This window comes from Trichococcus pasteurii (genome assembly GCF_900112935.1).
GTDB classification, from domain to species: domain Bacteria; phylum Bacillota; class Bacilli; order Lactobacillales; family Aerococcaceae; genus Trichococcus; species Trichococcus pasteurii.
In genome coordinates, this window is the sequence record NZ_FONM01000012.1 from 1 (window position 1) to 57,671 (window position 57,671).

52 protein-coding genes and 2 rRNA genes (1 of these 54 running past the window's edge) are annotated in these 57,671 nt (G+C 47.9%); 43 read left to right on the forward strand and 11 right to left on the reverse strand.

Translation table 11 applies throughout. From position 1 onward, the window contains the following. Both BM184_RS10240 and rrf read left to right on the forward strand, forming a co-directional pair. Positions 1-145: ribosomal RNA gene (locus BM184_RS10240) — 23S ribosomal RNA — on the forward strand; the annotation flags it as partial. A gap of 94 nt (positions 146-239) precedes the next feature. Further along, positions 240-355, forward strand: a 5S ribosomal RNA gene (gene rrf / locus BM184_RS10245). Positions 356-424: 69 nt separating this feature from the next. On the opposite strand, the gene BM184_RS10250 is transcribed toward rrf, so the two are convergent. After that, positions 425-1,036, reverse strand: coding sequence for a CAP domain-containing protein (locus BM184_RS10250; protein WP_086943666.1), 612 nt, complete (start codon positions 1,034-1,036; stop codon positions 425-427). 203 nt (positions 1,037-1,239) lie between these two features. Between BM184_RS10250 and BM184_RS10255 the strand changes: the two genes are divergently transcribed. Then, entirely contained in the window at positions 1,240-2,100 is an 861-nt protein-coding gene (locus BM184_RS10255) for a DUF4352 domain-containing protein (RefSeq protein WP_086943667.1), read from the forward strand. Between the two features lie 141 nt (positions 2,101-2,241). On the opposite strand, the gene BM184_RS10260 is transcribed toward BM184_RS10255, so the two are convergent. Next, positions 2,242-2,676: a universal stress protein gene (locus BM184_RS10260; protein WP_086943668.1), complete on the reverse strand. Its 435-nt coding sequence runs from the start codon at positions 2,674-2,676 to the stop codon at positions 2,242-2,244. A 194-nt stretch (positions 2,677-2,870) separates the two neighbouring features. Between BM184_RS10260 and BM184_RS10265 the strand changes: the two genes are divergently transcribed. The 6 genes from BM184_RS10265 (at position 2,871) to BM184_RS10290 (ending at position 10,195) form a co-directional block, all read left to right on the forward strand. Next, on the forward strand, positions 2,871-3,422 hold the full coding sequence (locus BM184_RS10265) for an acyl-CoA thioesterase (RefSeq protein ID WP_086943669.1): 552 nt from the start codon (positions 2,871-2,873) through the stop codon (positions 3,420-3,422). An 89-nt stretch (positions 3,423-3,511) separates the two neighbouring features. Beyond that, entirely contained in the window at positions 3,512-5,143 is a 1,632-nt protein-coding gene (locus BM184_RS10270; RefSeq protein WP_086943670.1) for an NAD-dependent malic enzyme, read from the forward strand. A 51-nt stretch (positions 5,144-5,194) separates the two neighbouring features. Continuing rightward, positions 5,195-6,556: a class II fumarate hydratase gene (gene fumC / locus BM184_RS10275; protein WP_086943671.1), complete on the forward strand. Its 1,362-nt coding sequence runs from the start codon at positions 5,195-5,197 to the stop codon at positions 6,554-6,556. A gap of 95 nt (positions 6,557-6,651) precedes the next feature. Continuing rightward, entirely contained in the window at positions 6,652-7,206 is a 555-nt protein-coding gene (locus BM184_RS10280) for a GNAT family N-acetyltransferase (protein ID WP_086943672.1), read from the forward strand. Between the two features lie 344 nt (positions 7,207-7,550). Further along, on the forward strand, positions 7,551-8,990 hold the full coding sequence (proS, locus tag BM184_RS10285) for a proline--tRNA ligase (protein ID WP_086943673.1): 1,440 nt from the start codon (positions 7,551-7,553) through the stop codon (positions 8,988-8,990). A gap of 140 nt (positions 8,991-9,130) precedes the next feature. After that, the gene (locus BM184_RS10290; protein ID WP_160117118.1) at positions 9,131-10,195 is read left to right on the forward strand and encodes an acyltransferase family protein; all 1,065 of its coding nucleotides are present in this window, start codon (positions 9,131-9,133) and stop codon (positions 10,193-10,195) included. A gap of 57 nt (positions 10,196-10,252) precedes the next feature. Here BM184_RS10290 and BM184_RS10295 read toward each other — a convergent pair whose 3' ends face one another. From BM184_RS10295 to BM184_RS10305, 3 genes are read right to left on the reverse strand one after another with little or no spacing between them, the layout of a single operon-like run. Then, entirely contained in the window at positions 10,253-10,549 is a 297-nt protein-coding gene (locus tag BM184_RS10295) for a DUF896 domain-containing protein (RefSeq protein WP_086629470.1), read from the reverse strand. A gap of 31 nt (positions 10,550-10,580) precedes the next feature. Further along, entirely contained in the window at positions 10,581-11,189 is a 609-nt protein-coding gene (locus tag BM184_RS10300; protein WP_086943675.1) for an alpha/beta hydrolase, read from the reverse strand. Positions 11,190-11,208: 19 nt separating this feature from the next. Further along, entirely contained in the window at positions 11,209-12,141 is a 933-nt protein-coding gene (locus BM184_RS10305; RefSeq protein WP_218151023.1) for a ring-cleaving dioxygenase, read from the reverse strand. 202 nt (positions 12,142-12,343) lie between these two features. On the opposite strand from BM184_RS10305, the gene galT reads away from it, so the two are divergent. Both galT and BM184_RS10315 read left to right on the forward strand, forming a co-directional pair. After that, a complete protein-coding gene (gene galT, locus BM184_RS10310; protein WP_086943676.1) occupies positions 12,344-13,846 on the forward strand; it encodes a UDP-glucose--hexose-1-phosphate uridylyltransferase in 1,503 nt (500 codons plus the stop codon). Positions 13,847-13,879: 33 nt separating this feature from the next. Then, positions 13,880-14,866, forward strand: coding sequence for a LacI family DNA-binding transcriptional regulator (locus BM184_RS10315; RefSeq protein ID WP_086943677.1), 987 nt, complete (start codon positions 13,880-13,882; stop codon positions 14,864-14,866). A 95-nt stretch (positions 14,867-14,961) separates the two neighbouring features. Here the strand turns inward: BM184_RS10315 and BM184_RS10320 are convergent, their stop codons facing one another. Further along, positions 14,962-15,195: a CsbD family protein gene (locus BM184_RS10320; RefSeq protein WP_086943678.1), complete on the reverse strand. Its 234-nt coding sequence runs from the start codon at positions 15,193-15,195 to the stop codon at positions 14,962-14,964. A 211-nt stretch (positions 15,196-15,406) separates the two neighbouring features. Between BM184_RS10320 and tsaB the strand changes: the two genes are divergently transcribed. Genes tsaB through tsaD form a run of 4 tightly spaced genes read left to right on the forward strand, consistent with a single transcriptional unit; the run spans position 15,407 to position 18,239 of the window. Beyond that, a complete protein-coding gene (gene tsaB / locus BM184_RS10325; protein ID WP_086943679.1) occupies positions 15,407-16,141 on the forward strand; it encodes a tRNA (adenosine(37)-N6)-threonylcarbamoyltransferase complex dimerization subunit type 1 TsaB in 735 nt (244 codons plus the stop codon). After that, positions 16,116-16,733, forward strand: a complete 618-nt coding sequence (rimI, locus tag BM184_RS10330) for a ribosomal protein S18-alanine N-acetyltransferase (RefSeq protein ID WP_086943680.1) — start codon at positions 16,116-16,118, stop codon at positions 16,731-16,733. The genes tsaB and rimI (BM184_RS10330) overlap by 26 nt, the downstream gene beginning before the upstream one ends. Further along, positions 16,717-17,220 (forward strand): ribosomal protein S18-alanine N-acetyltransferase, encoded by a 504-nt coding sequence (gene rimI / locus BM184_RS10335; RefSeq protein WP_177208625.1) that lies wholly within the window; start codon positions 16,717-16,719, stop codon positions 17,218-17,220. Before rimI (BM184_RS10330) ends, rimI (BM184_RS10335) begins: the two co-directional genes overlap by 17 nt. Then, complete coding sequence (gene tsaD / locus BM184_RS10340) at positions 17,217-18,239, forward strand: tRNA (adenosine(37)-N6)-threonylcarbamoyltransferase complex transferase subunit TsaD (protein ID WP_375152995.1); 1,023 nt, start codon at positions 17,217-17,219, stop codon at positions 18,237-18,239. Before rimI (BM184_RS10335) ends, tsaD begins: the two co-directional genes overlap by 4 nt. A 66-nt stretch (positions 18,240-18,305) precedes the next feature. Here the strand turns inward: tsaD and BM184_RS10345 are convergent, their stop codons facing one another. Further along, positions 18,306-18,962: an HAD family hydrolase gene (locus BM184_RS10345; protein WP_086943683.1), complete on the reverse strand. Its 657-nt coding sequence runs from the start codon at positions 18,960-18,962 to the stop codon at positions 18,306-18,308. A gap of 109 nt (positions 18,963-19,071) precedes the next feature. Beyond that, a complete protein-coding gene (locus BM184_RS10350) occupies positions 19,072-21,027 on the reverse strand; it encodes an ABC-F family ATP-binding cassette domain-containing protein (protein ID WP_086943684.1) in 1,956 nt (651 codons plus the stop codon). A gap of 348 nt (positions 21,028-21,375) precedes the next feature. On the opposite strand from BM184_RS10350, the gene BM184_RS10355 reads away from it, so the two are divergent. Then, positions 21,376-22,008, forward strand: coding sequence for a redox-sensing transcriptional repressor Rex (locus tag BM184_RS10355; RefSeq protein ID WP_068560999.1), 633 nt, complete (start codon positions 21,376-21,378; stop codon positions 22,006-22,008). A gap of 103 nt (positions 22,009-22,111) precedes the next feature. On the opposite strand, the gene BM184_RS10360 is transcribed toward BM184_RS10355, so the two are convergent. Next, positions 22,112-22,318: a DUF4305 domain-containing protein gene (locus BM184_RS10360; protein ID WP_068560998.1), complete on the reverse strand. Its 207-nt coding sequence runs from the start codon at positions 22,316-22,318 to the stop codon at positions 22,112-22,114. A 41-nt stretch (positions 22,319-22,359) separates the two neighbouring features. Beyond that, positions 22,360-22,869 carry a CPBP family intramembrane glutamic endopeptidase gene (locus BM184_RS10365; RefSeq protein WP_177208626.1) on the reverse strand — a complete coding sequence of 170 codons (510 nt, stop codon included), beginning with the start codon at positions 22,867-22,869 and terminating at the stop codon, positions 22,360-22,362. A gap of 362 nt (positions 22,870-23,231) precedes the next feature. Between BM184_RS10365 and groES the strand changes: the two genes are divergently transcribed. From groES to BM184_RS10430, 13 genes are all read left to right on the forward strand, one after another. Next, the gene (groES, locus tag BM184_RS10370) at positions 23,232-23,516 is read left to right on the forward strand and encodes a co-chaperone GroES (RefSeq protein ID WP_068560996.1); all 285 of its coding nucleotides are present in this window, start codon (positions 23,232-23,234) and stop codon (positions 23,514-23,516) included. Positions 23,517-23,544: 28 nt separating this feature from the next. Further along, positions 23,545-25,158 (forward strand): chaperonin GroEL, encoded by a 1,614-nt coding sequence (groL, locus tag BM184_RS10375; RefSeq protein ID WP_086943686.1) that lies wholly within the window; start codon positions 23,545-23,547, stop codon positions 25,156-25,158. A gap of 501 nt (positions 25,159-25,659) precedes the next feature. Next, positions 25,660-25,941 carry a metal-sensitive transcriptional regulator gene (locus BM184_RS10380; protein ID WP_086943687.1) on the forward strand — a complete coding sequence of 94 codons (282 nt, stop codon included), beginning with the start codon at positions 25,660-25,662 and terminating at the stop codon, positions 25,939-25,941. A gap of 8 nt (positions 25,942-25,949) precedes the next feature. Continuing rightward, a complete protein-coding gene (locus BM184_RS10385) occupies positions 25,950-27,275 on the forward strand; it encodes an MATE family efflux transporter (RefSeq protein WP_086943688.1) in 1,326 nt (441 codons plus the stop codon). Positions 27,276-27,535: 260 nt separating this feature from the next. Next, complete coding sequence (locus BM184_RS10390; protein ID WP_086943689.1) at positions 27,536-28,285, forward strand: DeoR/GlpR family DNA-binding transcription regulator; 750 nt, start codon at positions 27,536-27,538, stop codon at positions 28,283-28,285. Beyond that, positions 28,285-29,199 carry a 1-phosphofructokinase gene (gene pfkB, locus BM184_RS10395; protein WP_086943690.1) on the forward strand — a complete coding sequence of 305 codons (915 nt, stop codon included), beginning with the start codon at positions 28,285-28,287 and terminating at the stop codon, positions 29,197-29,199. The genes BM184_RS10390 and pfkB overlap by 1 nt, the downstream gene beginning before the upstream one ends. Before the next feature lie 18 nt (positions 29,200-29,217). Then, positions 29,218-31,119, forward strand: coding sequence for a PTS fructose transporter subunit IIABC (locus BM184_RS10400; RefSeq protein ID WP_086943691.1), 1,902 nt, complete (start codon positions 29,218-29,220; stop codon positions 31,117-31,119). Between the two features lie 240 nt (positions 31,120-31,359). After that, positions 31,360-32,619: an argininosuccinate synthase gene (locus BM184_RS10405; RefSeq protein ID WP_086943692.1), complete on the forward strand. Its 1,260-nt coding sequence runs from the start codon at positions 31,360-31,362 to the stop codon at positions 32,617-32,619. A 240-nt stretch (positions 32,620-32,859) separates the two neighbouring features. Beyond that, positions 32,860-34,254 (forward strand): sugar transferase, encoded by a 1,395-nt coding sequence (locus tag BM184_RS10410; protein WP_086943693.1) that lies wholly within the window; start codon positions 32,860-32,862, stop codon positions 34,252-34,254. 278 nt (positions 34,255-34,532) lie between these two features. Then, positions 34,533-36,017: a nicotinate phosphoribosyltransferase gene (locus BM184_RS10415; RefSeq protein WP_086943694.1), complete on the forward strand. Its 1,485-nt coding sequence runs from the start codon at positions 34,533-34,535 to the stop codon at positions 36,015-36,017. Between the two features lie 29 nt (positions 36,018-36,046). Further along, positions 36,047-36,880 (forward strand): ammonia-dependent NAD(+) synthetase, encoded by an 834-nt coding sequence (gene nadE / locus BM184_RS10420; protein WP_086629423.1) that lies wholly within the window; start codon positions 36,047-36,049, stop codon positions 36,878-36,880. 25 nt (positions 36,881-36,905) lie between these two features. Next, positions 36,906-38,789 (forward strand): LTA synthase family protein, encoded by a 1,884-nt coding sequence (locus BM184_RS10425; protein ID WP_086943695.1) that lies wholly within the window; start codon positions 36,906-36,908, stop codon positions 38,787-38,789. Between the two features lie 100 nt (positions 38,790-38,889). Next, positions 38,890-39,987 (forward strand): glycosyltransferase family 4 protein, encoded by a 1,098-nt coding sequence (locus tag BM184_RS10430; RefSeq protein ID WP_245830776.1) that lies wholly within the window; start codon positions 38,890-38,892, stop codon positions 39,985-39,987. Between the two features lie 57 nt (positions 39,988-40,044). Here BM184_RS10430 and BM184_RS10435 read toward each other — a convergent pair whose 3' ends face one another. Further along, a complete protein-coding gene (locus BM184_RS10435; RefSeq protein WP_086943697.1) occupies positions 40,045-40,716 on the reverse strand; it encodes a YigZ family protein in 672 nt (223 codons plus the stop codon). A gap of 161 nt (positions 40,717-40,877) precedes the next feature. Between BM184_RS10435 and BM184_RS10440 the strand changes: the two genes are divergently transcribed. From BM184_RS10440 to pstC, 14 genes are all read left to right on the forward strand, one after another. Beyond that, the gene (locus BM184_RS10440) at positions 40,878-42,392 is read left to right on the forward strand and encodes a UDP-N-acetylmuramoyl-L-alanyl-D-glutamate--2,6-diaminopimelate ligase (RefSeq protein WP_143091134.1); all 1,515 of its coding nucleotides are present in this window, start codon (positions 40,878-40,880) and stop codon (positions 42,390-42,392) included. Between the two features lie 8 nt (positions 42,393-42,400). Beyond that, on the forward strand, positions 42,401-43,267 hold the full coding sequence (locus BM184_RS10445; protein ID WP_086943699.1) for a DegV family protein: 867 nt from the start codon (positions 42,401-42,403) through the stop codon (positions 43,265-43,267). A gap of 100 nt (positions 43,268-43,367) precedes the next feature. Then, positions 43,368-43,955, forward strand: coding sequence for an RNA 2',3'-cyclic phosphodiesterase (gene thpR / locus BM184_RS10450; RefSeq protein ID WP_086943700.1), 588 nt, complete (start codon positions 43,368-43,370; stop codon positions 43,953-43,955). A gap of 105 nt (positions 43,956-44,060) precedes the next feature. Then, positions 44,061-45,431 (forward strand): DEAD/DEAH box helicase, encoded by a 1,371-nt coding sequence (locus BM184_RS10455; RefSeq protein ID WP_086943701.1) that lies wholly within the window; start codon positions 44,061-44,063, stop codon positions 45,429-45,431. Continuing rightward, a complete protein-coding gene (locus BM184_RS10460; protein ID WP_086943702.1) occupies positions 45,403-46,095 on the forward strand; it encodes a ComF family protein in 693 nt (230 codons plus the stop codon). Before BM184_RS10455 ends, BM184_RS10460 begins: the two co-directional genes overlap by 29 nt. Before the next feature lie 126 nt (positions 46,096-46,221). Further along, the gene (gene hpf / locus BM184_RS10465; RefSeq protein ID WP_086629408.1) at positions 46,222-46,779 is read left to right on the forward strand and encodes a ribosome hibernation-promoting factor, HPF/YfiA family; all 558 of its coding nucleotides are present in this window, start codon (positions 46,222-46,224) and stop codon (positions 46,777-46,779) included. 443 nt (positions 46,780-47,222) lie between these two features. Then, on the forward strand, positions 47,223-49,772 hold the full coding sequence (gene secA / locus BM184_RS10470; RefSeq protein WP_086943703.1) for a preprotein translocase subunit SecA: 2,550 nt from the start codon (positions 47,223-47,225) through the stop codon (positions 49,770-49,772). A 156-nt stretch (positions 49,773-49,928) separates the two neighbouring features. Further along, a protein-coding gene (gene prfB, locus BM184_RS10475) for a peptide chain release factor 2 (RefSeq protein ID WP_120488163.1) occupies positions 49,929-51,045 on the forward strand; the annotation gives its coding sequence in 2 pieces (ribosomal slippage) (positions 49,929-50,000 and positions 50,002-51,045; 1,116 coding nt in all). Positions 51,046-51,247: 202 nt separating this feature from the next. Then, positions 51,248-51,934: a cell division ATP-binding protein FtsE gene (gene ftsE / locus BM184_RS10480; protein ID WP_086943735.1), complete on the forward strand. Its 687-nt coding sequence runs from the start codon at positions 51,248-51,250 to the stop codon at positions 51,932-51,934. Further along, positions 51,924-52,811, forward strand: a complete 888-nt coding sequence (gene ftsX, locus BM184_RS10485; RefSeq protein WP_086943704.1) for a permease-like cell division protein FtsX — start codon at positions 51,924-51,926, stop codon at positions 52,809-52,811. Before ftsE ends, ftsX begins: the two co-directional genes overlap by 11 nt. Positions 52,812-53,170: 359 nt before the next feature. After that, complete coding sequence (locus tag BM184_RS10495; protein ID WP_086943706.1) at positions 53,171-53,902, forward strand: response regulator transcription factor; 732 nt, start codon at positions 53,171-53,173, stop codon at positions 53,900-53,902. After that, entirely contained in the window at positions 53,899-55,665 is a 1,767-nt protein-coding gene (gene pnpS / locus BM184_RS10500; RefSeq protein WP_086943707.1) for a two-component system histidine kinase PnpS, read from the forward strand. Before BM184_RS10495 ends, pnpS begins: the two co-directional genes overlap by 4 nt. A 210-nt stretch (positions 55,666-55,875) precedes the next feature. Continuing rightward, positions 55,876-56,841, forward strand: a complete 966-nt coding sequence (locus BM184_RS10505) for a PstS family phosphate ABC transporter substrate-binding protein (RefSeq protein ID WP_218151024.1) — start codon at positions 55,876-55,878, stop codon at positions 56,839-56,841. An 86-nt stretch (positions 56,842-56,927) separates the two neighbouring features. Beyond that, positions 56,928-57,671, forward strand: partial view of a phosphate ABC transporter permease subunit PstC gene (pstC, locus tag BM184_RS10510; RefSeq protein WP_086943708.1) — the 5' portion only. The gene runs 186 nt beyond the window's last position; the window shows 744 of its 930 coding nt (coding positions 1-744); it begins with the start codon at positions 56,928-56,930; its stop codon lies off the right edge, out of view.

Sequence of the window (57,671 nt, forward strand, 5' to 3'; positions counted from 1 at the left end):
TAAGCGTGAAGCCCCCCTCAAGATGAGATTTCCCATCACTTTAAGTGAGTAAGACCCCTGAGAGATGATCAGGTAGATAGGTTGGGAGTGGAAGTACAGCGATGTATGGAGCGGACCAATACTAATCGGTCGAGGACTTAACCAATTTTTAAAAAGAAGAAAACTCAAGCGGTGTTTTCGGGTTCCCTTTACTTTTGTAGATTCAGTTTTGAGAGAACAACGTTCTCTAATTAAAAATGTGCGGTGACGATGGCAAGAAGGTCACACCTGTTCCCATCTCGAACACAGAAGTTAAGCTTCTTAGCGCCGATTGTAGTGAAGGGTTTCCCTTTGTGAGACTAGGACGTTGCCGCGCAAACGAAAAGCAAGCATGCAGGATATTCCTGATGCTTGCTTTTTTTTGTGCTTTTTCAGATTAAGCTGCCTATTGATTTTGCTTCCCAAACAGCTGTACGGCATACAGAAATTCCCCGTCATAATGGACGCCGATGCCCACCTCGAGGAAATCGGGATGAACCATATTGGCGTAATGTCCTTCGCTTTCCACCCAACCATCGAACAAAAATTCGGCCATACCTTCTTCATCCTTGAAATAGGTCGCCATTGCCAGGTTTTCACCGATCGTTTGATAAGGATACCAGTAAGCATCGGTCAGAACGATCGTGTAGAAATCGGTTCCGTCCGGACGAGCGTGCGAAAATGATGTCTGGGTTTCGATAGCCCGGTAATCGGCGGCCGCTTTAAGGGTTTCGTTCTTCGTGAGGGGAAGCAAGCCTTTCTCCAGACGAAGGTCATTCAGCAAAACCATGATTTTATCTTCCACTAGCATATAGTCGATTTCTTCGGGTCTGGTGAAAGGCGCTACGAGCAGGTCAACGCCTTCTGGGCTTGTCAGCACTTGGATTTTTTCGGCCAGATCCGTTTGGCCTGCATGCTCGAGAAATGGGAACTTTTCGTTAAAGGCGGTGCGGTTTACTCCGTATCCGACCAATAGTGCTGCTATGCCAGTGAATAGTAATCCTTTAATGAACCGCATCCGAACCACTCCCTTCTGATTTTCGGACGGCTTATCCCTGAGGAATTTCTTACAGAATTAAGCATGTTTCCATTATAGTCAATTCCCCGTGCGATGTCCTGAAGAAAGTCCGGAATTCGTTTTTTGTCGGTTAATTTGCTAAAATGGGGTTAACAATCGTAGGTTGGAAACCTGTTGTGCCGTTCGCTGAAGGGGGAATTCCCATGAATAAAAAGTCAGGATTGCTGCTCGTTTTCTGTGTAGGTGTCTTTGCGGCATGCCAAAACGAAACCGAAAGTTCAACCGTGGATTCTGTGGTGAGCGAAAAGTCATCTTCTGTTGCTGCCGAGGCTGAGGAAAGTGTGGCTAAAACAATCATCTTTTCAAGTGGCGTAAGAGACGGAATCACCCGCGGCGACAAGTATAATTATTTTGCGTTAAAAGGTACCGCTGAAGGTTATGATCAAGTGACGACCATCATCGAAGGAACGGCTGTCGACTACCGAGACACGAACAATGTGTGGGAATTCGACTACCCTTATCAAGGCCCCAGTATCAAAACGGAAATTACTTTCACGACTGATACATCCGTCCTCTATGGCGACACAGGAATCGATTTGGATGATTTGGCTCCTGAAAGTTATGTAACAATAACTTTTTTGCCTAATGATAACCCAACGATAACCCCGCCTGCTTTTACGGTCAATGAAGGCGAGGCGCAAAACTTTTTGAGCGAGGATTCCGGTATAAACGAACTGGTGACGGTGATGGAAATCCGGGAAATAGATGCGTTGGAGGCACTCAATCCGCTGGGTGAAAAACTGCTGGAAGTGGAAATACAATATGTCAATAATGGCAGCGTAGATACCTATATCGCACCCAACTACTTTTCAGCGCTTGATGGCGAGGGGAAAACCCTGCCGCTGCGCTATACCCATTTTTGGTTAAATGCAGTTGCCCCCGGGGAATCATTCACAGACACGGTTTATTTTGACATCACCAGCGAAGGGCCGTACGCCATCCAATTTTTTGATGGGGCCTGGATCGACAGCGAAGAAGCAGGCGGTACGATCAATGATATCTAGCTGACTGCGGGATATCGAACACGTGCAAGAAGGTGTTCCCAACTGAATAGTGCATAAAAGGAAACAGCCTTGTGCAGCGAAAGCTGTACAGGGCTGTTCTTACGTTTTCTGAGGTACGGCTGCAAAAATTGTGCGCTACTTTTAGGTACGGACAACCAAAACATCACACGGTGCATGACGGACCACATAGTTAGAGACCGATCCAACAAAAGCCCTGGTGATCGCACCTTTGCCGGTCGCTCCGATGACGATAAGATCGATGTTGTATTCTTTTGGAAATGCTTCAGCGATCAATGTCATTGGGTTGCCGTTGGTTACAGACTTCTTGATTTCAATCCCTTCATTTGTGGCGAATGTCATCATTTCATCGAGGAATTCATATTCCATGTCCTTGTATGCTTCCGTCAATCTGGATTCATATTCAGGGCTAAGCGGAACATTGCGTGTGTCCTTGACGTAGACTAGATGTAACGCGGCGTTATTGCGTTTGGCAATGGCAACAGCTTTTTTGAACGAATCTTCTGACTGACCTGAACCGTCAACGGGAACCAAAATATTTTTGTATTCTGCTAACATTTCTACCCGCTCCTTTTTGATTTTGTTCAGAAAACGCTTCCTAAGTTAATTTTACAACAACACTGTTTGAAAGGAAAGCGGGGCACACGGGAAAAACATGTGTAAAACACATGAAAAGTACGAGAATTGTTTGGTTGGCAGAACTATTAAAAATAAATGAAGCATGCTAAAATGAGTTTACGAAAAAGAAAGGGATGAAGATTGATATGACGGAAGCGAACCAAGAGCGGGAGATCAGATATTGCAGGCAGACGAAGGTGATCCAGACTCACCATGTTTTTCCTTTCGATTCAAATTACCACGGTACTTTGTTCGGCGGGAAGCTGATGAGCATGATCGATGATTGTGCGGCAATTTCTGGAGAACGTTTCGGTCGTACGACCAATGTGACTGCATCGGTGGACACATTGAACTTCATCAAGCCGCTTCCGACCGGGCATTCGGTCTGCATCGATACGTTTGTTTCCGGAGCGGGGAAAACGTCCATGGAAATCTTCACAAAAGTTACCGGAGAAAATCTTCGGACGGGTGAACGGTACTTGGCGGCGACCTGCTTTTTGACCTTTGTGGCGCTTCCTGATGAGAATGGGCAAAAGGTGTCTCTTCCGAAAATCGTTCCGGAAACGGTCGAGGAAAAATTCATCAACAGCGGATATGAAGAAAGACGGCAAAAACGTAGAGCTGATCTGGACTACCAAAAACAGCTGCATGAACATCTCACGACTGAAATACCTTGGGCGGATTAGCGTTTGCAGGCAATAATGCCGCAGCAAGTCTTGGTTTGAACAGCATTGAAAACAATTATATACAAATGATGGAGCAGGAGTGTGTCAACGTGTCGAAAACTAACGGAAAAGATTTATTGGGTCATCCATTTTTGAATAAAGGGACCGCATTCACTTTGGAAGAACGGGCAACATTAGGACTGGAAGGCTTATTGCCGACCGCAGTCCGTACGTTGGAGGAACAGGGGGAGATTGTCTATGCGCAACTGGGCCAACTGACTGATGCCTATTCCAAACAGAAGCATCTGATGAATATCTACGCCCAGAATCGCGTACTTTTTTACCATGTCATCGGGAAACACGTTACGGAGTTGTTGCCGGTCATCTATACGCCGACCATCGCCGACACAGTCATGAATTATTCGCGGGATTACCAGATTCCTCAGGATGCGGTCTACTTGGATGTGAATCGTCCGGAAGCTATCCGCACCGCTTTGCTGAACGGCAGCAAAGGTATGGATGAAGAAATCAAAATGATGGTCATCACAGATGGCGAAGGTGTACTTGGCATCGGCGATTGGGGCATCCAAGGCATCGCGATTTCAATCGGAAAACTGGCCGTCTACACCGTCGCTTCGGGATTGAATCCGCAACAGGTGTTGCCGATTGTGATCGATGCGGGCACAAACAACGAAGAACTGTTGGAAGATCCGTTCTATCTCGGCAACAAGCACAAGCGGGTGACCGGAGAGGCCTATTACCCATTCATCGAAAAGTTCGTTGAAGAGGCGTCTGCGCTGTTCCCGGATGTCCTGTTCCACTGGGAAGATTTTGGCCGCGACAACGCCGCCAATATACTGGAGCAGTACCGCGATAAGATCTGTACGTTCAATGATGATATCCAAGGGACCGGCGTGATGATGTCGGCTGCGATGGATTCGGTGGTCAGAATCACCGATAAGCCGATCAAGGAACACAAAATCCTTGTTTTCGGTGGCGGGACTGCCGGTGTCGGCGTTTCTGACCAAATTCTCATGGAGATGTTGTTGCAAGGGGCCGACAGTGAGGAGGCCCGCCAACAGTTTTACATTGTCGACCGCTATGGTCTGGTCACTGATGACATGGCAGATCTTACGCCGGGTCAGCAAAAATATGCGCGCGCTGCGGATGAATTCTCCAAAAAGCTGACCGATTTGGCTGAAATCATCGATGCGGTCAAACCGACCGTGCTGATCGGGACATCAGGCCAAGCCGGTGCCTTTACGCAAGCGGTCGTCGAAAAGATGGCAGCATACAATGAACGTCCGGCCATCATGCCGATCTCGAATCCGACCAGATTATGCGAAGCAAAGGCTTCGGATGTCATTGCTTGGTCCGAGGGGAGAGCGTTGGTCGTTACCGGCAGCCCATCCGATCCGATCGCATACAATGGCGTGGACTATAAAATCGGCCAGGCGAACAATGCCTTATTGTACCCAGGTTTAGGCTTCGGGATCGTCATCGCAAAAGCCAAGACAGTGACGGACAGAATGCTGTCTGCTGCCGCGCACGGCATCACTTCCCTACAGAACTTGGAGGAAGCGGGAGCAGCGATTTTGCCGCCGGTTTCCCAGTTGCGCGAAGCCTCGAAATTGGTTGCGGCAGCCGTCATCCAAGCAGCTATCGAAGACGGCGTAAATGGTGTTGAAATAACTGACCCGATGGAAGCTGTCGAAGCTGCCATCTGGAAAGCGGAATATTAGGACAAAAAGCACATCCAAAAACGGAAGAACCGACAGGAAGGAACGGGATGAATGGAATATCGGATTGAACATGACTCATTAGGGGAAGTAAAAGTAGCAGCGGATAAATTATGGGGTGCACAGACGCAGCGCAGCCTGGAAAACTTCAAAATCGGAATCGAAAAGATTCCGATGGAAGTCATCTATGCATTGGTCGAAATCAAGCGGGCTGCCGCAGAGTCAAACCATGAAGTCGGTTTGTTGGACGAAACAGTGGCAAAAGGGATCCTGCTGGCTGCTGATGAAGTGCTTGAAGGCAAGTGGGACGATCAATTTCCTTTGTCCGTATGGCAGACCGGAAGCGGCACGCAATCCAATATGAATGTGAACGAAGTGCTGGCGAACCGAGGCAACCAGCTAGTTGACGGCTGCATCCACCCAAACGACCACGTGAACAAAGGACAGAGCTCCAATGATACATTCCCGGCTGCTATGCACATCGCCGGCGTGCTGTACATAAAAAATAAACTGTACCCGGCGATTGAGCAGTTGATCGGCACGCTGACTCGTTTGGAGCAGGAAAATGCAGCGATCGTCAAATTGGGGCGTACCCATCTGCAGGATGCGACGCCATTGACATTAGGCCAGGAAATCAGCGCATGGCGCGTCATGCTTGAAGAAACCATGTCCATGATCGAGGACTCCTTGAAATACATGCGCCAAGTAGCCTTAGGCGGCACAGCGGTCGGAACGGGGTTGAACGCGGATCCGATCTTCATCCAAAAAACGATCGAAAAGGTTGCGGAGCGCACGGGCGAGGCATTCGTTGGAGCAGAGAACAAATTCCATGCGCTGACCAGCAAGGATGCTTTTGTGCATACGCATGGGGCGGTTAAAGCGTTGGCGGCCAATTTCTACAAGATCGCAAATGATGTCCGTTGGCTGGCGAGCGGCCCGAGAAGCGGCATCGGCGAAATCAGCATCCCGATGAATGAGCCGGGAAGTTCGATCATGCCCGGAAAAGTCAATCCTACCCAATCCGAAGCGGTAACGATGGCCTGCATCCAAGTGATGGGCAACGACAGCGCCATCGGCTTTGCGGCTTCGCAAGGTTCGTTCCAGCTGAATACTTATATGCCGCTCATCGTGAACAGCTTCATGCAGTCTGTCCGCCTGCTTGCGGATGCACTGATCAGTTTTGATGAAAACTGCGCGAGCGGAATCAAGGCGGAACAGGATAAAATCAACCATAACTTGACCAATTCCTTGATGCTGGTGACTGCTTTGAACCCGTACATCGGTTATGAGAAAGCAGCCAAGATCGCTCAGAAGGCTTTTGTGGACGGCACTTCCTTGAAAGAGGCGGCTGTCGCGATGGGGCATGTCACTGCTGAAGAGTTCGATCAGTACGTGGATCCGATGAAGATGGTTTAATTTTTTCGGCGAAGTGCGGATCGGCAGGCAAGTCCAGTCGATCCGCTTTTGTTGTCTATTGTTTTGAAACAGGTCAAACACAGGAGGCCCTAAATATGGATATAACCTTAGAATTGATGAAGCACAGCACCCTGGAAGGTGATCGGATTTTTTTGCGTCCAGTCGGGTTGGCGGATGCTCCGGATATGTTCGAGTATGCTTCCGATGAGGAAACGACCCGGTTTGTCTTCGAAACGCATCGTGATCGGGCGATGACGGAAGAGGCCATCGCGAATTACTTTCTGGCGGCGCCGGCAGGAAAGTATGCAATTGTAGTGCAGGACACAAAAAAGATGATCGGAACGATCGATATCCGTCCGAATGCGACTGACCGTATCGCAGAAATCGGCTATACCTTAAACAAGGCTTACCGCGGGAACGGCTATATGACGGAAGCAGGCAAGCTCATCACAGCGCTGGCTTTTGAAGTTTTGAAACTGGAAAAAGTCTTTGCGATGCATGACATGCTTAACCCGGCTTCCGGAGAAGTGATGAAGCGGATCGGAATGCATCCGGAAGGCGTATTACGCAGACATAAAGTCTTCAAAGGGCGCAGCTGCGATATGGCTTATTACGGAATTTTGAAGGATGAGTATTTTCAGCAAGCATGAGAAGACTGAACCGTAAAAAAGCATTGCTATTTCGGAGTTTTTTTCATACAATAGGTAGTGATTGAGCGTAAGGAACAGTAGATGGATGATGGGCAAAGAGAGTCTTTCCTAGGCTGGAAGAGGGACCCCCACTGATCCGTTGAACCTACCTGACAGTTTGCCATAGAAATATGGCCGGTTTTCTGCCGTTACCAGATGTTGAGTTGGGCTTTCGCAAATAATGAAGGCCAATGAAGGTGGTACCGCGGAAATACATCAGGAAAGTATATTTCGTCCTTGTTAAGGATGGATTATGCTTATTTTTTTGCAATCAAATAAAAATATTAAAAATCAGGAGGAAAAACATGAGTACTTTACAAAAAGAAGATTTTTCGGCATGGTATATCCAAACCATCAAACAAGCTGATCTGATGGATTATTCACCTGTACGCGGCTGCATGATCTTCAAACCGGACGGCTATGAAATTTGGGAACATATCCAGGAAGAATTCAACGCACGTTTCAAAGAGGAAGGCATCCGTAACGCTTACTTCCCGATGCTGATTCCGGAATCATTCTTCACAAAAGAAAAAGACCATATCGAAGGCTTCAGCCCGGAATTGCCATGGGTAACGGAAGCTGCAGGCGAAAAATTGGAAGAACGCTTGGCCTTGCGTCCGACATCGGAAACGATGATCGGTACGGCTTTCGGTGACTGGATCAATTCTTACCGCGATCTGCCGATGGAAATCAACCAATGGGCGAACGTGTTCCGTTGGGAAAAGAAAACCTTGCCGTTCTTGCGCACTTCCGAGTTCCTTTGGCAAGAAGGACATACTGCCCATGCCGATGAAGAAGATGCGCGCCGTCGCACCATGCGCATGCTGCAAGTCTACAAAGAAGTCATCGAAGGCTTGTTGGCAGTGCCTGTCTACGAAGGGCAAAAAACGCCTTCAGAACGTTTCGCAGGTGCGGTGGATACCTACTCCGTAGAAGCGATGATGAAAGACGGAAAAGCGGTTCAGGCCGGGACTTCCCACTATATGGGCACGAAATTCGCGGAAGCATTCGACATCAAATACTTGAACAGCGATAACGAGCACGTTTATGCGCATACTACTTCTTGGGGCGTCTCCACACGTTTGATCGGTGCGCTGATCATGGTTCATGGCGATGACCAAGGATTGGTTTTGCCTCCTAAGGTCGCAGCAAAGCAAGTTGTCTTGATGCCGGTTGGCCCATGGAAGAAGAAACCTGAAATCGTGGAACGTCTGGAAGTATTGCAAAAGGATCTGAAGGCTTCCGGTATCCGCGTTCTCTTGGACGACAGCGATAACTCGCCTGGCTTCAAATTCAACGAGTGGGAACTGAAGGGCGTACCGATTCGCATCGAATTCGGGCCACGCGATATGGAAAACAACCAAGTCATGGTGAAAATGCGTGATCTTTCCGACAAAGTGGCGGTATCCTTGGATGAGATTATGGACTTCGTTCCGAAAGCATTGGATGACATGCAAGTCCGTCTCTTGGAAACAGCCCGCGAAAACCGCAAAGCCAATGAATACACGAACATCGATACATTGGATGAACTGAAAGCCCACATCGAATCTAAGCGAGCAGCTGGCGAAGTGCCTGGTTTCGTATTGGCAGGATGGGACGGCGAGCTTGAAACGGAAGCGAAAATCAAGGAAGAAACTGGCTTCACGACCCGCAACATGCCTTTCAACCCACCAGTCGAAAAAACAACCTGTATCGTATCAGGCAAGCCAGCTAAACACACAGTCTGGTTAGCAAGAGCATACTAAAACAGTGAATATTGAAAGCTATAGAATAAAATAAATGAGGTTTGTTGCCGTATTCTCTGAATATTGGCAGCAAACCTCAATTGTTTATGAAAAGTATACATAATGTTTTGATCATCAAAACGGAATGGCAGGAAGGCGAAATGAAGAAAATGCAAAGAATGACTTATTTAGACTGCGCTAAAGGTGTCGCTATCATATTGGTTGTTTTGGGACACATTGATATGGGGAATAATCCTCTAAACAACTGGATTTATTCATTTCATATGCCGCTATTTTTTGTGTTATCCGGAATGTTGATGGCTTATAAAAATAATTGTTTAAGCACCGGCTTATGGGTGAATGTTAAGAAGCGGTCAGTACAGTTGTTGTATCCATACTTCACATTTAGCTTGATAACATTGATATGGTTAGTGGTTGATCAACTGAAGCACGGACATGCAGATGCTAATTTTATCATACAAGTTATCATAGATACATTAAGTCTGGATGGTTATGGTGCAATATGGTTTTTACCAGCGTTGCTGATGGCGGAAATCTTTTTTCTGATGATATTCAGAGGACATAAGAGGAGCATCCTCTTAGTTGGTTGTTTAGTGTTGCTGACTTCTGTGAGTGGAATGTATTTGCAGGTTGCTATTCCGCTTGAAAGAGACTTGCTGACCACGTATTTAGAACGATTCTACAATATGTTTAATCGGTCTTTGATTGGAACTGTTTTTATCTGGTTCGGGTACAGCCTCTTTGGAAAATTAGAGAAGGCAGCTACTGGTGCCAACAAACCGAGACTGATCATTTTGGGGATTGTGATGTTTGTCGCCAATTTCTTTTTAGCACAAAGCAACCCCTCGGTAGATTTACATTATTCTGTCCTGAATAATCCAGTACTCTACTATGTGTGCGCATTACTGGGCACTGTTTCCACGCTGCTGTTCTTTAAATTTATCATTCCGAATAATAGGGTTTTAGAGTATTTTGGCAGAAATTCAATGATAATTATGGGAACTCAGTCGATTGTTCCGCTAACAGAAATTTCAAAGAATATTCTAGGTATGACGGGGATGTCTTTTGAGCGATATTCCTATGATGTCATGATTTGTATTTTAAGCATGATCATGAATGTTGTGATGATCGAATTGATCAACAGATTCTTTCCTTATATTTTGAGGAGAGTGCCGTTTAGGGAATTTACTGTAAATGCTGGATAACTATTAAAAAAGAAGAGACCATCCAAACTGAAATGGATGATCTCTTCTTTTTCGTTGCTATTTTTTATCGGCATCCTCTGGGTGCAGGTGCACGATTTTTTCCCCGCCCAAAATGTTTTTCACATCAGTCCGGCGTTTGTCTTTTTGAGCTTCGACCAGTTTCTTGGGCGTAATGTCATTACCCTCGGGATCATAAACTTTTGAATTCAAAAGGATTTCATCAAAAGAACTGCGGAACGATTTGATGTAAGTTTGACGCAGTTGCTGCTGCTCGATTTTTTCGGTTTCGGTCAGACCATCCGCCGTTTTGGCTTTACGGGCCAATTCATTGATTCTGTTCAATAGTTTTTCCATTTATGTTTCTCCTCTCATGTGGAAGGAGAGATCAGAAGTGTTTGTTGTACCAAGCTTTCGCTGCAACAACCTCTTCGTTCGTCAGTGAGTGTCCAGCATTTCCCCAATAAATGGATACCTCACTGCCGGCTCCTTCTAGTGTTGCCTTCAATTCCGTGCTTTCTTCCGGTGCGCAAAGCGGATCATTTGTGCCCGCACCGATAAAGACAGGAAGGGAATGCAGATCAGGCAATTGACGATTGCGGAACGGCACCATCGGATGATGAAGGATGGCCCCTTTGACAACATCTTTGAAAGAGTATATCATACTCCCGGCGATATTTGCACCATTTGAGTACCCGATCGCAACGATGTTATTCCGGTCGAAACCGTATTCCTTGGAGGCTTCCTCCAGGAACGCAATCAATTCCTTTGTGCGGTAATCCAGGTCATTTTCGTCGAATACACCTTCTGCCAAACGGCGGAAATATCGGTTCATGCCGGATTCGGTCACGTTTCCGCGCACACCCAGCAGAGAAGCTTCCGGATCGATCGCCTCTCCGAGGAAAAACAGGTCGTGTTCGGTTCCGCCCGTGCCGTGCAATAACAGCAGCAAAGGCCTTTCCGGATTCCCTTGTTTGAAAATATGTTGATGATTCATCTAAATCAATCCTCTCTGTTTATACGTTGCGGACTTCGAATGGGATGAGTCCTGCCGTCAATGCCTCACGTTTGCTTTCGTACTGCGGCGGAAGCATCAATTTTTGGCCCATCGTTTCGAGTGGCTCATCTATGGCGAAGCCCGGCGAGTCCGAAGCGATTTCGAAAAGGATGCCGCCTTTTTCCCTGAAGTAAAGGGCTTTGAAATAATTGCGGTCACGGACAGGTGTGGCGTGCTGTCCCAGGGCGGTGACATGCTGCAGCCAATCCAGATGATCCGCTTCATCTTTTGCCCGCCATGCGATATGATGGACGGTTCCGACACCCATGACGCCGGCGCCAACGGAGGTCATTTTGATATCGACTGTATTGCCGAGAGCAGCTTCGGAACGGAAACGGATCAGGTCATCCTCCTGGGCGATACGCTCCAAGCCCATAACTTTTTCGACGACAGCTGCAGTGTCCTCGGGCGCTCCCGTCAACAGGACGGCTCCCGCAAAGCCTTTGATGGCATGTTCAGAGGGAACGCCGTTGAAGGAATAAGGGTTGATTTTTCCGTCTTCACGTTCCACCAATTCCAAATGCAGACCATGCGGATCATCGAAGTCCAGATAAGTTTCCCCGAAACGGGTAGATTTATCGAACGGAATGTTGTAATCGGCCAGGCGTTTTTCCCAGAATGACAGGGAACCTGCGGGAACTGCATAAACGGTGATGCCGACCTGGCCATCGCCGATGCTGCCTTGGCGGGATTTGGCCCACGGGAAGAATGTGATGACGGTCCCGGGATCGCCGTCCGCGTTGCCGAAGTAAAGATGATAAGTTTCCGGATCATCGAAGTTGACAGTCTGTTTGATCATGCGCATTCCGAGCACGCCTGCATAAAAGTCGACGTTTTCCTGTGGATGACCCACGATGGCTGTAATATGATGGATTCCTGCTGTTTTCTTCATTATGAAAGACACTCCTTTTGGATAATTTTGGGTTCATTAAATTTATTATCTCGAATTCGAAATAATAATAGCACGAGAAAATCATGCTGTCAAATAGTAAGCGTAAAGCAGTCGGTAAATAAAAAGTTAAGATAGCAGTAAAATTTACCGCGGCGCATATGCTATAATTAAACCTACAACAACAGAGGAATGAGGGGTAAATTTGCAGGATAGCAGCATCGATCAAGTCATACGGGATTTTGTCAGTAAAGGCATTGCGGCCCATCGCATCCATAGCCTGGATGAGCGATACGCCATCAATCACCTATTGGGTCTGTTAGGGATAGACGCTTATGATGTTCAAAAAATACCTTCCATTCCTTTGCCCAATTTACTGGACTCACTGGATCGGATGATCAGCTATGCGATCGGAAAACGTCTGATTGCTGATGTTACTGAGGAAATCGAAATCTTGGAAGCACAAGTCATGGAACTGGTCACTCCTTTGCCTTCGGAAGTGAATAAGCGTTTCTGGATGCATTATGAAGAAGCGCCGATGCGGGCAACCGATGAGTTCTATCGTTTGAGCCAGGATAATGACTATATCAAGACAAGGAAAATCGCAAAAAATAAACATTTTTCGATCGATTCCAAGTACGGCAAGCTGGAAATCACGATAAACCTTTCCAAACCTGAAAAAACGCGTCAACAGATGGAAGCTGCCCGTGAAACGGAAGGCGGAAACTATCCTGTTTGTGCGCTTTGTATGGAAAATGAAGGATACAGAGGGAGAGCCGGTGCGGCAGCGAGAAGCAACCATCGGATTGTGCGGCTTCCTTTGTTCGGGGAAAACTGGGGATTTCAGTATTCGCCTTATTCCTACTACAACGAACACTGCATCATCCTTTCCGAAGAGCACGTGCCCATGAACGTCACGGAAGATACGATTGCGAACCTGTTGGAGATCGTGACGGTCTTCCCGCACTATTTCATCGGTTCCAACGCGGGCTTGCCGATTGTCGGGGGTTCCATCCTTAGCCATGAACATTATCAAGGCGGGCGGCACCATTTTCCGATGGAAGCTGCCAAAGTACTCCGGAACCTAGCGCTTAAAGATTTCCCGGGAGTCGAAGCGGAAAAACTCTATTGGCCGCTTTCGGTCATTCGTCTCCGTTCAGAGGATAGGGATGAGGTCGCTGCAGCCGCAGGCGCCATCATGGAAGAATGGCAAAACTACAGCGATCCGCAGGCAGATATCTTAGCGGAATCGGCGGGCATGCGCCATAATGCGGTGACGCTCATTGCCCGGCGTGCCAGAGAAGCCTACGAGTTGGATGTGGTGTTGCGGAATAACCGAACGACCGAAGCATTCCCTGACGGCATCTTCCATCCGCATCCGGATGTCCAGCACATCAAAAAAGAAAACATCGGCTTGATCGAAGTGCTCGGCCTGGCCATCCTTCCGCCGCGATTGGAAACGGAACTCAGTGAAGTAGCCGACTATCTGTTGGGAAAAACCGCTGCTGTTGCCTCCTGCCATCGGGAGTGGGCCGAAGAACTGAAGCAGCAAGGACCTTTCGAAGAAGAGTCCGTCATGGAAATGATCCATGAGGCAGTCGGTGAAAAATTCCTGCGCGTGATTGAGGATGCGGGTGTGTACAAGCAAACACCGGAAGGGCAAGCGGGCTTTGATCGCTTTTTGAGCACGCTTGAAAATCAGAAATGAAATTGCATAGAAGAACGACGGAGGTGGAGTAGTATGGCGACCATGAAGGACATCGCCGAAAGGGCAGGAGTCTCGACTGCGACAGTTTCGCGCGTGCTGAATCATGATGAGACGCTTTCTGTCGGAAAGGAAACGAAAGATCGGATCTTCGCAGCCGCAAAAGAGCTGAATTATACCAAAACGAAAAAAAAGAAAAGCCGGGAAAAAATCCTGCTGCTGCAGTGGTACACCCAAGAGGAAGAGTTGGATGACCTCTACTATCAAGGCATCCGTTTAGGGGCCGAAGAACGCGCAGAAGCCGAAGGGTACGATGTCGTGCGCGTTTTCCATGATGTGACTTTCGATATCGAAAAGGATGTCATCGGTATTGTCGCAATCGGTAAGTTTGGGGAGCGTCAAGTCCAGCGGCTGATTGATTTCGGTAAGCCCCTATGCTTCATCGACTCGGACCAATTCAAATGGAAACAGGATAGCGTCATTGTGGATTTTACATCCGCGATGGAACAAGTCATTGCCGAAATGGACAGAGGCGAACATACAAAAATCGGTTTTTTGGAAGGCAAGGAACTGACGAACGACAAAGAAATGCTGGTCCGCGATCTGCGGTCGGAGCTGTTTCTTGCCGAACTGCGCAAGCGAGGCTGGTACCGGGACAAGTATCACCGTGTCGGGAGTTTCAGCACTACCTCAGGATACGAAATGATGAATCAGTTGCTCAGAGATAATCCGGAACAATTGCCGACATTCCTGTTTGCCGAAAACGATGCGATCGCCATAGGGGCTTTGCGGGCGCTGCAGGAAGCGGATATTGCGGTACCGGATCAAATATCGGTAGTCGGATTCAACGACAGTAAGGTCGCCAAATACGTCTATCCGCCGTTGTCGACCATCCGTGTCGATACGCGCGAGATGGGCAACACAGGCGTATCCTTGTTGCTGGACCGCATTGCCTATCCGCGGAAAATAGCCAAGAAAATCAGCTTATCCACTGAATGGATCAAGCGCGCATCGACAAAGTGATACTGCAGAAGCGACGCTTTGAAACAAGAAGAAGCCGTCCCAACAACCTTTTATGGCTTGTTGGGACGGCTTCTTTTCACATCAAATAATAAGTCTTATTTTTTCCACTCATCGATTTTGTCGTTCACTTTGTCAGTCAAATCATCAGCTTTATCTTCGAGGTCTTCCTTGACTTCTCCCACTTTTTCAATTGCCTCACCGCGTGCTTGCTGGAGTTTTCCTTCGAGTTCCTTTTCTGGGTCGTTCACTAGGTCGCCGTATTCCTCTTTGATTTTGCCGACAACTTTGTCCTTCATGCCTTTTAATTTATCGCCCATACCTGAATCCATGATGTTTCCTCCTTTTGATATCACACTTTTTGACTACGCTTACTATAACCTATTTTAAAGCATTTATTATCAGAATCAAGCAATAGCCCTTGAGACGGATTGCAACATCCCACGTCATTCGGAAAGAATTCGGGAGGACACATGCTTTTTATCGGCCTGTTAAAATGCTATACTGGATGAGCAGAATAATCAGTGAAAGGAGGCTATCTAGATGAAAACATTAGCCATTGAATCCTCAAACCATACCATGAGTGCGGCTGTATGCGAAAATGGCCGTTTGCTTGCAGAAGTCACCACCAATGGAAATCTTCAGCACAGCACCCAATTGATGCCCGCGGTTGACCATGTCCTGCAGCTTGCCGGATGGAAGCCTGCCGATTTGGAACGCATCGCAGTAGCTAAGGGGCCGGGTTCCTACACAGGAGTCAGGATCGGAGCTACCATCGCCAAGACTTTGGCATGGACACTGGCGCTTCCTTTGGTGCCGGTTTCCAGCCTGAAGGTTATCGCCGGCAATTGTGAAGGGGCAACGCATAAACTTGTTCCTATGATTGATGCGCGCCGGGGCAACTGTTACACAGCTGTTTATCAATTCGAGGACAACTTGTTGGTGGAACGGATTGCCGACACGCATATAGCAAGTGAAGAATGGTTCCAGCGCTTGTTGGAGGAAGAAGGCACTTATCTGTTCGTGGGAGAGGATGTCAGCAAATACTGCGAGCGCATCAGTGAATTGTTCAAGGAACGCGCTCTTTTTGCTGGGGAATCACAGGCTTTGCCGCGCGCGAGCGTTCTGGCCACACTTTCGGAATCCGGAACAGCAGAGGATCCGCACACCTTTGTGCCGGCCTACTTGAAAAATCCGGAAGCTGAAGAAAAATGGGAAGAAAAGCATCACAGTAATCGGAGGGAAGACTACGTTGAAAGAGTGGATTCATCGATTTAAATCCGTGTACAGGGAAATCCGAGCCGCTGTTCTGGCTAAATTCTTTTCCAAGCACGGTCCCTCCGACGAGGAAACCTATCTGCTGCGCAATCAGTTGCCCGTCAGATTGATGGTCGGCAGAAAACAGCATATTCCGGATATTCTCTATATCGAACGGATGAGCTATGATGGCGCGACTCCTTGGGGAAGGACGGCACTGGAGAATGATATGCTGCAGAACCCCAAGTCGCTGTATTACGTTCTGTATGAAGGCCATACGCCCATCGCTTTTTTGGGTGCCAGATTGGATGGGAAAGATATCCATATCACGAATTTGGCGGTAGTGCCCGAATTTCAGCAAATCGGTGCGGCCACTTTGTTGTTGCGGCTACTGAGAAGCTTTGCGGACGAAAAAGGCGCCGCCAGCATCAGTCTGGAAGTGCGGATTTCAAACCATCGGGCGAAGGCTTTATATGCGAAAATGGGTTTTCTGCCGGAGCGGGTCAAGCAGCATTATTATCACGGCGATGGCGAAGACGCTTTGGATATGGTATGGCCGTTAACGGGAAAACAATCGGAAGAAAAGGAAGATGTTCATGCAACGCACTTTTGAAATCTGCGACCTGAAGGCAGACGCAGGCAAGTTGGAACAACATGCACAGGCTTTGTATGAACTTACATTGCTGGCAAATGAGGGCCATTCCAGTTGGAAAGCATCCTCGTTCCTGTCTGAATTGAAGGACAATCATTCTCTGTATACAGGCTGCATGGAAGAAAACAAGCTAGTGGGCTATATTTGTTGCATGGCGGTTGTGGATGAGGCGTCGATCAATAATTTTGCGGTAGCGCCTGACCATCAGGCAAAAGGGATCGGAAAAAAATTGTTGCAGGAAATGATCGCCTTGCTGCAAACGAAGGGGATGGAGCGGCTTTGGCTGGAAGTCCGTGTCTCTAATGAAGCTGCCTATAACCTGTACAAAAAAATAGGCTTTACGGAAATATTCCGAAGAAAAGATTATTATCAGAATCCGATAGAGGATGCCTACATCATGGAATTGGCGCTGACATCGGAAAATAAAGAGGAGGCGGAAGGCTGTTGACAGAAACAGATGTGACCATACTCGCGATTGAGAGCAGTTGCGATGAAACAAGTGTAGCTGTGGTGAAAAATGGAAATACGGTCCTTTCGAATGTTGTCGCTTCCCAGATCAAAAGCCATATGCGCTTCGGCGGGGTCGTGCCGGAAGTGGCGAGCCGTCATCATGTCGAGCAGATCACCCAAATCGTTGAAGCGGCACTGAATGAGGCCCAGGTCACTTTTGATGCTATCGATGCGGTTGCGGTAACGGATGGTCCGGGCTTGGTAGGCTCGTTGCTGATCGGCGTCAGTGCGGCGAAAGCTTTGGCTTTTGCGCATCAGAAACCGCTCATCCCGGTCAATCATATGGCCGGCCATATCTATGCGAACCAGTTGGTGACGTCTATGCGCTATCCCTTGTTGGCCTTGGTTGTCAGCGGAGGGCATACGGAATTGGTGTATATGGAAAAGGACGGCTCTTTCGACATCATCGGCGAAACGAGGGATGATGCTGCGGGAGAGGCTTACGACAAAATCGGACGCATTTTGGGCTTGCCTTATCCAGGCGGGAAAAAAATGGATGAAATGGCTCATGAAGGTAAAGAAACGATGCATTTTCCGCGCGCTATGATCAAAGAGGACAATTATGATTTCAGCTTCAGCGGATTGAAAAGTTCCGTCATCAATACTGTCCACAATGCGCGCCAAAAAGGGGATGACATCAATCCTTACGACTTGGCCGCCAGTTTTCAGGCGAGTGTCGTGGAGGTTTTGGTACATAAGACGTTGCGTGCGGCCAAGGAAAAGAACATCAAGCAGCTGCTGCTGGCTGGCGGAGTCGCCGCCAACAGAGGCTTACGTGAGGCTTTGTCCGCAAAAATGGCATTAGAGCTTCCGGAAGTCGAAGTCGTCATTCCACCATTGTCGCTTTGCGGGGACAATGCGGCGATGATCGGGGCTGCGGCCTACACCGAATACCGACAAAAACATTTTGCCGGATACAATCTGAATGCACATCCCGGATTGGTGTTGGGAGAATAAAATAAGAAGAGGAAGCTGGTCGACTAGAGCGACACAAGCTTCCTCTTCTTTTATGCTTCTTAATCCTTAATCGATCAGTGCTCTGCAGTAATCGGCATCGAGATCCGAAAAATCGGTGACGATGACGGTCGCCAAGGACAGATCCTGCGGAGGGAACTCGAGATTGCGGAAACCGATGCATTTGCAGCCGGCCGCATGTGCAGATGCAACCCCGTTTCGGGAGTCCTCAATGACGACGCAGTTTTCCGGGGTTGCTTTCAGGTTTTCGGCAGCATCCAGGAAGATATCGGGCGCGGGCTTGGAGTGCGCAACGCTTTCCCCCGAGACCAAATAGCTGAAATATTTTTCGATGTCCAATGATCTTACAGCCTTTTGGATATCCGTCAATGGAGAGGATGAGGCGATCGCCAAAGGGACACCCGCTTCGTGCAGGCGTGCAATGAAGGGAATCACACCCGGAATCGGTTGCAGGCCATCTTCTTCCATCAGGCGGTTCCGGATGACGTTCGCCCGTTCCACCAATTCTCCGACTGGAGCATCCAGGTTGAATTCATTTTTCATTGTTTCCCACATGTACTCATGTGTGGTCCCTTGGTAGCGGAAATGGTATTCCAGCTCGGTGTCCACTCCAAATTCCTTCAACAACATACTTTCCGATCGCAAAAAGAATGGTTCCGTATCGATGATGACACCATCCATATCAAATAAAACGGCTTCCAACATATCATTACCTCCATATTATGCGTACTTTTTCCAGTGCATCTTAACAAAAGTTCCGGCATTGCTCAACTAAAACCAGGAAGCGCGCGATCCGGAACGGATATCCGCTTCATTATTCGCTCAGTTCCTCAAGCGCCATTGTCTGTTCTTCCCAATCCTGCATCAGCTCATCCTGCCGTGCCTGAAGTGCGAGCAATTGCTGGTTGAATTGTTGGACTTTTTCATGATCCCCGTAGACTTCAGGCTCCGTCAATTGCTGTTCGATCGCAGCGATGGCCTCCTCTACGGTCGCCAATTCATTCTCCAAAGCCTCAACTTGCCGCGCCAGTTTTCTTTCCAATTTCAGTTTTTCCTTGGAAGAAACGTAATCCCCTTTGGCTTTTGAAAGTGGTTCAACTGCGGCAGTTGCTTCGGCGGCATTTTCGGCCTGCTGCAGAGCTGCCAACGCCGCTTCCTGTTGTTTCTTTTCAATATAGTAATCATAGTCCCCGAGGTACAATTTGCTGCCCTCAGCGGAGAGTTCGACAATGCTTGTGGCAATCCGATTGATGAAATAGCGGTCGTGGGAAACGAAAAGCAGGGTGCCGTCATAATCGATCAAAGCATTTTCAAGCACTTCCTTGCTGTCGATGTCCAAATGGTTCGTGGGTTCATCGAGGACAAGGAAGTTCTTTTGGTCCAATGCCAACTTGCAGAGCGAAAGCCTTGCCTTCTCGCCACCGCTCAATGCCGGAATCGTTTTCTCGACATCGGCACCAGAGAACAGGAAGCTCCCCAGGATACTGCGCACATCTTTTTCGTTCAACGTAGGATGAAGATCCCAGATTTCGGCGAGAACGCTCTTGGTTTTGGAAAGGTTGCCTAATTCTTGGTCATAATAACCGAGATCCACGTTGGCGCCGAGCTGGACTCTGCCTTTCAAAAGCGGAATCTCAGAAATGATCGACTTAAGCAAAGTGGACTTGCCGATCCCGTTCGGCCCGACGATCGCGATTGCCTGCTGTTTGCGGATATCAAGATTGATTGGGTCAGCCAGGATCGTACCGGCATAGCCGACAGCCCCGTTCTCAAGGGTCAACACGACGTTTCCGCTCTCTTTGGCGATTTCGAAGGAGAAGCGGGCGGAACGTTCATCGCCTTTCGGCTTGTCCATCCGCTCCATCTTCTCAAGACGTTTGCGGCGGCTTTGCGCCATCTTGGTCGTGGAGGCGCGCGCCAGATTACGGGCGACATAATCCTCCAATTTGGAGATTTCATCTTGTTGCTTCTCGTAAGCTTTCAATTCCTGCTCCAGGCGGGCTGCTTTCTCGGTCAGATAATAGGAGTAGTTGCCTTTGTAATGCTGGATTTTGTGGCGGCTGATTTCATAAACTTCAGTGGCGACTTTGTCCAGGAAATAGCGGTCATGGGAAACGATCAAAAGCGAGCCGTTATAACCGATCAGATAATTTTCCAACCAAGCCAACGTGTCGATGTCCAGATGGTTGGTAGGTTCATCCAGAATCAGCAGATCGTTCTTCTCAAGCAGGATTTTGGCCAAGGCGAGCCTTGTTTTCTGGCCGCCGGACAATTGGGAAATCGGGCGATCATAATCTTCTTCGTAGAACTGGAACCCATGCAGCACCGAACGGATTTCAGATTCATAGCCGTAGGCATTTTTTTCATGCAAAGTATGCTGAAGATGGTCATAGCGTTCCAAAGCTTTTTGGTAGGCTTCTTCATCCTCAAGCAGGTCCGGATCCCCCAAAGCGAAAGCGGCTTGCTCAGCTTCTTTGCTTAATTGGATGAGCGGGGCAAAAATGGTCAACATTTCCTGCCAAATCGTGTTGGAGGAATCGACCGCGCTATGCTGATCCAAGTAGCCGATCGTAACATCCTTGCTCTTGGAAACAGAACCGGCATCCGTGGTTTCGATGCCTGCCAAAATTTTCAGAAGGGTTGATTTCCCTGCTCCGTTTCGGCCGACGAGCGCTATGCGCGAATGGTCTTGAACAGTAATTTGAATATTGTCGAATAAGACGCTCGCCCCAAAAAGGCGCGCCAAATTTTGTCCTTGTAGTAAAATCATATGTAGTGTCCTCTTTCTAAACAAATACTCGCGGTTATCCTTTCCATTTTATCACAGCAAGCACTGATTCGATAGGGACAAGCAGAGTTATTGCTATATTCACGTATTTGTGCATGTGAAAATTATCGGTGGCTCCGCTTACAATTAGTATTGTGTTTCACATATTGTTCAAAAAAGGCTTCACAATCAAGTCCGGTTTCGAACAAATTAGTAGATTTTTCACAATCAGATGATATAATAGTCAGTATGAAATGAAAGCTTAAGTATGTGAACATACTTTTTAAAGTTTGTCCGAATCGCACAAACAATATGAGGTACGAAATGAACGAGGAAAGAAGAGGAGAAAAAATGTCGACGAATGATATTCCAAAAGCCACGGCAAGGAGGTTGCCGATTTACCACCGCTATTTGCGCTTTTTGCATAACGCTGGTAAAAAACGTGTTTCATCCACTGAACTGAGTGAAGCAGTAAAAGTGGACAGTGCTACTATCCGCAGGGATTTTTCATATTTTGGCGCACTAGGTAAAAGAGGGTACGGCTATGATGTCGAGTATCTGTTGGATTTCTTCAGCAAAACCTTGAACCAGGACCGTCTGACGAACGTTGCTTTGATCGGTGTGGGTAATTTGGGACATGCCTTGTTGAACTACAACTTCCATGTAAGCAATAATGTGCGCATCAGTGCCGCATTTGATGTCAATGAAGGCATCGTCGGAAAAATCCTCAGCGGTGTACCGGTGTACCCGATGACGGACATGGTGGAGCAATTGCGCATCCAGCAGATTGATGTAGCCATTTTGACCGTTCCCCAAGAAGTGGCGCAGGATGCCACCAACCGTTTGACCGAAGCGGGCGTTCGCGGCATCATGAACTTTACTCCGATCCGTCTTTCCGTTCCGGAAAATGTCCGCGTTCAGAATGTGGATTTGACGAATGAATTGCAGACATTGATCTATTTCTTGGACAATGATATCGGCTGAGCAAAGTCGACAGCCGAGCAGAAGAAAATGCAAAAAGAAGGATGAGGCAGCCTCATCCTTCTTTTTTTCATAATCAGGGCTGAACGAACCCGTTCAGCTTTTCCTAGTTTTTATCGATGCTGTCTTTGATTTTCAGGTAGGCATTGAACATGCGTACGCCTTTCACGACATCACTTGTTGCGAACAGCACGCTGATGATGGCCATGAATCCCCAGCCTGCAGTATTCACGGCATCGACTGCCAGCGAGATGAAGAGGATTGCGAAAACGAATCGGATGATTACTTGAATTAATAGATTTTTTAAAGTCATGTTGTTCCTTTCTTTTTCCTAAATAGCGGACTTCACGTGCCTTACGAAATGAGTTGGGACAGAATCGGCAAAGCGGACATGGCATTCATCAACGCATGCGCAATCATCGGAGTCGCTATGTTTCTTGTCCTGTAATAAAGGAAAGAAAACCATAGCCCCAGCGAGCCATAAACCAAATAGTGCCCATCATTATGCGCAATCGCAAAAATCAAAGCGCTGATAGTGGCTGCGCCGACCATCCCGATTGCATCAACCAGATGCGTGACAATCGCTTTACGGAATACAAATTCCTCCATCACAGGTGCAAAGATGATAATGTTAAAAATAAAGAACGGGTAGCGGTTTGTCAAGTCCAGCAGCACTTCCGTATTTTCGGAAACGACTGGCATCCTGAACAAAAGATACTCCACATTCATCGCGACGATCTGAATCAGGACAGCTCCCACGAAACCGAAGACTCCGGTCATGAGCGTTTTTCCGATGCGGGCAGCCGGTTGATCCGTAAGACTGTTTTGTGGTGTCCATTTTTTTCTGCTATTCCATGCTACCATAAGGACAGTTCCTAGGAAAGCGAAGAATAGCGAGAGATTCATGGCGGCTGCGATGCGATCTGCCTCCGGAATGAAAAAAAGCATAAAGACCGGCAGAAGTTGAGAAGCGAGATAGATGAGGATGATCTGTATGGCTAACGTTAACCTGGAACGTATTTTTTTATTCATATAATATAGTACCTTTCTGAGAGAACTGACGTTTTACGCTTGATAAACAGTATAGCATAATAGCGCAAAAAAATAGAATCGGAAAAAATCGGCTTCCCTCTTGCAAATTAATTGGAGATTGATTAATATAGAAATGTAACTTAGCACTCTAAGTTGATGAGTGCTAAAATGAACTTATTTTTGGAGGGATCATCTTGTTAAAACCATTAGGAAACCGTGTTATTGTAGAAGTTGCCAAAGAAGAGGAAAAATCTGTAGGCGGCATCGTTTTACCGTCATCCGCTAAAGAAAAATCCCAAACCGGTACCGTTATTGCTGTGGGCGCAGGTCGCGTGACGGATAACGGCGTAACCATCGAAATGACCGTTAAGGCAGGGGATACTGTCCTTTTCGAAAAATATGCAGGCACAGAAGTTAAATATGCGGGAACAGAATACTTAGTGATCAAAGAAAGCGACATCGTAGCAATCCTGGACTAAAAATATAATTCATGAGGTGAATCGATAAATGGCAAAAGACATTAAATTTTCAGAAGACGCAAGAGCAGCAATGCTTCGTGGTGTGGATATCTTAGCAGATACCGTAAAAGTGACTTTAGGACCTAAAGGCCGCAACGTTGTTTTAGAAAAAGCGTACGGTTCTCCATTAATCACGAATGATGGCGTGACAATCGCCAAAGAAATCGAACTGGAAGATCGCTTCGAAAATATGGGAGCGAAACTGGTTTCCGAAGTTGCTTCCAAAACAAACGACATTGCCGGTGACGGTACTACGACTGCCACTGTTTTGACACAAGCGATCGTTCGTGAAGGTTTGAAAAACGTTACAGCAGGCGCAAATCCGGTAGGCATCCGTCGCGGTATCGAGTTGGCTACACAAGCAGCTGTAAAAGGGTTGGCGGAAATTTCCCAAACCGTAAATTCAAGAGAATCAATCGCGCAGGTTGCTGCCGTATCATCCGGATCGAAAGAAATCGGCGAATTGATTGCGGAAGCTATGGAGAAAGTCGGCAACGACGGGGTCATCACTATCGAAGAATCAAAAGGGATCGAAACCGAGTTGGATGTTGTTGAAGGGATGCAATTCGACCGCGGTTATCTATCGCAATACATGGTTACCAACAACGACAAGATGGAAGCTGAATTGGAAGCACCTTATATCCTGATCACGGATCGTAAATTGTCCAATATCCAAGACATCTTGCCTTTATTGGAACAAATTTTGCAACAAGGACGCCCATTGTTGATCGTTGCTGATGATGTTGACGGAGAAGCACTTCCTACATTAGTATTGAACAAATTGCGCGGAACATTCAATGTAGCGGCAGTCAAAGCGCCTGGTTTCGGTGACCGTCGTAAAGAAATGCTGCAGGACATCGCAATCTTGACAGGCGGTACAGTCATTGCTGAAGATTTAGGCTTGGAATTGAAGGACGCTTCAGTTGAACATTTAGGTCGTGCGGGCAAAGTTGTCGTAACCAAAGATTCCACAACAATCGTTGAAGGAGCTGGCGAAAAAGAAGCCATCGAACAACGTGTAGCGGTCATCCGTGCGCAATCAGCTGAGACAACTTCAGAGTTTGACCGTGAGAAATTACAGGAACGTCTTGCGAAATTATCCGGTGGCGTCGGCGTCATCAAAGTCGGAGCTGCTACCGAAACTGAATTGAGAGAACGTAAACTGCGTATCGAAGATGCTTTGAACGCAACGCGTGCCGCTGTTGAAGAAGGTATCGTATCCGGGGGTGGTACAGCCTTGATCAATGTTCAAAAACGCGTTGAAGCGTTGGAACTGACCGGTGACGAAGCGACAGGTGCCCGCATCGTAGCTCGTTCATTGGAAGAGCCAGTGAGACAGATCGCTGAAAATGCAGGCAAAGAAGGCTCTGTTGTAGCCGATAAGATCAAAGGACTTGAAGTTGGCATGGGTTATAACGCCGCAACCGACGAATGGGTAAACATGATCGAAGCAGGAATCGTGGATCCAACTAAAGTGACACGTTCCGCTTTGCAAAATGCAGCCAGCGTAGCTGCCCTGATCCTATCGACAGAAGCGATCGTAGCCGATCGTCCAGCACCAGCAACACCCCCATCAATGGACCCAGGCATGGGCATGATGTAATCAGAGTGAGATAAAACTCGTTTAGCCACCCGTACGTTGGAGCGAATCATGAAGGGAACCTCTTTTGTTCCCTACATGATTCGTGAAACGTTAGTGGTGGCTGAGTTTTAGAACACGTTTAAACAGGATACGATGAATTGCGTTTAGAGGGTGAGCGCTAAGAGGATAAACACAAAGCGGACGTTTTTTGTCCGTGTGTGGTTATCAACTTAGGCACTCAAACGTCACAGTGCGACGTTTGAGGTCTTTAGCTTTATAAGTACTAAGTCTATTGATGCACGTTCTGCTTGCAATTCAGAGTTCAACTAAAACAGTGTGATGAAGCACTAAGCTCCACAAACAAAAGGACCGAATGGCCAGAAATGGTTATCCGGTCTTTTTTGTTTGATTTTTTTTCAAATCCAACTGCTGCCGAAGTGGCATTGACTCCTGATGAATTTTTTTATATAATTTTATATGCCCTATGGGGGCATATCCTATATAAACGAGAGGTGCAATTTTATGTCTCATTCACAGGAACACAGAACGGACAGTCTGGTTAAACGCTTGAATCGGATCGAAGGACAAGTAGCGGGAATCAAAAAAATGATCCTCGAAGAGAAAGAGTACGCTGACGTCATCATCCAATTGAATTCGACTCGGTCCGCCATTCAGAAAATCAGTCATATCCTTTTGGAGGCCCAAACAGAGCATGCTCTGATGCACGTAAGCGAAGGTGCTGACTTGGATGAAGAAATGAAGAAACTGCAAAAAGTGATTGCGCAATACAATAAGATGAACTAGGTGATAATATGGAAGAAAGCACTGGAAAGAGAATTCTGAATTTGGCAATTCCTGCAACAATCGAAAATCTGCTCCAGACATTGGTTGGTTTCGTTGATACGCTGCTGATAGCTAAGATAGGGCTTATGGCCGTTACGGCAGTCGGCGTTGCCAACACGATCCTGAATGTGTATTTGGCGATATTCATAGCATTAGGGGTCGGAACTTCTTCTTTGATAGCCCAGAAACTAGGGGCGAAGGATAGGGAAGGGGCTGTCCGAATTGCGGAACAGTCAACATTTTCCGCAGTGATCATCGGCTTGCTGTTTGGGGTATTGACGCTTGCTTTTGGGAAACCGCTTTTGGGGCTGATGGGTGCAGATTACCAAGTGATGGCTTATTCTACTGCATTTTTCTACATTGTCGGGGGCAATTCAGTCTTTTTGGCGGTCATGACCATTTTCGGAAGCATCCTGCGGGCAGCCGGAAATACAAAATCCCCCATGCAGGTCAGCGTAATCGTAAACGTTCTGAATGTGGGTTTGGACTACATTCTGATTTTTGGTATCGGACCGATTCCAGCGCTTGGCGTTGTCGGGACTGCGATAGGCACAACGGTTGCCAGAATGCTGGGATGTGTGCTGTTGTACAAACAGATAAAGAAGTCCCCTGTTTCATTCGAGCTGAAATCCATTTTTGTGAAAAGTGATTATGCGCCCTTAGTGAGACTTTCGATTCCAGCAGCGCTTGAAAGGTTGGTCATGCGGGTGGGGCAAGTCGTCTATTTTGGATTGATCGTTGCGATCGGCGCAAAAACTTTTGCGGCGCATTCCATCGCGGGGAATATCGAAAGTTTTGTGTATATGCCGGCGTACGGTTTGGCCACTGCTGCCACCACTCTCGTCGGCAACAGTACAGGCGCATGGGATTTCAAGGAAGCAAAACGGGTCGCCATCCTATCGGCAGCATTTGGCGTACTCATCATGAGTTTCTTGGGGATCATTCTGTTTGTGGGTTCCCCTTATTTTGCCGAACTGTTCACCTCGGATGCTGAGGCAATCGATCAAATCGTGACAGCGCTGAGAATAGATGCATTCAACCAGCCGGGACTTGCGATCAGCCTGATCACGACAGGCTCCCTGCAAGGAATGGGCGATACCAAATCGCCATTGTACAGCACAGCTTTTGGGATGTGGTGTTTGCGCATAATCGGTGTGATCCTTTTGGGAAGAGTGTTGGGTTGGGGAATTGCCGGCGTTTGGATTTCGATCGGGATCGATCTTTACATCCGCTCGCTGTTTTTGGCCTACAGATTCAGGAAAAACATATCAGCGCGTAGCCATTCATCCGGTTGAGGGATGACAAATAACCTTCAAGGCATCAAATTCAGCAACAAAAAATAAATACGGCCCTCGATTTAAGCAGAATTGAGGGTCGTATTTATTTTTATATCGAAATGAGTATTTAATCATCCAATTTATTGATGAAAACATATCCAAATAATTTCAAGCCATCCCCGCCTGGATGCTTTTGAATGAAAATTAATGTTTTTGAATGAAAATGATTGCTTTATTCACGAGTAGGTGGTATATTTTTGTTCGAGAGGTGATAGAAAGTGCTTACAGAAGAACGGCATAAAATCATTCTAGACACTTTAGCCAAAGACAATATCGTAAAACTGCAGGACCTTGTCGATCAGACAGGAAGTTCTGAATCCACGATTAGACGGGATTTAAGCACTCTTGAAGAGGCCGGTTTCCTGATTCGTGTCCATGGCGGAGCAAAGAGAAACTATAGTGTTTCCGCTGAGGACAGGATGGAAGATAAAACGTCCAAAAACGTTCAGGATAAACAACGGATCGCTGAAAAAGCAGCTCAACTGGTGAGCGATCAAGACATTATCTTTTTGGATGCCGGATCCACCACCTATGAGATGATTCCCTTCCTGAAAGGCAAGAGCATCCTCGTCGTCACAAATGGCGTCCCGCATGCCAGTTTATTATCGGATATGCAAATCGAGACGATTCTTATCGGCGGCAAAATCAAGATGGAGACAAAAGCAGTCATCGGACCGGTCAGCCAAATGCAAATGAGGAATTACCGTTTCAGCAAAGCTTTTCTTGGCATCAACGGCATCGACAAGCAATACGGATTCACGACGCCGGATACCGAAGAAGCGGCCATCAAGCGGATAGCAATTGAAAATGCAGCACAAAGCTATGTCGTAGCGGATGCTTCGAAGTTCAAACAAGTCAGTTTTGTGAAGGTCTGCGACATTGAGGATTGCGGCATCATCAGCTACAATGTCCCGTCGGAAATCAAACGTAACCTGAAAGACAGTACAACTATTTGGGAGGCTGAATAATGATATATACAGTAACATTAAATCCATCCATCGATTACATCGTCCATTTGCCCGCTATCGAGTTGGGTGAAGTGAATCGTATCCAACAGGATTTCAAACTGCCGGGTGGCAAAGGCATCAACGTTTCCCGCATCCTGAATGAACTGGAAGTGGAAAACACCGCTTTAGGGTTCTTGGGCGGTTTCACCGGAAAATACATCGAAGACTGGTTGGAAGCGGAAAACAGCAAAACACACTTTACGCATGTGGATGAAGCGACCCGCATCAATGTCAAGATCAAGTCGGGGATGGAGACGGAAATGAACGGTCCGGGCCCGAATATCGAGCCTGCAGTCGCCGAAGAATTCCTGAAGCAATTCGATACACTTGATCCGGAAAATGACATCGTAGTCTTGGCAGGGAGCAAACCAACAAGCCTGCCGGATGATTATTATCAGACCATCATCCGCAGACTGACGGACAAAGGCGTGCCGTTCCTGATCGATACAACCGGGGAAGAATTGAAAAATGCCTTGCCTTACCATCCGTTATTGGTAAAACCGAACCACCACGAATTGGCTGAATTGTTCGATACTACTTTCGAAACGGATGCGGACATCCTGCCATACGGCAAAAAGCTGCTTGAGGCGGGAGCGCAATACGCAATCATCTCGATGGCCGCTAAAGGAGCGATCCTGTTCACTCCGGAAGGTGTCTACCACGGGACCGTGCCAAAGGGAGTCCTTAAGAATTCAGTCGGATCCGGAGATTCGATGATCGCCGGATTTGTCGGTACATACATGAAGACGCACGACCCGTTGGAAGCATTCAAAGTCAGTATCGCCTGCGGAAGCGCGACCGCTTTTGCCGACGACTTAGCCAAACGCGAAGAAATCGATGCTCTAGTCAAACAAGTCACTATCAGTCAGCTATAGGAAGGAGAACTTATTAATATGAAAATCAATGATATCTTATTAAAAGAATTGATGATTATGGATTTGCAAGCAACAACCAAAGAGGGCGTCATCGATGAAATGATTGCAGGTCTTTCCGCTAATGGCATCATCAATGATGCTGCGGTTTACAAAGAGGGCATCATGAAGCGCGAATCGCAAACTTCAACTGGTTTGGGCGATGGCATCGCAATGCCGCATGCCAAAAACAAAGCGGTCATCAAACCTGCTGTCGTTTTTGCAAAAAGTGCAGCCGGTGTGGACTATGCTTCATTAGACGGTCAGCCAGCACATCTGTTCTTTATGATTGCGGCTCCGGAAGGCGCAAATAATGTCCACTTGGAAGTTTTGGCGTCATTATCCCGTTTACTCATCAATCCTGATTTCACTTCATCATTGAAAAAAGCTCAAACTCCAGAAGAAGTGCAAGGGTTATTTGCGGCAGCGGAAGCTGCACGTGAAGCCAAAGAGCAGGCTGAAGCAGCAGCGAAAGCAGCTCCAGTAGCAGCAACCGAAACGAAGAGACCTTTCGTCATTGCAGTAACGGCTTGCCCTACAGGGATTGCCCACACCTATATGGCCGAAGATTCATTGAAGCAAATGGCTGAAAAAATGGGCGTCGATATCCGCGTTGAAACAAATGGCTCGGATGGCGTCAAGAACCCATTGACGGCTGATGAAATCCGTCGTGCCGATGGCGTAATCGTGGCAGCTGACAAAAAAGTTGAAATGGCGCGCTTCAACGGCAAACACGTTCTGCAAAGACCGGTAAGCGATGGCATCAATAAAGCGGAAGAACTGATCACAAAAGCAATGCGTCAAGAAGCGCCGATCCTGAATGTTGAAGGCGATACCTTCTCGGCCAGCGAAAGCGACGAAAAACAATCCATCATCGGAAAAGTCTACAAAGATTTGATGAACGGTATTTCACACATGTTGCCGTTTGTTGTCGGCGGCGGTATCATGATTGCGATTTCCTTCCTGTTCGAAACGTCATTCGGTGCTGACAGCCCGTTGTTCATCTCCTTCATGGCTATCGGTGGAGCGGCATTCAGCTTCCTGATTCCGATTTTGGCCGGTTACATCGCACTGAGTATCGCGGATCGTCCTGGGTTGCTTCCTGGTATGGCGGGCGGTTACTTGGCTGTGCAAGCAAATGCCGGATTCTTGGGCGGCTTGATCGCTGGTTTCTTGGCCGGTTACATCATGGTTTACTTGAAGAAAGCCTTTAAAGGCTTGCCGCGGGCGTTGGATGGCATGAAGACAATTCTTTTGTACCCTGTGTTCGGTCTGTTGATCACTGGTTTGTTGATGTATTTCTTGGTAGGTCCTGTCTTCTCCACAATCAACACAGCTATGATCACCTTCCTGGAAAACTTGGGTACTGGTAATGCCGTGCTGTTGGGTGCTGTTCTTGGCGGCATGATGGCAATCGATATGGGTGGTCCATTCAACAAAGCAGCTTATGCCTTCTCGATCGGTATCTTTACGGATACAGGCGATGGCAGCTTGATGGCCGCTGTAATGGCTGGTGGTATGATTCCTCCATTGGCAATCGGTATCGCAACCTTGATCTTCAAAAACAAATTTACGGATATCGAACAAAAATCCGGACTTTCCAATATTTTGTTGGGTCTGTCCTTCATCACTGAAGGTGCGATTCCATTCGCTGCAGCGGATCCGATGCGCGTTATCGGGTCATCCATCGTTGGTTCAGCGATTGCTGGTGGTTTGACGCAGCTATGGGCAGTTTCGATCCCTGCACCACATGGTGGCTTGTTCGTAATCACATTGGCTAACCGTCCACTGATGTTCTTGCTGGCTTTGTTGATCGGTACAGCCGTTTCAGCATTGATGTTAGGTTTTTGGAAACAAGATAAAACACAAGAAGTCGCGAAATAAACAGCAAAATTTTATTGAGAGAACAGACACGATGCATCCTGTCTGTTCTCTCTTTTTGGTTGTTCCGGAACAAGTTACGTAAATGAAAACGGTATGACAGATAAATGAGAATAATGTAAAAAAATGGGATGATTTTCATGGCAGATATGCTATAATGCATATTGTTAAATAAACGAAAATGTAGATATCAGTTCATGCATAAAAGCAACGGATATTGAATCTGTATAAGGAGGTAAAAGCATGGCAGCAAAGGAATCAATCAAAAAAGTGGTTTTGGCTTACTCAGGTGGATTGGATACGTCCGTCATCATCCCTTGGTTAAAAGAAAATTACAACAACTGTGAAGTAATCGCCGTAGTAGGAGACGTAGGACAAGGTGATGACTACAGCCGATTGGAAGAAAAAGCGATCAACTGTGGCGCATCGAAGTTGTATGTTGCAGACTTGAAGAAAGAATTCGTCGAAGAATTCATTTGGCCGACATTGCAAGCAGGCGCTAAGTACGAAGGACAATATTTATTGGGGACTTCTTTCGCCCGTCCGATCATCGCCAAAAGAATGGTAGAAATCGCGCACTTGGAAAATGCTGATGCGATCGTTCACGGTGCAACAGGGAAAGGGAACGACCAAGTCCGTTTTGAAGTCGGCATCAGAGAATTTGATCCGAACATCACGATCATCGCTCCTTGGAGAGAATGGGAACTGACTTCCAGAGAAGATGAATTTGCGTATGCTGCTGCACATAACGTGCCGCTTCCGATTACGTTGGAAACAAACTACTCAAAAGATAAAAACTTATGGCATTTGTCGCATGAGGGCCTTGACTTGGAAATGACAGCCAACGAACCGGATTACGATAAAATCCTTGAGATGTGCGTGACGCCTGAGAAAGCTCCGGACGAAGCGACGTATGTCACTCTGGAATTCAAAAAAGGCATCCCGGTCAGCCTGAATGGCGAAGCAATGGATGGCATCGCCCTGATCGAAAAATTAAACGTGATCGCGGGCGCGAACGGCGTCGGCATCATCGATATCGTGGAGAACCGCTTAGTCGGCATGAAATCAAGAGGCGTTTATGAAACGCCAGCCGGAACTGTGCTGTACCATGCCCACGACAAATTGGAACAACTTTGCTTGGACAAAGACACTTTCCAATACAAACAATTGCTTGCCAACAAATATGCGGAGCTTGTATACAACGGTTTGTGGTATACACCATTGCGCAAAGCCTTGGCTGCGTTTGTGGACGAAACACAACAGAATGTCGAAGGTTTCGTGAAGATGAAGCTTTATAAAGGCAACATCACCGATGCTGGCGTAGTCAGCGCGAAATCATTGTACAGTGAAAGCTTTGCGACTTTCGAGAGCGACGATGTATACAACCATACCGATGCAGCCGGCTTTATCCGTCTGTTCGGATTGCCTACATCCATCCGCGTCATGAAAGAGCAAGCTGAAGGTCAAGCGACACATGAAGAATTGAAAGATTTATTAAAATAAACAACCGGTATTAGTGTTTGTTGACAGCTAGTCCGCTCCGGAACGCCCCCATCAGGCCATAAGGCCTGATGGGGGCGTTCTTTTTCAGTTGTTGGATAAAACCCGGAGTATGATCGCAAGCATACGCTCGTAAGCGAATGGAGGGATATTGCCTGGCCAAACTTTCATATCACAAAAGAATAAACTGTGATAAAATGAATGCATTCATATTAAGCTAGTTTAAGGAGGAGGAGATTAAGCGTGAATCAAACAGGTGAATGGAATAAAGCCCGTAAAATTATCATCGGCATCATTGATGTGCTGTTGTTCATCGGATCATTGCTGCTATCTTTTTATTTAAAATTCGGAAAAAATATACCATTGATAAACTTCGATGCCTTTCAGGGGAGCATTGCCTACGTCTCGGTGATCTTCATCATCGTCAACATCCTGTTCGGTACGTATATCTTTTATAACAAATCGATCAGTGACTTCTTGTTCATCACGGTTATCGGGCAATTCGTCCTTTCATTGATCATCATGGCGCTGACTTTTGCCGGGCGTTGGTTGGCATTCCCGCGGTCGGTCATTCTGATCAACTTTTTTGTGGGAACAATCCTGCTGTTCATCTTCCGCGTGATGGTGTTCAAAATGTACCAACGCATGAGCGGAAGCAAAAGGGTCATGATCGTCGGGATGGAAAAGGAAGTGTTTGCGGCAGTGGACAACTTCACGAATACAAAAAGCATCCGTCATGTCGTGACGCATGTCGTCCTGTCGGATTATTACGAAAATGTCCTGCGGCATCTGGAAGAAATTGATATCGTCTACTTAGCGAGCCAGATTGAAGAATCCGAAAAGCTGAAGATATACGATCTGTTGACGAGCAAAGAGAAAAAGATGTTCCTGAATACCAGCTTTGAGAACCTGATCATGGTCAATCCGAATATGATGAATATTGAGGATGAAAGTATCATCGAAGTTTCTCCGTTCCATATCCCGGCAGAAGATGGCCTGATGAAACGGATCATCGATATCGCAGTTGCGCTCATCGGTATCGTCATCACCTCGCCGATCATGGCCGTTACGGCTATCCTGGTCAAGAAGAGTTCCGAGGGTCCCGTTTTCTACAAGCAGATACGCATCACCAAAGACGGAAAGGAATTCGAAATTCTGAAGTTCCGCAGTATGGGTGTGACTGCTGAGAAAGATTCAGGCCCGGTTTTGGCAACAAGCAATGATATGCGCGTTACAAAAGTCGGCAAATATCTGCGCTCTTTGCGCATCGATGAATTGCCGCAGTTGTTCAACGTATTGCTGGGTGATATGTCCTTGGTCGGTCCACGGCCGGAAAGACCCTTTTTCGTCGATCAATTCAAGGAATTGAACCCGCATTATTATCTGCGCCACAACGTCCGTGCCGGAATCACCGGATATGCGCAAGTGTATGGGAAGTACGCTTCCGACTTCAACAGCAAGCTGAACTTCGACCTGATCTACATCAAGAAGTATTCCTTGATACTGGATCTGAAAATCATGCTGCAGACCGTCAAAATCTTGTTCGATAAAGTTTCATCCCGTGGAGTGGATGAAAGCGAACGGGCAATCCTATCCGAGCAAGAGATTGAAGAACGCGGCATCAGAGTCATTTATTAAAAAGAAAAGCGGGGCAACCCCGCTTTGTTTCGGATAAGCAAAGTAAACCATCCTGGCGGGCGAAAAAACGCCCGCCAGGATGGTTTTTTGTTTACACAGAAATGCCGGTTGTATTTGCGGGAATATGGGCTTATCACTATAATCAATCTGATGGATTTTGGACAAAAAAGCGGAAATGTATAGGGAATTGCGTTACAATAGTTAAATAGAACACTTCCTTCTGCTGTACCGTGACAGAATGCGGAGGCGTACGATCAAAGATGAAATGAGTGAGTTGGATGAGTTTTGATTATAACGATGATAGTTTAGCTTTGCATACTGATTTGTACCAAATTAACATGATGAAGACTTATTGGGATGAAGGCATTACCGAAAAACATGCAATTTTTGAACTGTACTTCCGGAAGTATCCTTTCAATAATGGCTATGCAGTCTATGCGGGGCTTGAGCGCTTCGTATCCTACATTCAAAATTTGCGCTTTACGGATACGGACATTGCTTATTTGCGTGAGCATGTCGGCTACGAGGAAGGTTTTTTGGAGTATCTGAAAAATTTCCGCTTCTCGGGCACGATCCGTTCCGCCTTGGAAGGTGATCTCGTCTTTGCGAATGAACCGATCGTCCAGGTGGAAGGTCCATTAGCGGAATGCCAATTGATCGAAACAGCCTTATTGAATATCGTAAATTTCCAGACGCTGATAGCGACAAAAGCCGCCCGACTGCGCTATGTCTGTAACGATGAGCCTCTGATGGAATTCGGTTCCAGAAGAGCGCAGGAAATGGATGCCGCCATTTGGGGCACCCGTGCAGCCTATATCGCCGGCTTCAATGCAACGAGCAATGTCCGGGCTGCTAAAATGTTCGGTATTCCCGCCTCAGGTACCCATGCGCATTCGATGGTGCAGGTCTACCGCAATGATTATGATGCCTTCATGGCTTATGCGCATTCCCACAAGGATTGTGTCTTCCTGGTGGATACCTACGATACGTTGAAATCAGGCGTGCCAAATGCCATCAAAGTGGCGAAGGAAATGGGCGATAAAATCAATTTCCTCGGCGTGCGCCTAGACAGCGGAGACATGGCCTACATTTCCAAAAAAGTCCGCCAACAATTGGACGAGGCAGGCTTTACCGATGCAAAAATCTACGCATCGAACGATCTGGATGAACTGACAATCTTGAACCTGAAGATGCAAGGCGCAAAAATAGATGTCTGGGGTGTCGGCACCAAACTGATTACCGCTTATGACCAACCTGCGCTTGGAGCGGTCTACAAATTAGTTTCGATCGCGGATGAGAACGGCCAAATGGTGGATACGATGAAAATCTCCAGCAATGCCGAAAAAGTTTCCACACCGGGCAAGAAACAAGTATGGCGGATCACCCGCAAGCGCGACGGCAAGTCGGAAGGAGACTACATTGCGCTTTGGGAAGAACAACCCGATCAAGAGTCGGAACTGTATATGTTCCATCCGGTCTTCACTTACATCAACAAAACCATCACCGACTTTGAGGCGCGCCCTATTCTGCAGGACATCATCGTAGAAGGTAAACTTGTATATGAATTGCCGTCGCTCCAGGAAGTAAAAGCATTCTCGGAAGCGCAGATGAGCGGCTTGTGGGATGAATACAAACGTATCCTGAATCCGGAAGACTATCCGGTCGACTTGTCCCAGAAGACATACGATCATAAGATGGCTACAATCAAGGAAATCAAAAAGCAAATAAAAGAAGAAGCATCATTATTGGAAAGCACTAAATAACCAATCAGATCAATCAAGGGGGAACAGCGATGCGTCCATTACAAAAAGAAATTATTGCTGCGTTAAGAGTGAAACCGGAAATCGATCCTAAAGAGGAAATCCGCATCAGCATCGATTTTATGAAAGATTATTTGGCGGCACACCCATTTTTGAAGGCATTCGTTTTAGGGATCAGCGGAGGACAAGACTCTACTTTGACAGGGCGGTTAGCCCAGTTGGCGATCCAGGAAATGCGCGATGAGACTGGCGACGACAGTTACCAATTCATTGCTGTGCGCCTTCCGTATGGCATTCAATTTGATGAGCACGATGCCCAAGCAGCACTTGCCTTCATTTCGCCGGACCAAAAATTGGTCGTCAACATCAAAGAAATGGCTGACGCTGCACTCGATGCGCTTGAAGAAGCCGGCCTCACCATCACCGACTTCAATAAAGGAAACATCAAAGCACGTCAACGCATGATCGTTCAGTTCGCGATCGCGGGCGACAGCAGCGGAGCTGTTCTGGGGACTGACCATGCGGCAGAATCCGTGACCGGTTTCTTCACAAAATTCGGGGACGGCGCAGCCGACTTATTGCCGATTTGGCGCTTGAACAAACGTCAAGGCCGTCAGTTGCTGAAAGAATTGGGTGCGCCGGCAGAGCTTTATGAAAAAGTACCGACAGCGGACTTGGAAGAAAATCGTCCCGCTTTGCCTGATGAGGTGGCTCTGGGCGTGACGTACGAGATGATCGATGCGTATCTGGAAGGCAAGGAAATACCGGATAAGGACGCTGAAGTCATCGAAGGCTGGTACACGAAGACAGAGCATAAACGTCACTTGCCGATAACAGTCTATGATAGTTTTTGGAAAGAAGCCTAATCTGTTCAGATAGTGGGGTTTTGCAGTGAAAATCAGCAAACAATTTAAAATGATGAAAGAAAAGCTGCAGTGCAAGAGCAGGGGACATATCCTGCTCTTGCACTTCTTCAGCTTGCTGGCGACCGTGTTCGTTGTCCATCTCTTTCTTCAATGGACTCAAAATGATCTGGATGCCGGACTGGTCGTGAATTTTGTATTTGCTTGGCATACGGAGAAGTTTCTGATCAGCACGGGCGTATTATTGACGCTGGGGCTATGGCTTTGGGCGCTGGTAGGGAACATCCGCTGGGCAAACGCACTGCTGTTGCTGTCGGGAGGAATCCTCGGGATGGCGACCTATGAAAAGATGCTGCAGCGGAACGAGCCCGTTTATCCGAGCGACTTGAAGATGCTGACGGAGGCCACCTTCCTTTTGGAGATGCTGAACGGACGGACATTGGCGGCAATAAGCTTGGTGTTCATTCTATTTCTGGCATTTGTGCTTTTTTCCCTGCGTCAGTCCAAGTCCAAGGAAACCGTGAAATTGGGATGGAAAGCACGCGTCCTGGTTCTTTTTGTGACAAGCATCGCACTCGGCTATGCCGGCCAGTTCCAAAAGGAAGGCAACCTGCTGAAGAAAGCCTATGACCGGACGGCCTATTGGATCCCGTACAGCCAACAAATGAATTACTATAACACCGGTTTTGTGGCCGGTTTCCTTTACAACCTTTCGGCTGCGCCGATGGAGCTGCCGACGGATTATTCACAGGAAAAAATCGATGAGTTGAAGGCAACCTATCAACAGTTTGCTGACGAGATCAACGCAGAACGGACGGCAGCGATGCCCGAAACGAATGTCATCTACATCATGAATGAAAGTTTTGCGGACCCGCTTGAGTTGGAAGGATTGGATCTGCAAAGCGATCCGATTCCGTTCACGCGAGCTTTGATGGATACAAGCTACAGCGGCGAGCTGTTGTCCCAAGGCTATGGCGGCGGAACCGCCAATATCGAATTTGAGGCTTTGACGGGTTTTTCGATGGAGCCGTTCGCCGCGAACATCACGACGCCGTATACGCAATTCCTGTCATCCCAAGACGATTTCCCTTCAGTCGTGTCCCGTTTGGAAGAGGCCGGCTTCCGCACAACAGCGATCCATCCCTATAATACGACCATGTACAAGCGGCTGGAGAACTATGAGGCTTTGGGCTTTGACACCTTCCTCTACGAGGACACGATGACGCATACGGACAAGCTGGACACCAATCCGTACATTTCGGATGCAGCAGCTTATGCAGAAATAACGGCTATCCTGAAAGCCAGCGATGAAAAAGATTTTATCCATTTGGTTACGATGCAGAACCATACGCCTTATCAAAATAAATACACGGTTACGCCATCTGCTGCGGAAACCGGCATAGCCAGCCAGACGATCCGGAACTATCTGCAGGATCTGCAGTACAGCGATCAAGCGTTGGCGGAGCTGTTGGCCGCCCTCCAGGAGTGGAGCGAACCGACCATCGTCGTGTTTTGGGGGGATCATTGGCCCAGCGTTTTCGGTGAGGATCTTTATGCGCTGAACACGATCCAAAATATGCATGAGACGCCTATGTTCATCTACAGCAACATGGCAGAAGTGCAAAAAGATCTAGGGGTCACCAGTCCCATCTATTTCTTCCCGGAAGTGCTGGAGCTGAGCGGCAGCCGTGTCACCGCTTTTGAAGCCCTGTTGATGGCGCTGCAGGAACAGGTGCCGGCTTTCGAAAAGACGCTGTATGTGAATGGCGATACCGGCGAATATGTCTCGAGCCGAGAGGGACTGTCCGAGCAGGCAAAAAGTCTGTTGGCGGATTATGATCTGATCCAGTACGATACGACCACCGGCAACCGGTACGCAGAATCAAACGGGTTCTTCCAAATGGACGATTGAAACAGATCGCCGGATTCTTGCGATTGGTTTGAGAGTGGATTTGCATGTAGGGCCGGAATCGCCTATGATTAAGGAAATAAAGGGTGAAAGGAGTGGTCCGGTGAGTTTCTTTATACGGTTTATGCTTCTTTTCGGTTCGACAATCCTGGCGAGTATGCTGCTTACCTACCTTTTCCGTGCGGCAGCGAGACGGTTCCGCTGGACGGATAAGCCATCCGAAGCGAAAGTGCATATCAAGGAGACGCCGACGATGGGAGGTGTAGCCATATTCGTGGCTTATTGGGGTGCCTTTTTCCTTGGAATCCCTCTGAGTAACCGTTCAGGTTATGCGGGCATCATATTTTTGAGTTCGCTGATCATCCTGGCGACTGGTATCATCGATGATACCTATGATCTGAGGCCTTGGCAAAAAATGATCGGTATCCTTACCGCGGCGAATGTCCTCTATTTCTTTACGGGCATCAAAATAGATAGCCTGACGCTGGATTATTTCGGAACGATCGAATTCCATGAAGCGGGTTACTTGGTGATGATGCTGTGGATTGTGGTCATCACGAATGCGGTGAATCTGATGGACGGGCTGGATGGTTTGGCGACGGGCACTTCGATCATTTCCCTCTCGACGATGGGCTTCGTCAGCTACTTCTTCACCGATTATATGGATGTGGCCACTGTTGTCATGATATTCCTTTTGGTTGCGAGCTTGCTGGGATTTTTGCCTTTCAACTTCTATCCGGCCTCCATTTTCTTGGGGGATACGGGATCGTTGTTCGTAGGCTTCATGATTGCGGTGCTGTCCTTGTACGGCCTGAAACATGCCACCTTCGTATCGCTGCTGATACCGGTGGCCATTCTAGGGGTTCCCTTGACGGACACGATCGCCGCCGTCCTTCGCCGGACTTTGCACAAGCGTTCCATCAGCGCGAAGGATAAAAGCCACCTGCACCACCGTTTGTTGCGGTTGGGTTTTACGCACCGCCAGACCGTTTTGGTCATCTATGCTTTGGCGATCATCTTTTCTTTGACCGCCATCCTATTCCCGATCTCTTCTTTCTGGGGAACGGTCGTTTTGGGAGTGGGTTTGGTTTTCGGCGTGGTGCTCTTCATCGTCTCCTTCAATTTGTTGGACAGCAATCGTTCCAAGTTGCGCAAAATATTGTATCGCCTTCTAAGGGAGAAGGACTACAAAAACAAATGAACAAGCGCGTGATAGCCAAACTGGCTATCACGCGCTTGTTCATTTTTTGTTAAGGATCTATTCGATATCGCCTTCATCGGCATCATTGTAAGCTGGGGAAACCGGACGCTCCACGTAGTCCTCTTCGCCGACTTCAAAGACGACACGGCCGTTCATGACATCAATTAGTGTTTCCTGGAAAGCATCGACGTCTTCTGTCGGGATGCCGCACAAGAAACAAACCTGGTCGGTGTACTGGGCCTTGATCAGCGTGTACGGCGATTGCGCCAAGTAATTCTCCAATTTTCCGGATGCGGAGTAGGAAACGATGCAGCCGACTTTAGTCTGGAGGCTGCGGACAACGATGCCGACGTCCTTCAAGGCCGTTGATACCGATCGGCTATAGGCACGGATCAATCCGCCAGCCCCCAATTTTGTCCCGCCGAAGTAACGGGTGACGACGGCAGCGACATAACGCAGCTCGTTTTTCTTGAGAACTTCCAGCATCGGGACACCAGCTGTTCCGGAGGGTTCGCCGTCGTCGTGGGCGCGCTGGATTTCGTTCTGATCGCCGATCAGGTAAGCGGAACAGTTGTGCGTCGCTTTCCAATGCTCTTTTTTGACGGCTTGGATGAATGCTTTGGCCTCGTCCTCAGAATGGACACGTTTGAGACTGCAGATGAAGCGGGAACCCTTGATGATGATCTCTGAAACGCCGCTTTCAGCGATAGTGTGATAGGTTGTCAGCATAGCTATTATCCTCCAATAAGTTAGTCAGTCCCATTTTACCACAGCGGCGGTCGGATGACAGGCCACGAACAAGGAAAGGGACTTTCCGAACATTTCCATTTGTGGTATTGTTAAAGGGAATAGACCAAACGGCCACAGAGGCCGATGGAAAGGTGATCTGCGTGAAAGCTACAGATTTAATCGATGTACTCAAAATGAAAAAAGTTGTCGGGAGCTTGGATCCCGATTTGAATATTGGAAAAATCAGCCAGGATTCCCGCGATATCCAATCGGGGGATCTGTTCATCTGTATCGACGGAACGCAAGTCGATGGCCACAATTACGTAGAGAAGGCGGTCGCCAACGGTGCGGGCGTGATTGTTGCCCATAAGGATATCCAAAAAGCGGCAGCAACTGTCCCGGTTGTGTATGTTCCCGATACGGGCAAGGCGATGAGTCTGCTTGCGAACCACTTTTATGGCTATCCGAGCGAGGCGATGAAAGTCATCGGTGTCACAGGTACCAACGGAAAGACGACAGTCACCTACCTGGTGGAAGCCATCCTCAAGGCGATGGACAAAAAAACCGGACTGATGGGCACCATCGAAATGCATATCGGCGACGAAGTGCACAAAACAAAAAACACGACACCCGACAGCATCACCATGCAAAAAGCCCTGCACCTCATGACAAAGAGGGAAACGGAATACTTCACGCTGGAACTTTCCTCGATCGCTTTGGAAATGGGCAGGGCATGGGGGCTGGACCTGGATGTCGCCATCATGACCAATCTGACGCATGAGCACATGGAGTTCCATCACACGATGGAAGCCTACGCAGAAGCGAAAAAACTGCTTTTCTCCCAACTGGGGAATGGTCGCAAAAACGGACAGACGAAAACGGCGGTGCTGAATGCGGATGATGAAACGATCCACAGTTATCGGATCGCTACGGCGGCAGAAGTCATTTCTTACAGCGTGAAGGATGAAACGGCCGATTTCTTCGCAGCGGATATCTCATACAGCCGCACGCAGACCCGCTTCGATCTGGTCGTAAATGGGGAACGCTATCCGGTCGTAACGAACTTGGTGGGGCTCTATAATGTATCCAACACATTGGCTGCGTTGGCGGCAGTTTATGCTGTGGGCATTCCGTTGGAGGATGCAACAAAAGCGGTAACGTCATTGGTTGGTGTTACCGGCAGGCTGGAGATCGTTCCAGGCGCAAGCGACATCGGCGTCTATGTCGATTTTGCCCATTCGCCCGATGCGATGGAAAAAGTATTGAGTGTGGTGCGCGAATTCACCCAAGGAAGAGTCATTTCTGTTTTTGGCGGGGCAGGGGAACGGGAGCATGAAAAACGCCCGATCATGGCCCGCATCGGTACGGAACTTTCGGATTATGTGGTCCTGACGACGGACGATACCGGGAAAGAACCACAGGAACAGATCATCGCGATGATGCTTGCAGGCATCGAAAAGGATAACTATGAATACATCGAAAACCGCAAGGAAGCCATCCAGCATGCCATCGCCATCGCAGCACCGGGAGATACGGTCATCCTGTTGGGGCGTGGACATGAGGCTGACTACAACGACAGAGGCAATATGATCCGCCTGCTGGACAGTGAAGTGGCGGCTGAAGCGGTTGAAGCCCGCAACGAGCGGCTAAGCCTAAATAACGATCAGAAAGTTTGAGGATATTCATGAAAATTGCAGTAGTTACGGACAGTACCGCTTATTTGACGGCTGAGATGCGCCAGCGGCATCATATTCATATGCTGCCATTAGTCGTGAATATCGGAGAAAAATCATTTGAAGAAGAAATAGATCTGGTTGCAGAGGACTTCTATGCCTTGATGAAATCTTCTGAGGATTTCCCGAAGAGCTCTCAACCAGCGGTGGGTGCCATGCATCAGCTGTATGAAGAATTGGCGAAGGAGCATGATGCGATCATCAGTATCCACCTCTCGAGCGGCATCAGCGGTACATACCAGAATGCTGCCGCTTTAAGCAGGGAGTATCCTGAGTTCAACATTCATCCCTTCGATTCTGAAATCAGCTGCTATGTGCAGGCCCGTTTCGTCTTGGAGGCGGCAAGGTTGGCTGCTGCCGGTATCGAACCGGAGCAGATCATTGCGCGATTGGAACACATGAAGAAACGTTCCCGTGCCTACTTTATGGTGGACGATCTGATGAACCTGCAGCGTGGCGGCAGACTATCGGGAGGGGCTGCTGTGATCGGCTCCATCATGAAAATAAAGCCAGTGCTGCATTTTTCGGACAAAAAGATAGTCGTTTTCGAAAAAATCAGAACCAATGCACGGGCGTTGCGAAGGATCGAAGAACTTTTGGGCCAGACGGCTTCAAAGGCGGATTACCCGATCATCGCAACCGTCATCCATGGGAATATTCCCGAAAAAGGGCAAGATTGGCTGGAACACCTCCAAAAAGAGTTTCCGGACATTCGGTTCGAATTGAGTTATTTCGGCCCTGTCATCGGGACGCATTTAGGTGAAGGTGCGCTGGGGCTGACCTGGACGGAAGACACCGAATTGAGCTATCCAATATAAGCAACAAATATTTGCGGCAATCATACATCATTGGGGAGGAAGGGCCATCGGGGTTCTGTCCTTCCTGTTTTTTTTATAAAAAGGATAGCGGGGTGCAGTCGTGAGAGTATTTATCGGCATCAAATTACCTGAAGTCAGCAAAGGACAACTGGTTGCTGTTCAGGAAGAAGTGAAACGTGCCAGCCTCAAAGGGTCATTCACAGATCCGGACAACTTCCATTTGACGGTGCGGTTTATCGGGGAAGTGGACCAGGATCAGAAGAGCGCGATCGAAACTGCGCTGGCCCGCTGCGCCGCAGAACAGGGGCCCTTCCTGATCGAAACTAACGGATTGGGTTATTTTTTCAAAAAAAACAAGTGGATCATCTGGATGGGCATCAAAGAAAACAGCCCGCTCGAACAACTCTATGATCAGCTTAATGTTTCCTTGCAGGGGGAAGAAATGCCTCTGGCTGAGGAGGTGGCCTTCATCCCGCACCTTACGCTGGGACGGGGTATCGTGCTGGCGCAGGAGTGGGAAGTTCTAAGCAAAGTACCGTTGCCGCCGGATCAGAAAATCCCTGTCACCGCGCTGACGTTGTTCGAAAGTGTGCGGCTGAACGGAAAGCTGGTTTATCGCCCGCTTGCTGATTTCCCGTTCAAAGGTCGGACAATCCGGACAATAGCCAGCAAACCAACAAATATCTGACCGGAAAACAGAAAGGCGTCCCTCTTCGCAAATTCAGCGGAAGAGCGGCGGCTTTTTTTGCGTATGCTATCTGGGGAAAGGGCAGGAAAGGAAAGGGAGGAAGGCATGGACGGGAAGGAACTGTACGGCAGGGAGTTGACGAGGAGCGAGTGCCGCAGCGCAGACGATAGGCTGTTGGCTCTGGTTGAAAAACGACCCGGTTTGGTCAGCGCGAACGGGAAGCTGACATGTAACCGGTGCGGGAATCAGGACCGGAACAAAATGCAGGCAGCACCGTGCTCCTGCGGAACCGCTTGTTTTTATTGCTTAAGTTGTCTGAACATGGGAAAGATCAAAAGCTGCACGGTGCTCCACCATCTGCCGGAAACCAATGCCTTCGCATGGCCCCATGAGCCGGTTCTGCAATGGCAGGGCCAACTGTCCTCCGAACAGAAACGTGCGTCGGATGAAATCGTGGAGACGGTCCGTTCTGAAGAAACACGCCTGATCTGGGCCGTCGCCGGTGCGGGGAAGACCGAGATGATTTTTGAGGGTATTGCAGCCTGCCTGCGCAAAGGCGGGAGAGTCTGCCTGGCCTCCCCGCGTGTGGACGTTTGCCTGGAACTGGCCCCCCGGATCAAGCAAGCTTTTCCGGACATCCCGTTGGCCTTGCTGTACGGAGGTAATGAGGAGGGTTACAGCTACACGCCGCTCGTCATCGCCACAACCCATCAACTGCTGCGCTTCCGGGAAGCGTTCGATCTTCTGGTCATAGACGAAATCGATTCCTTCCCGTTCCATAACGATGCGAGCCTCCAGTTTGGGGCGCAAAAATCCAGAAAAAAAACAAGCGCGCTGATTTATTTGACGGCGACCCCGTCACGGGCCATGCAAAATGACATCAAGCGCGGCAGATTGGCAGCGACTGTGCTGCCTGCCCGTTATCACGGCTTTGCGCTGCCCGAACCAGAATGTCTGTGGGTCGGGAATTGGCGCAAGGCCATCAACAGAAAGAAAAACGCTCGATTTCTTTCCTTGATCAGGAGGCAACTCCAACAGCAACGGCGCTTCTTGCTTTTTTTGCCGCATATCCAGCTGATGGAAGAGTTGGACGGATGGTTGAGGGAACTTTTTCCGGATAAGCAGTTCACCTGCGTTTCGGCGAGCGATCCTGACCGCGAGGAGAAAGTGAAAAGGATGCGGGCGGAGATGTATGATTTTTTGATGACAACGACCATACTGGAGCGCGGCGTAACTTTCAGGGATATCGATGTCATTGTGCTTGGCGCGGAAGATCGGGTCTTCACGGAAGCCTCGCTTGTGCAGATTGCCGGCAGGGCAGGAAGGCACAAAGACTTTCCGACAGGGCGGGTCTGTTTTGCCCACGACGGCGAAACGAAAGCCATCCAGGGGGCGGTCCGGCAAATCCACTCGATGAACCGGGCTGCGGGAAGAAGGGGGCTGTTGAATGGGTCAGTGTCTGTTTTGCCAAAATGAGATTCGCGAAGTATTGACCCTCCAGGAACTTTTTGGTTTCGGGAAAAAGAATCGCGGAACGGTCTGCCGGACCTGTGAGGAAAAGTTGCCGCGTTTAGCCGGCCGAACCTGCTGTCCGGGATGCATGCGGCCGCAATCATTATCCACGGGTTTGTGCGAGGACTGCCGGAGTTGGAGCAGTCGCTATCCGGAGCTGACGATCGCGCATCATGCTTGCTATGCCTATACGGGCATCGTGAAGGACTGGCTGCAACGCTATAAGTTCCAAGGCGATTACCGTCTTGCTGGTGCCTTCACGAACGATCTGCGGGCATATCAAAGAGCGCATCCTCAAGCACTGTTCCTCCCGCTGCCGATATCAATCGCCAGCTACGAGGAAAGGGGCTTCAACCAGTGCGAGGAGATGCTGAAACAGGCAAGAATCCGCTACGTACAATTCTTGGAGAACCAGCATGCCGGCGAAAAACAATCGGAAAAAAACAGGGGGGAACGACTGCTGACAACGCAACCATTTTCGTTGCGGGTTGAGCACAAAAAATATCTTCAGCAGGAAATTATTCTTTTTGATGACGTCTACACTACCGGAAGAACGCTCTACCACGCGAAATCCCTCCTGTACAAGCAAGGATTCAGATCGGTGCGCTCCGTTACAATCGCAAGATAATCAATCATAAACATTGAAATGTTAAGGCGCTTACATTATAATGAGGTTAAAGAAACCCCCTATGAGTGGTCCATAGGTGAGGGTTGTCTTTATCTGACGATGCGTCAGACGAAAGGAGAGAGTGCTATGTTTAAGTATAATGTCCGAGGAGAAAATATTGAGGTTACAGAACCGATTCGCAGCTACGCCGAGAAAAAATTAGGCAGACTGGAAAAATACTTTGGCAACGTGCCTGAAACAACTGCGCATGTCAACTTGAAAGTATATCCATTCCCAGCCGAAAAATCTGCTAAGGTGGAAGTTACGGTTCCGCTACCTTTCCTGGTTTTAAGAGCCGAAGAGACTTCCAACGATCTATACGGAAGCATCGATTTGGTTGTGGACAAACTTGAACGCCAAGTCCGTAAGTACAAGACGAAGATTCACCGCAAATCCAGAGAGAGAGGATTTGATATCGGTAACGAGCCGAATCTGATCGAAGAGAAAATGGAAGACGATGAGAATCCGCTTGAAATCGTCCGCACTAAACGTCTTTCCCTCAAACCGATGGACAGTGAAGAAGCTGTATTGCAGATGAATATGCTTGGACACAACTTCTTTATCTTCGAAGATGCTGAAACGAACGGCACAAGTATCGTGTACCGCCGAAAAGACGGCAAATTCGGTCTGATCGAAACTGACTAAATCCGAAAATAACGTCCCCCGCCAATGAACGGCGGGGGGCTTTTTTTTACTTAAGAAAGTATATAAATTGTCGGAATCAAAAGTGCATCACCGTTGGTGTTGTTTAGGATTGTAAAATGTTCCATGCATCCCAAATCATTGGCTAGCTTCACGGGTTAGCCCTTCGGAATTTAGATAAACCGCACCTATTGCGCTCTACGATGCTCAGGCGGCACGGTTTCCTAAAATTCTTTCAGGGCTGAACGAACCCGTTCCGCTTTTCCTATTAGTCAACCGGTGCAAGGTTTTGTTGATGGTGAGTAGTTCACATTAATTAAAAGTAATGATAGAATAGTAGAGATATAAGAATTATTTTTGCAGCAGCAACGAACGACATATACACGAATACATACCCAGTGAAAATGAGTGCTGGAATGAAATCAGACAGCAAGAGGAGATATAGAATGGCCAACTTTTTAAAGAAACTCATCGAGAATGATAAGAAAGAGCTACGTTCCTTGGAAGCAGTAGCGGATAAGGTCATCTCCTACGCGGATCGAATGGCCGCTTTGGATGATGAAGAATTGCGCGAACTGACCGCATCCTATAAAGAACGCTATCAAAAAGGGGAGTCTTTGGACGACCTGCTTCCGGAAGCATTTGCCGTAGTCCGCGAAGGCGCAAAACGCGTCTTGGGGCTGTATCCTTATAAAGTGCAGATTATGGGGGGGATCACCCTGCATAAAGGCAATATCGCCGAAATGAAGACCGGTGAAGGTAAAACCTTGACCGCGACGATGCCGGTTTACCTGAACGCCTTATCGGGCGAAGGTGTCCACGTTGTCACAGTCAACGAGTATCTGGCAAGCCGCGATGCTGTTGAGATGGGTGAACTCTACCGTTTCCTGGGGTTGACTGTTGGCTTGAACACAAACGGCAAGTCTTCGGAAGAAAAAAGAGAAGCCTATAACTGCGACATCACCTACAGCACCAACAATGAATTGGGCTTTGATTATTTGCGGGACAATATGGTCGTCTACAAAAATCAAATGGTGCAACGTCCGTTGAACTTTGCGGTCGTCGATGAGGTCGACTCGATCTTGATCGATGAAGCCCGCACACCATTGATCATTTCCGGACAAGCAGAAAAATCGACGGCACTCTATAACCGAGCCGATTTCTTTATCAAAGGATTGAAAGAGAATGAAGACTACACGATCGATTTGACGTCCAAATCAATCGCATTGACGGATGAAGGCATCGAGAAAGCCGAAAAAACATTCCATTTGCCGAACTTGTACGATGTGGATAATACCCGCTTGGTGCACCATTTGGATCAAGCCTTGCGCGCGAATTACATCATGCTTGTGGACATCGATTACGTAGTGGAAGACGGGAAGGTAAAAATCGTCGATCAATTCACAGGACGAATCATGGAAGGCCGCCGTTACTCGGACGGGCTTCACCAAGCCATCGAAGCGAAAGAGAACGTGGAAATCGAAAATGAATCGAAAACGATGGCCACCATCACTTTCCAGAACTATTTCCGTATGTACAAAAAACTGTCCGGTATGACCGGTACAGCGAAAACGGAAGAAGAAGAGTTCCGGGAAATCTATAACATGAACGTCATTTCGATTCCTACAAACAGACCAATCGTCCGTCATGACTATCCGGATTTGTTGTATCCATCCTTGAAGAGCAAATTCAGGGCTGTCGTCGGCGACATCAAAGAGCGTCACGCGAAAGGTCAGCCGATCCTTGTCGGTACCGTAGCCGTGGAAACCTCTGAACTGCTTTCGCAGATGCTGCGTCAAGAAAACATTCCGCACCAAGTCTTGAATGCCAAAAACCATTTCCGGGAAGCGGAAATCATCATCGGGGCCGGTCAACCCGGAGCCGTCACGATCGCCACCAATATGGCTGGTCGTGGTACCGACATCAAGCTGGGTAAAGGCGTCAAGGAATTAGGCGGTCTTTGCGTCATCGGTACCGAACGCCATGAATCACGCCGGATCGACAACCAATTGCGTGGACGTTCCGGACGTCAAGGGGATCCCGGCGAAACGCAATTTTACCTTTCACTTGAAGACGACTTGATGAGACGTTTCGGATCGGAACGCATCCAGCAAGTCTGGAGCAAATTGAATTTGGATGATGAAGCAGAAGATGTGGTCATCCAAAGCAAAATGCTTTCCAAACAAGTGGAATCCGCCCAAAAACGAGTGGAAGGCAACAACTACGATACCCGTAAAAACGTGCTGGAATATGATGAAGTCATGCGCGAACAGCGTGAAATCATTTATGGACAGCGTCTGGAAGTCATCAATGAAACCGAATCGCTGAAGTATGTCGCAACAGCCATGATCAAACGTGCGATTGCGCGTGTGGTCGAAACGCATACCATCGGTGAAAAGGCGACTTGGAATCTGCAAGGCATCCGCGACTTTGCCGGAGCAGCCCTTGTGCATCCCGACAGCATCAGCTTGGCCGATCTGGAAGGCAAAACTGCGCATGAAATCGAGGAATACTTGGTGGAACGCGCAATGGAAGTCTACAAGACAAAAGAGAAACAATTGAGTCCGGAACAAATCTTGGAGTTTGAAAAAGTTGTCATTCTGCGGGTCGTGGACAGCAAATGGACCGATCACATCGACAATATGGATGAGCTTCGCCAAGGAATCGGTTTGCGTTCTTACGCACAGAACAATCCGTTGACCGAATACCAAACCGAGGGCTATGATCGTTTCCAGGAAATGATCGCCACCATCGATTATGACGTTACCCGTATCGTGATGAAATCAGAAATCCGTCAAAACCTGCAACGACAATCAGTGGGACAAGGTTCGAACATCATGCCGACGCGTGAGACAGTCGCTTCCCAAACGGAGCAACAGGAACAAGCGCGCAGAGCGCAGATTGCCGCAATGAGGATGCAAAAACTGATGGAAATACAAAAAGCCAAACTAGCGGCTGAAGCAGCCGAAAAACAAGAATCGCCTACCGAAGAATAACCGGTAACGTATCAGCGAAGCGCATTTCAATCACCAAAATCAAGTCAAACACACACTAATCGGATACAGCGCCAATCGGGGAGGGTCGGGATAAAAAACAGTAGCTTGTTTTTATCCCGACCCATCCTTCTTTTGTCGAATCTAGGAGGAAATCAAATGGAATTAAGCGAAATCAAAGCAATACTGGAAAGTTCAGAAACAAAAATCTCAAGCTTCAGGAGGTCTCTTTGACTTAGATGGCCTAGAAACGGATATCGCGGAATTCGACGATCGCATGTTGGATCCGGAATTCTGGAACAACGCCGAAGCGGCGCAGGAAGTCATCAACCAATCGAACCAATTGAAAGCAGTCTACAATACGTTCAAGAGTTTGGAAGCGCAATATGAAGACCTTGAAGTCTTGTATGAAATGGTAAAAGAGGATGAAGATCCGGAATACCTCGAAGAATTGAACGAAAAAACGACAGAATTTACCGAAGCGCTGGAAAAATATGAATTGACGATGCTGTTGAACGGACCGCACGACAAATCGAACGCTATCTTGGAAATCCATCCAGGTGCTGGCGGAACGGAATCCCAGGACTGGGGAAGCATGCTTTTCCGCATGTACACGCGTTGGGCCGACAAAAAAGGCTTTGACGTAGAGACGTTGGATTATCAAAGCGGGGATGAGGCCGGAATCAAAAGCGTAACGATCCTGATCAAAGGGATGAACGCCTATGGCTACCTGCGTTCGGAAAGGGGCGTGCACCGTTTGGTCCGTATCTCGCCGTTCGACTCTGCCGGAAGAAGGCACACCTCTTTTTGTTCGATCGACGTGATGCCGGAGATAGCTGCTGACGATGCGGAGATAGAAGTGAATCCGGACGACATCCGTGTGGACACCTACCGCGCCAGCGGAGCCGGCGGACAGCACATCAACAAAACATCATCAGCCATCCGGATTACGCATATCCCGACCGGCATCGTTGTGGCAAGTCAGGCGCAACGTTCCCAATTCCAGAACAGGGATACCGCTATGGGGATGCTGAAGGCAAAACTGTATCAACTGCAGGAGGAAGAGCGCGAAAAAGAATTGGCAGCCATCCGCGGAGAGCAAAAAGAAATCGGTTGGGGTTCACAGATCCGTTCTTACGTGTTCCATCCTTATTCGATGGTCAAGGATCACAGAAGCAGCTATGAAACGGGTAACGTACAGGCTGTCATGGACGGGGATCTCGATGCCTTCATCGATGCCTATCTGAAAATGACGATGGATCAGGAAGAACTGTAAAATCCGCAACCAGAATAAATATGCCCAGGCTGGAGCAGCAATACTGAGGATTCAACTGAAATTCTGAGAAACTATTGACACATACTTGTAAAGAAACTAAAACAGACATATTTGCGCAACGTGCTATAATAGGGAAGCATTCTTGCAGCCTCTGAAGGTTTCAGAGCGAAAGCAGGGAAAAAAAGAAAAGACAGGTGATAAAATGATTGAAATGCTGAATGTCTCTAAGAAGTACAACAACGGCATTACGGCGGTCAATAATCTGAGCGTGAAGATCGATCAAGGCGAATTTGTGTATATTGTAGGCCCCAGCGGAGCCGGCAAATCAACCTTCATCAAAATGATGTATCGCGAAGTAAAACCAACCTCAGGAACTGTTCAAGTAGGCAAATATAATTTAACGACCATGAAGGAAAAAGAAGTTCCGTTGTTGCGTCGTTTTGTGGGTGTGGTCTTCCAGGATTTCAAACTATTACCTAAACTGACCGTATACGAAAACATCGCCTACGCGATGGAAGTAGTCGAAAAAAGTCCGAAAGTCATCCAGAAGCGTGTCTTGGAAGTGCTTGATTTGGTTGGACTGAAGCACAAAGTCCGGATGTTCCCGAATGAACTTTCAGGCGGGGAACAGCAACGGATTGCGATTGCGCGTGCGATTGCGAATATGCCAGGCGTCCTGATTGCGGATGAGCCGACAGGTAACTTGGATCCGGATACGTCGATGGAAATCATGCGCATTCTGGAAGAAATCAACAACCAGGGGACAACGATCCTGATGGCAACCCATAACAGCCAAATCGTTAATGACATCAAACACCGTGTATTAGCAATAGAGAATGGCCGTATTGTCCGAGATCAACAAGAAGGAGAATATGGATATGAAATTTAGAACATTTGCCAGACACATAAGAGATGCATTCAAAAGCCTGTTCCGGAATGGCTGGATGTCGATAGCCTCGATCAGTGCAGTGGCGCTGACTTTGCTGCTTGTGGGATCCTTTACCGGTATTCTTTTGAACGTGAATAAATTGGCTTCCGATGTCGAAAATGATGTGAGTGTAAAAGTTTACATCGATCTGGCGGCTGATCCGGCCGCGCAGGAAACGTTGAAGACCCAACTGGAGAACATCGCCAATGTGGAATCCATCACCTTCTCAAGCAAGGACGAGGAATTGGATAAGATCATCGGCAGCTACGGTGAGGAATTCGACCTTTTCGGTGGGGATGCCAATCCGTTGTATGATGCTTATGTCCTGAACACAACGGCACCGGAGCAGACGAAAGCGGTAGCTGAAGCAGCATCCGCCATGCAGTATGTCACGCAGGTCGAATACGGCGGTGCCACAGCGGATAAGTTGTTCGAGACGATTGCGACAATCCGTACGATCGGGCTCGTCATCATCATTGGTTTGCTGTTGGTTGCTGTATTCCTGATTTCCAATACGATCCGGATCACCATCTTCTCCCGCAGCACGGAGATCGAAATCATGCGTTTGGTGGGCGCAAAAAACAGCTTCATCAGATGGCCATTCCTGATTGAAGGAGCCATTATCGGATTGATAGGGGCATTGATTCCCATGACTTTCCTCGTGTTCCTTTACCGCTTCATCTTTGATGTGAGCGGGGACTACTTGGCCGGCACAAACTTCGGCCTCTTGACTCCGAATCCATTCCTAATCTACATCAGTCTTTTGATGGTGGGCATCGGCATCTTTATCGGGGCCTTCGGGTCAGTATTCTCGATGCGTCGCTTCCTGAAAGTTTAATGAAATAGAGCGTATTCTCAAAAGGTTCCAGTCATACAAAACGTATGGGTGGAACCTTTTTTGTCGCCTGAAATCACTGTTCTTGTCCTGAAAAACGACAAAGCCCAATTATTATTTTCGCTCTTGGATATTCCTCCCGAACCTTACGAAATCTCCTGTACAGCGCACTTTTTGGAGTCTTATGATTTGAAAGGAAAGAATCAGCCAGTGAAATCCGAATTGCCGTTTTCTGACATTTTTAGTATGCTAAAAAGGAAAGCGGGCCGATCAGAAAGCTGAGGCTCTCAAAATACGGATATTCGTAAATTACATGGGATGGAACGACTCATCCCGGACCCCAATCGGTCAGAGGAGGAAACATGAAAAAGGTTTTGCTAGTGGATGACGAACCATCCATCGTTACATTGTTGGCTTTCAACTTGGAAAAAGACGGCTACGAGGTGACAACTGCCACCGACGGAGCTGAAGGCTACCGTTTGGCCATCTCGAATCCTTTTGACTTCATCATCCTGGACTTGATGTTGCCGTCAATGGACGGAATGGACATCTGCAAACGCCTGAGACAGGAAAAATTTGATACACCGATCATGATTCTGACAGCGAAGGATGATGAGCTGGAAAAGATCATCGGCCTTGAGCTGGGGGCGGATGACTATATGACGAAGCCATTCAGCCCGCGTGAAGTATTGGCCAGGATGAAAGCTATCCTAAGAAGGACAAACAAGGCTGTTCCGGCTGAACCGGTTGCGACTGCCCAACAGGAACAGACGGAGGACGCAACAGAAAAAATCGAAGTGGGCGAAATCACCATTTTCCCGCAACTGTATGAGGTTCATGTAGCGGGAGAACTGATTGAAGTGACGCCGAAAGAATTCGAATTGCTTCTTTACATGGCGAAGCGTGCCAATCGCATCCTGAGCCGGGAACAATTGTTGAATGCCATCTGGAATTTTGATTACGCGGGAGAAACGCGCATCGTTGATGTACACATCAGCCATCTCCGCGAAAAAATCGAAAAAGATACCAAAAATCCGCAATACATCCGCACGGTCCGAGGCTTCGGGTATAAATTCGAGGTAGCGAAGACATGAAGCAACTCCAATTGCGGATGCTTGCCACTTTTGTGTTGATTTTCGCGCTGTTCAGTGTGGCGTTTGGGATATTCCTGGAGACGGTGTTAGGGAATTACACGCGGAGTTTGCACAGCGAACTGCTTGTTGAACAGACCCAAATAGTGGGCACACTGCTCCAAAACAGTACGGATGGCAGTGATTGGATTTTTGTTGAAGAAGAACTGGATAAAATTGACGCTTTCACGGAAGACAGGATCACTTTGGTCGATACCGATGGGGTCGTGCTTTATGATTCGCAGATCACGACGGTGAATCTGGAAAATCATCTGCGACGGGAAGAAATTCAGGAAGTTCTTTCCGGGGAACCCTACGGAACAGGGCAACGGAAGAGCGAAAGCACCAATCAGGAGCTGTATTATGTAGCTGTGCCCATCTATGATGAGGCAGGGGCCATCGTTGCCATTATCCGGCTGTCCAGACCGCTGAGCGCCTTGACGGTCAGCCAACGCATCGAACAGTCCCTTTACGTTTTTATCCTATTGGCTTTGGTAGTGGCGTTCATACTCACCTATGCTTTGACGAAGCGCATCGGCAGACCGATCGATGCCGTGATGGATGTCGCCAAAAAGCTTTCCGATCACCAGTATGATGCGCGTTACAAAGGGAAAGGCTTCGGCGATTTCCAAAAATTGGGCGAAACAATCAATGAACTTGCCGAGAGCCTGGATAATCAAATGAATGAGATCAAGCAGAATGATGAACGGCTTACTGGGTTAATCAACCATCTGGTTATTGGCGTGATGCTTTTGGATGAAAATAAGGAAATAACAATGGTCAATGCCGCCATGCAGGAAATATTGAGCGAGAGTGAAGAATCGTTGATCGGCCAATCCTATGTTGAGGCAGTAAGCAGTTATGGACTCAGCCATATGATTGAGCGAGCTTACAATTACAGAGAGCCGCAGAATGATGAAATCTATTTTTACTACCCAAGAGACAGAGTCGTCGATGCCAATATCGTCCCGATCACAAGCAAGAAACCGGGTGAAATGAACCTGATCGTGCTCCTCTATGACATAAGTGAAATCCGGCGATTGGAGAAAGTCCGGACCGATTTTGTCGCCAATGCATCCCATGAGCTGCGGACACCCGTCACAGCCTTAAAAGGATTCGCCGAAACGTTGTTGGACGGTGCGATGGAAGATCCCGTGATCCTGAAGCAGTTTTTGGAAATCATTCTGGCCGAAAGTACCCGGTTGAATCTTTTGGTGAATGATATATTGGAACTATCGAAGTTGGAACAGCGGCAAGTACCGCTCGCTCTGCAGGAAGTGAATATTTCCGAAGCGGTGTTGGCGACCTTCCAGTTGGTCGATCAGAAAGTGAAAGAGAAAAACATGACGCTGGAATTAGTGGAGAAGGATTTCGTTACGTTACAAACGGATCCGAACCGCTTGAAGCAAATACTGGCGAATCTGATCAACAATGCCGTCGTCTATACGCAAGCCGGAGGGCATATCACGGTCACTGTCGATAGGACAGCAGAGCAAGTCCGTCTGCACGTTGCCGATAACGGCATCGGGATACCGGAAGCCGATCTGGGAAGGGTTTTTGAACGGTTCTATCGTGTTGATAGAGCGCGGAGCCGAAACTCCGGAGGTACCGGATTAGGCTTGTCGATCGTGAAGTACTTGGTTGAAAACATGAACGGAACGGTGACAGTGGCAAGCAAACAGGGGAAAGGAACGACTTTTACAGTGACGTTGCCCTGTAAGAATTGATTCAAACACAAAGCTTTACAGGCGCAAAACGCTTCTGTAGAGCTTTTTTCTTGCGTTCGGAGGAATTGTTTACAAAACATTTACAAAAAAGAGGGAAACTCAACAAAAACTTTACATGAAACCGCAAGGAAATTAACAATCGACCGTTAATATTAGGGTTGTGAACAGGCAATGACGTTCAAATAACCTCAACATAAAGGATGGTAAAAAATGAACTTTGGCAAATTATCTAAATTCGCAATGGCTTTAACTATCGGTGCTACATTGGCGGCTTGCGGCAATGGCGATGGCGGAGACGCAACTACAGAAAGCGGAGCGGCAACTGAAAGCGCAACTGCAAGCAACGATATCTTAGTGGATGGATCTTCCACAGTATTTCCGATCATGGAAGCAGTAGCCGAAGAATTTTCAATCGCAAATCCGGATGTCAAAGCGACTATCGGTGTATCCGGTACGGGTGGCGGATTTGAGAAATTCATCGCAGGCGAAACAGACATCAGTAATGCTTCTCGTCCGATCAAAGACGAAGAAATCGCATTGTTGGAAGAAGCAGGCATTGAATATACAGAGTTCCAAATTGCCTTGGATGGTTTGACAGTAGTTGTGAACAGCGATAACGACTGGGTAGATCAATTGACTATCGAAGAATTAGCAATGATCTGGACAGAAGGAACCGGCGTAGAAACATGGGCGGATGTCCGTGAAGGCTGGCCGGAAGAACCAATCGAGTTGTTCAGCCCAGGTACTGACTCAGGAACGTACGATTACTTCGATGAAGTGATCTTGGATGGCGAGCAAATCAACAAAACAGCTTCATTATCTGAAGATGACAATGTCTTGGTACAAGGTGTTTCCGGTTCTGCAAATGCAATCGGGTACTTCGGTTATGCATACTTCCTGGAAAACAGCGACATCGTTAAAGCTGTTCCGATCGTAAACGGTGAAGGCGTTGCAGTCACACCTAACGATACAACCGTTCAGGATGGATCTTATGAGCCGCTTTCCCGTCCATTGTTCATCTACGTGAAGAACGATTCGTTACAAAACGAAAATGTCTATGAATTCACGAAATACACTTTGGAGAATGCAGCTGATATGGCAGCTGAAGTTGGCTATGTAGCACTACCGGCTGAATCTTATGAAGCAGCGTTGACTACACTGGAAGGCCTGAAATAAGCAAAACCAAATAAATGACTAAGGGATGTGAGGGAAGCGAGCGTTTTGCTTCCCTCGCATCTCATCTTTATTAGAGGAGAATCAATATGTCCAAATCTGTCAAAGACTTGATGAATGAAAAAAGTTCACGACAAAAATCTTTGCAATTTACAGAAAAAGCAATGCCTCTTTTTTTTCTGGTCTGTGCGATCATTTCGATCCTGACCACATTCGGGATTGTGTTCACACTGGCAAAAGAAACATTCACATTTTTCGGTGAGGTTCCGATTCTGGAATTCCTGACAGGAAAAGAGTGGTATCCTTTCTTCAAAAATGATCCCAGTTTTGGGATTTTGCCGCTATTGAGTGGAACATTCCTGATAGCCGGCGTTGCGATGCTTGTTGCCGTACCGCTCGGCCTGAGCTCAGCCATCTATTTGAGCGAATATGCAACCGAACGGACGAGAAAAATCGTCAAGCCGGTTCTGGAGGTTTTGGCCGGGGTCCCTACGGTAGTTTACGGGCTGTTCGCCTTGACGTTCGTTACCCCTTTACTGCAGACGGTTATCCCGAATCTGCCGATATTCAATGCGCTTAGCCCTGGTATTGTTGTGGGGATCATGATCATCCCGCAAATCACGTCCTTATCGGAAGAAGCGATGGGCGCTGTACCGAATGCCATGCGTGAGGGAGCCTTAGCCTTAGGGGCTACCCGTTTGGAAGTGGCGCTGAAAGTTATCTTACCGGGGTCCTTGTCGGGGATCATTTCATCCGTTGTTTTGGGAATTTCCCGTGCGGTGGGAGAAACGATGATCGTATCCACAGCAGCTGGATCCACACCCAAATTTACG

Excerpts from the sequence above, each read along its gene's own strand:
- BM184_RS10300 (WP_086943675.1), bottom strand. The coding sequence starts at position 11,189 with ATGAATCATCAACATATTTTCAAACAAGGGAATCCGGAAAGGCCTTTG.
- BM184_RS10380 (WP_086943687.1), top strand. The coding sequence starts at position 25,660 with ATGTCTCATTCACAGGAACACAGAACGGACAGTCTGGTTAAACGCTTG.
- BM184_RS10345 (WP_086943683.1), bottom strand. The coding sequence starts at position 18,962 with ATGTTGGAAGCCGTTTTATTTGATATGGATGGTGTCATCATCGATACG.
- BM184_RS10365 (WP_177208626.1), bottom strand. The coding sequence starts at position 22,869 with ATGGTAGCATGGAATAGCAGAAAAAAATGGACACCACAAAACAGTCTT.
- tsaB (WP_086943679.1), top strand. The coding sequence starts at position 15,407 with ATGAAAACATTAGCCATTGAATCCTCAAACCATACCATGAGTGCGGCT.
- BM184_RS10320 (WP_086943678.1), bottom strand. The coding sequence starts at position 15,195 with ATGGATTCAGGTATGGGCGATAAATTAAAAGGCATGAAGGACAAAGTT.
- BM184_RS10360 (WP_068560998.1), bottom strand. The coding sequence starts at position 22,318 with ATGACTTTAAAAAATCTATTAATTCAAGTAATCATCCGATTCGTTTTC.
- hpf (WP_086629408.1), top strand. The coding sequence starts at position 46,222 with ATGTTTAAGTATAATGTCCGAGGAGAAAATATTGAGGTTACAGAACCG.
- BM184_RS10505 (WP_218151024.1), top strand. The coding sequence starts at position 55,876 with ATGAACTTTGGCAAATTATCTAAATTCGCAATGGCTTTAACTATCGGT.
- rimI (WP_177208625.1), top strand. The coding sequence starts at position 16,717 with ATGCAACGCACTTTTGAAATCTGCGACCTGAAGGCAGACGCAGGCAAG.
- BM184_RS10400 (WP_086943691.1), top strand. The coding sequence starts at position 29,218 with ATGAAAATCAATGATATCTTATTAAAAGAATTGATGATTATGGATTTG.
- BM184_RS10355 (WP_068560999.1), top strand. The coding sequence starts at position 21,376 with ATGTCGACGAATGATATTCCAAAAGCCACGGCAAGGAGGTTGCCGATT.
- BM184_RS10385 (WP_086943688.1), top strand. The coding sequence starts at position 25,950 with ATGGAAGAAAGCACTGGAAAGAGAATTCTGAATTTGGCAATTCCTGCA.
- BM184_RS10415 (WP_086943694.1), top strand. The coding sequence starts at position 34,533 with ATGAGTTTTGATTATAACGATGATAGTTTAGCTTTGCATACTGATTTG.
- BM184_RS10445 (WP_086943699.1), top strand. The coding sequence starts at position 42,401 with ATGAAAATTGCAGTAGTTACGGACAGTACCGCTTATTTGACGGCTGAG.
- fumC (WP_086943671.1), top strand. The coding sequence starts at position 5,195 with ATGGAATATCGGATTGAACATGACTCATTAGGGGAAGTAAAAGTAGCA.
- BM184_RS10435 (WP_086943697.1), bottom strand. The coding sequence starts at position 40,716 with ATGCTGACAACCTATCACACTATCGCTGAAAGCGGCGTTTCAGAGATC.
- BM184_RS10305 (WP_218151023.1), bottom strand. The coding sequence starts at position 12,141 with ATGAAGAAAACAGCAGGAATCCATCATATTACAGCCATCGTGGGTCAT.
- BM184_RS10255 (WP_086943667.1), top strand. The coding sequence starts at position 1,240 with ATGAATAAAAAGTCAGGATTGCTGCTCGTTTTCTGTGTAGGTGTCTTT.
- pfkB (WP_086943690.1), top strand. The coding sequence starts at position 28,285 with ATGATATATACAGTAACATTAAATCCATCCATCGATTACATCGTCCAT.
- BM184_RS10455 (WP_086943701.1), top strand. The coding sequence starts at position 44,061 with ATGGACGGGAAGGAACTGTACGGCAGGGAGTTGACGAGGAGCGAGTGC.
- pnpS (WP_086943707.1), top strand. The coding sequence starts at position 53,899 with ATGAAGCAACTCCAATTGCGGATGCTTGCCACTTTTGTGTTGATTTTC.
- BM184_RS10315 (WP_086943677.1), top strand. The coding sequence starts at position 13,880 with ATGGCGACCATGAAGGACATCGCCGAAAGGGCAGGAGTCTCGACTGCG.
- BM184_RS10290 (WP_160117118.1), top strand. The coding sequence starts at position 9,131 with ATGAAGAAAATGCAAAGAATGACTTATTTAGACTGCGCTAAAGGTGTC.
- BM184_RS10260 (WP_086943668.1), bottom strand. The coding sequence starts at position 2,676 with ATGTTAGCAGAATACAAAAATATTTTGGTTCCCGTTGACGGTTCAGGT.
- groL (WP_086943686.1), top strand. The coding sequence starts at position 23,545 with ATGGCAAAAGACATTAAATTTTCAGAAGACGCAAGAGCAGCAATGCTT.
- proS (WP_086943673.1), top strand. The coding sequence starts at position 7,551 with ATGAGTACTTTACAAAAAGAAGATTTTTCGGCATGGTATATCCAAACC.
- ftsE (WP_086943735.1), top strand. The coding sequence starts at position 51,248 with ATGATTGAAATGCTGAATGTCTCTAAGAAGTACAACAACGGCATTACG.
- BM184_RS10265 (WP_086943669.1), top strand. The coding sequence starts at position 2,871 with ATGAAGATTGATATGACGGAAGCGAACCAAGAGCGGGAGATCAGATAT.
- BM184_RS10250 (WP_086943666.1), bottom strand. The coding sequence starts at position 1,036 with ATGCGGTTCATTAAAGGATTACTATTCACTGGCATAGCAGCACTATTG.
- BM184_RS10295 (WP_086629470.1), bottom strand. The coding sequence starts at position 10,549 with ATGGAAAAACTATTGAACAGAATCAATGAATTGGCCCGTAAAGCCAAA.
- BM184_RS10350 (WP_086943684.1), bottom strand. The coding sequence starts at position 21,027 with ATGATTTTACTACAAGGACAAAATTTGGCGCGCCTTTTTGGGGCGAGC.
- nadE (WP_086629423.1), top strand. The coding sequence starts at position 36,047 with ATGCGTCCATTACAAAAAGAAATTATTGCTGCGTTAAGAGTGAAACCG.
- secA (WP_086943703.1), top strand. The coding sequence starts at position 47,223 with ATGGCCAACTTTTTAAAGAAACTCATCGAGAATGATAAGAAAGAGCTA.
- BM184_RS10495 (WP_086943706.1), top strand. The coding sequence starts at position 53,171 with ATGAAAAAGGTTTTGCTAGTGGATGACGAACCATCCATCGTTACATTG.
- ftsX (WP_086943704.1), top strand. The coding sequence starts at position 51,924 with ATGAAATTTAGAACATTTGCCAGACACATAAGAGATGCATTCAAAAGC.
- BM184_RS10405 (WP_086943692.1), top strand. The coding sequence starts at position 31,360 with ATGGCAGCAAAGGAATCAATCAAAAAAGTGGTTTTGGCTTACTCAGGT.
- BM184_RS10280 (WP_086943672.1), top strand. The coding sequence starts at position 6,652 with ATGGATATAACCTTAGAATTGATGAAGCACAGCACCCTGGAAGGTGAT.
- BM184_RS10460 (WP_086943702.1), top strand. The coding sequence starts at position 45,403 with ATGGGTCAGTGTCTGTTTTGCCAAAATGAGATTCGCGAAGTATTGACC.